The organism is Kribbella caucasensis (assembly GCF_004361855.1).
Lineage (GTDB): Bacteria > Actinomycetota > Actinomycetes > Propionibacteriales > Kribbellaceae > Kribbella > Kribbella caucasensis.
The window spans coordinates 791,078-848,748 of sequence record NZ_SNWQ01000001.1; the positions used below are offsets into that span (position 1 = coordinate 791,078).

50 protein-coding genes (2 of these 50 running past the window's edge) are annotated in these 57,671 nt (G+C 68.5%); 26 read left to right on the plus strand and 24 right to left on the minus strand.

The genetic code is table 11. From position 1 onward, the window contains the following. The 5 genes from EV643_RS03820 to EV643_RS03840 form a co-directional block, all read left to right on the plus strand. Positions 1-221, plus strand: the 3' portion of a protein-coding gene (locus tag EV643_RS03820; protein WP_133798497.1) for an aminoglycoside phosphotransferase family protein. 127 nt of this gene lie to the left of the window's left edge; 221 of the gene's 348 nt are visible here — the last part of the coding sequence; its start codon lies beyond the left edge, outside the window; it ends in the stop codon at positions 219-221. Between the two features lie 50 nt (positions 222-271). Further along, entirely contained in the window at positions 272-730 is a 459-nt protein-coding gene (locus tag EV643_RS03825) for a group II truncated hemoglobin (protein WP_133798498.1), read from the plus strand. A gap of 170 nt (positions 731-900) precedes the next feature. Further along, positions 901-1,956, plus strand: a complete 1,056-nt coding sequence (locus EV643_RS03830) for a quaternary amine ABC transporter ATP-binding protein (RefSeq protein ID WP_133798499.1) — start codon at positions 901-903, stop codon at positions 1,954-1,956. Between the two features lies 1 nt (position 1,957). Continuing rightward, on the plus strand, positions 1,958-3,919 hold the full coding sequence (locus EV643_RS03835; RefSeq protein WP_133798500.1) for an ABC transporter permease: 1,962 nt from the start codon (positions 1,958-1,960) through the stop codon (positions 3,917-3,919). Next, positions 3,916-4,875 (plus strand): ABC transporter substrate-binding protein, encoded by a 960-nt coding sequence (locus tag EV643_RS03840; RefSeq protein ID WP_238165333.1) that lies wholly within the window; start codon positions 3,916-3,918, stop codon positions 4,873-4,875. Before EV643_RS03835 ends, EV643_RS03840 begins: the two co-directional genes overlap by 4 nt. Here the strand turns inward: EV643_RS03840 and EV643_RS03845 are convergent. Then, a complete protein-coding gene (locus tag EV643_RS03845; RefSeq protein ID WP_202869362.1) occupies positions 4,853-7,819 on the minus strand; it encodes an AfsR/SARP family transcriptional regulator in 2,967 nt (988 codons plus the stop codon). The two genes, EV643_RS03840 and EV643_RS03845, sit on opposite strands and share 23 nt — an antisense overlap. Positions 7,820-7,880: 61 nt before the next feature. Between EV643_RS03845 and EV643_RS03850 the strand changes: the two genes are divergently transcribed. Both EV643_RS03850 and EV643_RS03855 read left to right on the plus strand, forming a co-directional pair. Continuing rightward, positions 7,881-8,765: an NAD(P)-dependent oxidoreductase gene (locus tag EV643_RS03850; protein ID WP_133798503.1), complete on the plus strand. Its 885-nt coding sequence runs from the start codon at positions 7,881-7,883 to the stop codon at positions 8,763-8,765. Positions 8,766-8,936: 171 nt separating this feature from the next. Beyond that, positions 8,937-9,533: a ParA family protein gene (locus EV643_RS03855; RefSeq protein WP_133798504.1), complete on the plus strand. Its 597-nt coding sequence runs from the start codon at positions 8,937-8,939 to the stop codon at positions 9,531-9,533. A gap of 20 nt (positions 9,534-9,553) precedes the next feature. On the opposite strand, the gene EV643_RS03860 is transcribed toward EV643_RS03855, so the two are convergent. The 4 genes from EV643_RS03860 to EV643_RS03875 form a co-directional block, all read right to left on the minus strand. Then, on the minus strand, positions 9,554-10,753 hold the full coding sequence (locus EV643_RS03860; protein ID WP_133798505.1) for an ROK family transcriptional regulator: 1,200 nt from the start codon (positions 10,751-10,753) through the stop codon (positions 9,554-9,556). A 79-nt stretch (positions 10,754-10,832) separates the two neighbouring features. After that, a complete protein-coding gene (locus EV643_RS03865) occupies positions 10,833-11,738 on the minus strand; it encodes an oxygenase MpaB family protein (protein ID WP_133798506.1) in 906 nt (301 codons plus the stop codon). A gap of 36 nt (positions 11,739-11,774) precedes the next feature. Further along, entirely contained in the window at positions 11,775-13,439 is a 1,665-nt protein-coding gene (locus EV643_RS03870) for a PHP domain-containing protein (RefSeq protein WP_133798507.1), read from the minus strand. An 82-nt stretch (positions 13,440-13,521) separates the two neighbouring features. Further along, the gene (locus tag EV643_RS03875; protein WP_133798508.1) at positions 13,522-14,352 is read right to left on the minus strand and encodes a MurR/RpiR family transcriptional regulator; all 831 of its coding nucleotides are present in this window, start codon (positions 14,350-14,352) and stop codon (positions 13,522-13,524) included. Positions 14,353-14,417: 65 nt separating this feature from the next. Between EV643_RS03875 and thrC the strand changes: the two genes are divergently transcribed. Then, positions 14,418-15,482 carry a threonine synthase gene (gene thrC / locus EV643_RS03880; RefSeq protein WP_133798509.1) on the plus strand — a complete coding sequence of 355 codons (1,065 nt, stop codon included), beginning with the start codon at positions 14,418-14,420 and terminating at the stop codon, positions 15,480-15,482. A gap of 2 nt (positions 15,483-15,484) precedes the next feature. On the opposite strand, the gene EV643_RS03885 is transcribed toward thrC, so the two are convergent. Then, complete coding sequence (locus EV643_RS03885) at positions 15,485-16,021, minus strand: GNAT family N-acetyltransferase (protein ID WP_133798510.1); 537 nt, start codon at positions 16,019-16,021, stop codon at positions 15,485-15,487. Further along, on the minus strand, positions 16,021-17,316 hold the full coding sequence (locus EV643_RS03890; protein WP_133798511.1) for an NsdA family TPR-like regulatory protein: 1,296 nt from the start codon (positions 17,314-17,316) through the stop codon (positions 16,021-16,023). Before EV643_RS03890 ends, EV643_RS03885 begins: the two co-directional genes overlap by 1 nt. Before the next feature lie 230 nt (positions 17,317-17,546). Between EV643_RS03890 and EV643_RS03895 the strand changes: the two genes are divergently transcribed. Next, positions 17,547-17,726, plus strand: a complete 180-nt coding sequence (locus tag EV643_RS03895) for a hypothetical protein (RefSeq protein ID WP_133798512.1) — start codon at positions 17,547-17,549, stop codon at positions 17,724-17,726. A 348-nt stretch (positions 17,727-18,074) separates the two neighbouring features. On the opposite strand, the gene EV643_RS03900 is transcribed toward EV643_RS03895, so the two are convergent. Beyond that, complete coding sequence (locus EV643_RS03900; protein ID WP_202869363.1) at positions 18,075-18,470, minus strand: MarR family winged helix-turn-helix transcriptional regulator; 396 nt, start codon at positions 18,468-18,470, stop codon at positions 18,075-18,077. Between the two features lie 28 nt (positions 18,471-18,498). Here EV643_RS03900 and EV643_RS03905 point away from each other — a divergent pair, with 28 nt between their 5' ends. Then, the gene (locus tag EV643_RS03905; RefSeq protein ID WP_202869364.1) at positions 18,499-18,930 is read left to right on the plus strand and encodes a MarR family winged helix-turn-helix transcriptional regulator; all 432 of its coding nucleotides are present in this window, start codon (positions 18,499-18,501) and stop codon (positions 18,928-18,930) included. Positions 18,931-19,006: 76 nt separating this feature from the next. After that, the gene (locus EV643_RS03910; RefSeq protein WP_133798514.1) at positions 19,007-20,398 is read left to right on the plus strand and encodes a sulfatase family protein; all 1,392 of its coding nucleotides are present in this window, start codon (positions 19,007-19,009) and stop codon (positions 20,396-20,398) included. Here the strand turns inward: EV643_RS03910 and EV643_RS03915 are convergent. After that, a complete protein-coding gene (locus tag EV643_RS03915) occupies positions 20,395-21,408 on the minus strand; it encodes a GNAT family N-acetyltransferase (RefSeq protein ID WP_133798515.1) in 1,014 nt (337 codons plus the stop codon). The genes EV643_RS03910 and EV643_RS03915 overlap by 4 nt on opposite strands. 122 nt (positions 21,409-21,530) lie before the next feature. Between EV643_RS03915 and EV643_RS03920 the strand changes: the two genes are divergently transcribed. Then, on the plus strand, positions 21,531-22,406 hold the full coding sequence (locus EV643_RS03920; RefSeq protein ID WP_133798516.1) for a proline dehydrogenase family protein: 876 nt from the start codon (positions 21,531-21,533) through the stop codon (positions 22,404-22,406). A gap of 41 nt (positions 22,407-22,447) precedes the next feature. On the opposite strand, the gene EV643_RS03925 is transcribed toward EV643_RS03920, so the two are convergent. Beyond that, complete coding sequence (locus EV643_RS03925; RefSeq protein ID WP_133798517.1) at positions 22,448-23,902, minus strand: MDR family MFS transporter; 1,455 nt, start codon at positions 23,900-23,902, stop codon at positions 22,448-22,450. Between the two features lie 200 nt (positions 23,903-24,102). Between EV643_RS03925 and EV643_RS03930 the strand changes: the two genes are divergently transcribed. Further along, positions 24,103-26,391: an NACHT domain-containing protein gene (locus EV643_RS03930; RefSeq protein ID WP_238165334.1), complete on the plus strand. Its 2,289-nt coding sequence runs from the start codon at positions 24,103-24,105 to the stop codon at positions 26,389-26,391. Here EV643_RS03930 and EV643_RS03935 read toward each other — a convergent pair. The 8 genes from EV643_RS03935 to EV643_RS03970 form a co-directional block, all read right to left on the minus strand. Beyond that, complete coding sequence (locus EV643_RS03935; protein WP_238165335.1) at positions 26,384-27,019, minus strand: TetR family transcriptional regulator; 636 nt, start codon at positions 27,017-27,019, stop codon at positions 26,384-26,386. The two genes, EV643_RS03930 and EV643_RS03935, sit on opposite strands and share 8 nt — an antisense overlap. Continuing rightward, positions 27,012-28,577: a 4-coumarate--CoA ligase family protein gene (locus EV643_RS03940; protein ID WP_133798518.1), complete on the minus strand. Its 1,566-nt coding sequence runs from the start codon at positions 28,575-28,577 to the stop codon at positions 27,012-27,014. The genes EV643_RS03935 and EV643_RS03940 overlap by 8 nt, the downstream gene beginning before the upstream one ends. Before the next feature lie 65 nt (positions 28,578-28,642). Further along, entirely contained in the window at positions 28,643-29,800 is a 1,158-nt protein-coding gene (locus EV643_RS03945; RefSeq protein WP_133798519.1) for an acyl-CoA dehydrogenase family protein, read from the minus strand. After that, a complete protein-coding gene (locus EV643_RS03950; RefSeq protein WP_133798520.1) occupies positions 29,797-31,767 on the minus strand; it encodes an ATP-binding protein in 1,971 nt (656 codons plus the stop codon). Before EV643_RS03950 ends, EV643_RS03945 begins: the two co-directional genes overlap by 4 nt. A gap of 10 nt (positions 31,768-31,777) precedes the next feature. Beyond that, positions 31,778-33,325: an acyl-CoA carboxylase subunit beta gene (locus tag EV643_RS03955; protein WP_202869384.1), complete on the minus strand. Its 1,548-nt coding sequence runs from the start codon at positions 33,323-33,325 to the stop codon at positions 31,778-31,780. 77 nt (positions 33,326-33,402) lie between these two features. Beyond that, a complete protein-coding gene (locus EV643_RS03960; RefSeq protein WP_255512923.1) occupies positions 33,403-34,536 on the minus strand; it encodes an acyl-CoA dehydrogenase family protein in 1,134 nt (377 codons plus the stop codon). Continuing rightward, positions 34,533-36,254: an acyclic terpene utilization AtuA family protein gene (locus EV643_RS03965; protein WP_133798523.1), complete on the minus strand. Its 1,722-nt coding sequence runs from the start codon at positions 36,252-36,254 to the stop codon at positions 34,533-34,535. The genes EV643_RS03960 and EV643_RS03965 overlap by 4 nt, the downstream gene beginning before the upstream one ends. After that, a complete protein-coding gene (locus EV643_RS03970) occupies positions 36,251-37,039 on the minus strand; it encodes a TIGR03084 family metal-binding protein (RefSeq protein WP_133798524.1) in 789 nt (262 codons plus the stop codon). Before EV643_RS03970 ends, EV643_RS03965 begins: the two co-directional genes overlap by 4 nt. Positions 37,040-37,209: 170 nt before the next feature. Between EV643_RS03970 and EV643_RS03975 the strand changes: the two genes are divergently transcribed. Both EV643_RS03975 and EV643_RS03980 read left to right on the plus strand, forming a co-directional pair. Then, positions 37,210-37,830, plus strand: coding sequence for a hypothetical protein (locus EV643_RS03975; protein WP_133798525.1), 621 nt, complete (start codon positions 37,210-37,212; stop codon positions 37,828-37,830). Positions 37,831-37,974: 144 nt separating this feature from the next. Beyond that, the gene (locus EV643_RS03980; protein WP_133798526.1) at positions 37,975-38,631 is read left to right on the plus strand and encodes a lysoplasmalogenase family protein; all 657 of its coding nucleotides are present in this window, start codon (positions 37,975-37,977) and stop codon (positions 38,629-38,631) included. Here EV643_RS03980 and EV643_RS03985 read toward each other — a convergent pair. Further along, entirely contained in the window at positions 38,628-39,911 is a 1,284-nt protein-coding gene (locus tag EV643_RS03985) for an NAD(P)/FAD-dependent oxidoreductase (protein WP_238165336.1), read from the minus strand. The two genes, EV643_RS03980 and EV643_RS03985, sit on opposite strands and share 4 nt — an antisense overlap. A gap of 80 nt (positions 39,912-39,991) precedes the next feature. Next, a complete protein-coding gene (locus EV643_RS03990) occupies positions 39,992-40,474 on the minus strand; it encodes an Lrp/AsnC family transcriptional regulator (RefSeq protein WP_133798527.1) in 483 nt (160 codons plus the stop codon). A 166-nt stretch (positions 40,475-40,640) separates the two neighbouring features. On the opposite strand from EV643_RS03990, the gene EV643_RS03995 reads away from it, so the two are divergent. The 5 genes from EV643_RS03995 to EV643_RS04015 are packed head-to-tail and all read left to right on the plus strand — an operon-like array spanning position 40,641 to position 45,892. Continuing rightward, entirely contained in the window at positions 40,641-41,837 is a 1,197-nt protein-coding gene (locus EV643_RS03995) for a polyamine ABC transporter substrate-binding protein (RefSeq protein ID WP_133798528.1), read from the plus strand. A 5-nt stretch (positions 41,838-41,842) separates the two neighbouring features. Next, positions 41,843-42,964: an ABC transporter ATP-binding protein gene (locus EV643_RS04000; RefSeq protein ID WP_238165337.1), complete on the plus strand. Its 1,122-nt coding sequence runs from the start codon at positions 41,843-41,845 to the stop codon at positions 42,962-42,964. Further along, positions 42,961-43,854 carry an ABC transporter permease gene (locus EV643_RS04005; RefSeq protein WP_133798530.1) on the plus strand — a complete coding sequence of 298 codons (894 nt, stop codon included), beginning with the start codon at positions 42,961-42,963 and terminating at the stop codon, positions 43,852-43,854. The genes EV643_RS04000 and EV643_RS04005 overlap by 4 nt, the downstream gene beginning before the upstream one ends. Next, positions 43,851-44,651 (plus strand): ABC transporter permease, encoded by an 801-nt coding sequence (locus EV643_RS04010; RefSeq protein ID WP_133798531.1) that lies wholly within the window; start codon positions 43,851-43,853, stop codon positions 44,649-44,651. The genes EV643_RS04005 and EV643_RS04010 overlap by 4 nt, the downstream gene beginning before the upstream one ends. After that, entirely contained in the window at positions 44,648-45,892 is a 1,245-nt protein-coding gene (locus EV643_RS04015) for an NAD(P)/FAD-dependent oxidoreductase (RefSeq protein ID WP_133798532.1), read from the plus strand. The genes EV643_RS04010 and EV643_RS04015 overlap by 4 nt, the downstream gene beginning before the upstream one ends. Positions 45,893-45,928: 36 nt before the next feature. Here EV643_RS04015 and EV643_RS04020 read toward each other — a convergent pair whose 3' ends face one another. Continuing rightward, a complete protein-coding gene (locus tag EV643_RS04020) occupies positions 45,929-47,320 on the minus strand; it encodes an aspartate aminotransferase family protein (protein WP_133798533.1) in 1,392 nt (463 codons plus the stop codon). Positions 47,321-47,470: 150 nt separating this feature from the next. Here EV643_RS04020 and EV643_RS04025 point away from each other — a divergent pair, with 150 nt between their 5' ends. Both EV643_RS04025 and EV643_RS04030 read left to right on the plus strand, forming a co-directional pair. Next, positions 47,471-49,105 (plus strand): amidohydrolase, encoded by a 1,635-nt coding sequence (locus EV643_RS04025; protein ID WP_133798534.1) that lies wholly within the window; start codon positions 47,471-47,473, stop codon positions 49,103-49,105. Positions 49,106-49,222: 117 nt separating this feature from the next. After that, positions 49,223-50,659 (plus strand): gamma-aminobutyraldehyde dehydrogenase, encoded by a 1,437-nt coding sequence (locus tag EV643_RS04030; protein WP_133798535.1) that lies wholly within the window; start codon positions 49,223-49,225, stop codon positions 50,657-50,659. Between the two features lie 239 nt (positions 50,660-50,898). Here the strand turns inward: EV643_RS04030 and EV643_RS04040 are convergent, their stop codons facing one another. Both EV643_RS04040 and EV643_RS04045 read right to left on the minus strand, forming a co-directional pair. After that, entirely contained in the window at positions 50,899-52,392 is a 1,494-nt protein-coding gene (locus EV643_RS04040) for a molybdopterin-dependent oxidoreductase (protein WP_166665304.1), read from the minus strand. 174 nt (positions 52,393-52,566) lie between these two features. Continuing rightward, positions 52,567-53,178, minus strand: a complete 612-nt coding sequence (locus EV643_RS04045) for a MarR family winged helix-turn-helix transcriptional regulator (protein ID WP_238165338.1) — start codon at positions 53,176-53,178, stop codon at positions 52,567-52,569. 238 nt (positions 53,179-53,416) lie between these two features. On the opposite strand from EV643_RS04045, the gene EV643_RS04050 reads away from it, so the two are divergent. Genes EV643_RS04050 through EV643_RS04060 form a run of 3 tightly spaced genes read left to right on the plus strand, consistent with a single transcriptional unit; the run spans position 53,417 to position 56,376 of the window. Beyond that, a complete protein-coding gene (locus tag EV643_RS04050; RefSeq protein ID WP_133798537.1) occupies positions 53,417-54,208 on the plus strand; it encodes a DUF8175 domain-containg protein in 792 nt (263 codons plus the stop codon). After that, positions 54,208-55,521: a TrbL/VirB6 family protein gene (locus tag EV643_RS44005; RefSeq protein ID WP_166665305.1), complete on the plus strand. Its 1,314-nt coding sequence runs from the start codon at positions 54,208-54,210 to the stop codon at positions 55,519-55,521. Before EV643_RS04050 ends, EV643_RS44005 begins: the two co-directional genes overlap by 1 nt. A gap of 60 nt (positions 55,522-55,581) precedes the next feature. Continuing rightward, the gene (locus EV643_RS04060; RefSeq protein WP_133798538.1) at positions 55,582-56,376 is read left to right on the plus strand and encodes a metallophosphoesterase family protein; all 795 of its coding nucleotides are present in this window, start codon (positions 55,582-55,584) and stop codon (positions 56,374-56,376) included. A 69-nt stretch (positions 56,377-56,445) separates the two neighbouring features. Here EV643_RS04060 and EV643_RS04065 read toward each other — a convergent pair whose 3' ends face one another. Then, on the minus strand, positions 56,446-57,090 hold the full coding sequence (locus EV643_RS04065) for a GNAT family N-acetyltransferase (protein ID WP_133798539.1): 645 nt from the start codon (positions 57,088-57,090) through the stop codon (positions 56,446-56,448). Positions 57,091-57,124: 34 nt separating this feature from the next. Here EV643_RS04065 and EV643_RS04070 point away from each other — a divergent pair, with 34 nt between their 5' ends. Next, positions 57,125-57,671, plus strand: partial view of a hydroxymethylglutaryl-CoA lyase gene (locus EV643_RS04070; protein WP_133798540.1) — the 5' portion only. 380 nt of this gene lie beyond the right edge of the window; only the first 547 of its 927 coding nucleotides appear in the window; the start codon lies at positions 57,125-57,127; the stop codon falls past the right edge of the window.

Genomic DNA, 57,671 nt, shown 5'->3' on the forward strand with positions numbered 1-57,671 from the left:
TCGGCACGCCCCTGAACGGCGCCGCCTCGCTCGTCCTGCCGGTACGCCGCGCCGACGGGACCGCCGCGATGCTCAAACTCCAGCAACTCAACGACGAAACCGAGGGCGAGGCGCTCGGCCTACGGACCTGGAACGGCGACGGTGCGGTTCGCGTCCTGGCTGACGACCCGACCAGGACCGAGTCCATCCGGTCCAGCTCGCGATCGCGACTGCCTGCATGACCCTCCGGGCTTGATTACATGATTACCTTGAAACCACGAGGAGGGGATCGATGACGACACCGACGGTGTACGAATGGGCGGGCGGGCTGGATGCGTTCCGGCGGCTGACCGAGGTGTTCTACAACAAGGTGCTGGAGGATCCGCTGCTGGCGCCGGTCTTCGCGCACATGAGTGACAAACACCGCGAACACGTCGCGATCTGGCTCAGCGAGGTGTTCGGCGGTCCCAAGGGCTACACCGAAGAGCTCGGCGGCTACCCGGCCATGCTCTCCCATCACCTCAACCTGGGGCTGACCGAAGAACAGCGGTCCCGGTGGGCGGCGTTGATCGCGGCCAGCGCGGATCCGGCGGGGCTGCCGAGCGATCCGGAGTTCCGCTCGGCGTTCGTGGCGTATGTGGAGTGGGGGACGCGGATCGCGTTGGCGAACTCGCAACCCGGAGCGACCCCACCGCCGAAGGCCCCGGTCCCACGCTGGGGCTGGGGCGAGGCCCCGCCGTACCAGCCCTGACCCAGCCGGCCGCGGCTCGCACCAACCGCGGCTCGCACCGGTCGTCGCTGGTCAGGATCGGGTGAAGGTTGTGCCGTCAGACACCCGGGGAGGCTCCTGGTGACCACGGTTTAGGTACAGTCGCGGTTCACGATGGAGCCGCTCGGCCGGGGATGCGAGGGTGAAGGACTGTGACCGCTCAACTCGAGTACCCCGATCCACAGGAGTCCGACGCGCTGCTGTCGATCCAGGGGCTGTGGAAGGTTTTCGGACCCAAGCCCGCGCGCGTTCCGCATCACCCGGAGCTGGCGGCGTTGAGCCGCGAAGACCTGTATCGCCGCACCGGCTGTACGGCGGCGGTCCGGGACCTCAGTTTCGACGTGGCCCCGGGCGAGGTGTTCGTCGTGATGGGCCTGTCCGGGTCCGGCAAGTCGACCCTGGTCCGTTGTCTCACCCGACTGGTCGAGCCGACCGCAGGCCGGTTGATCTTCGAGGGCGAGGACCTCCGCGCGGCCGACGAGAGACGCCTCCGCACCCTGCGGCGGAGCAAGTTCTCGATGGTGTTCCAGCACTTCGGCCTGCTCCCGCACCGCAAGGTGATCGACAACGTGTCGTACGGGCTGGAGGTCCGCGGTGAGGGTAAGGCCGACCGCAAGCGCCGGGCCCAAGAGGTGATCGACCTCGTCGGGCTCCGCGGCAACGAGAACCTCTACCCCGAGCAGCTCTCCGGCGGTATGCAGCAGCGCGTCGGTCTCGCCCGCGCCCTCGCCAACGACCCGGACGTGCTGCTGTTCGACGAGCCGTTCTCCGCGCTCGACCCGTTGATCCGCCGCGAGATGCAGACCGAGGTGGTCCGGCTGCACCGCGAGGTCGGCAAGACGATGGTGTTCATCACCCACGATCTGTCCGAGGCGCTCAAGCTCGGCGACCGGATCCTGCTGATGCGCGACGGCGCCGCGGTCCAGTTCGGCACCGGTGACGAACTGGTCGGCGCCCCGGCCGACGACTACGTCCGCGAGTTCGTCCGCGACGTACCGCGGGCCGACGTCCTGACCTTGCGCTGGATCGCCCGTCGGCCCCGTGACGGGGAGCCGCTCGACGGTCCCGAGCTCGGCCCCGACGTCTTGGTCCGCGAGGCGACCAGGCTGGTGCTCGAGTCCGACCGTCCGGTGAAGGTGGTGTCCGCCGGACAACTGCTCGGCGTGATCGGCGACGAAGAGATCCTCGCCGTCGTAGCGGATTCCTGAGATGGCCTCGATCACCGGCTCGGTGGAGATCCGGGTACGCCGCCCGCGCCGCGGGGTGCTGGTCGGCGTACTGCTGATCGCCTGGCTGGCCGCGTGGTTCGTGTTGCGCGGGATCGACACGCTCAGCCTCGGCGGTCAGGAGACCACCCGGCTGCACCGCTGGCTGACCGAGCAGGCCGACGTCCTCGGTCGCGGGAACGCCTTCTTCGACGCGATCCGGATCGCCGTCGACCAACTCGTGGTGCTGCTGCAGAACGTGATCGCCCAGCCGTCGTACGGGCGGCCCGTTCCGGTGATCGGCTGGCTCGGCGTGGTCGCCATCTCGGCGTACCTGGCCTGGGCCTTCGGCAACTGGAAGGTCGCGATCCTGACCGCGGCCGGGCTGAGCTTCCTCGGCGTCCAGGGGCTGTGGCAGGAGAGCATGGACACGCTCGCGCTGACCCTCGGCGCTGTGTTGCTGGCGCTCTTGGTCGGGATTCCGCTGGGGATCTGGGCGGGCCTGTCCAACCGGGCCTTCAAGGTCGCCACGCTGGTGCTCGACCTGATGCAGACGCTGCCGACGTTCGTGTACCTCGCGCCGCTCACGTTGTTCTTCGCGATCGGCCCGGCCGCAGCGACGATCGCGACCCTGATCTACGCGGCGCCGCCGGTCGTCCGGTTGACCGCGCATGCGTTGCGTTCGGTCCCGGCGGAGAGCGTCGAGGCGGCCCGGTCGCTCGGATCCACCCGCAGCCAGACCCTGTTGAAGGTGCTGCTGCCGATGTCCCGCAGTACGGTCGTGGTCGGGATCAACCAGACGATCATGGCCGCGCTGTCGATGGTGACCGTGGCTGCGCTGATCGACGCGCCCGGCCTCGGCCAGACCGTGCTGAAGGCGTTGCAGACGCTCGACGTCGGAGTCGCATTCAACGCCGGCCTGGCGATCGTGGTGCTGGCGATCGTGCTCGACCGGGTGACGACCGCGGCCGGCGACCGGCCCTGGCGTACGGCGAGCATCCGGCGCAAGGTGCTCCTCGGCCTCGGCGGACTCGGGGCCCTGGTGGCGGTCTGGTTCTCGCGCACGTACCTGTGGGCGGCCGAGTTCCCGAGCGACGTGAACCTCGGCCCGCGGATCGCGGTCGCGGCGACGGATGTGACGGCCTGGGTGCAGGACGTCTTCGGCGGCTTCACCTTCGGCGTACGCGATGCGGTGACCGAGGGGGTCCTCAACCCGCTGCAGGCGTTGCTCACGGAGTCGCCGTGGTGGCTCGTCTCCGTGGTGATCGTCGCGCTGGCGTTCTTGCTCGGGAGCTGGCGTGGTGCTCTCCCGGCGGCCGTCTGCCTCGGCCTGCTGGTCGGCACCGGAGTCTGGTACGACGCGATGGTCACCCTCGCGTCCACCGTGCTCGCGACCGTCGTAGTGGTTGCCGTTGGCCTCGTTCTCGGGGTGTGGGCCGGCCGTAATCGACGGGTGGACAGCTGGATCCGGCCGGTGCTCGACGCGGGGCAGACGATGCCGCCGTTCGTGTACCTGGTGCCGTTCCTGGCGTTGTTCGGGACGAGCCGGTTCACCGCGATCGCGGCCGCCGTCGTGTTCGCCGTACCGGTGACCACCAAGATCGTGGCCGACGGGATCCGTGCGGTCCCGGTGGCTACCGTCGAGGCGGCGAACTCGGTCGGCTCGAGCAGTTGGCAGGTGATCAGCAAGGTGCAGCTCCCGGTGGCGCGCCGGGCGATCACGCTGGCGGTGAATCAGGGACTGATCTACGTACTGTCTATGGTCGTGGTCGGCGGCCTGGTCGGCGCGGGCGCACTCGGGTACGACGTGGCCGCCGGGTTCGCGCAGAGTGAGCTGTACGGCAAGGGACTGGCCGCGGGGCTCGCGATCGTCCTGCTGGGTGTCATGCTCGACCGGATCACCCAGGCTGCGGCCCGGCGTACACCGAAGTTCAGAAGAACAGTCAGAGGAGACGACAAGTGGTGACCAACAAGCTTCGGTCCGCCGGGGTACTGACCGCACTCGCGCTGGCGCTGACCGGGTGTGGTGGGGCCAAGGTCGGCGAGACGGAGCAGCCGGCGGCCGGCGCCAAGGAGTGCGGCACCTTCAACCTGACCGTCAGCCCCTGGGTCGGCTACGAGGCGAACGCGGCCGTGGTCGCGTATGTGGCGACCAAGGACCTCGGCTGCAAGGTGGTGAAGAAGAACCTCAAGGAAGAGATCGCCTGGCAGGGTTTCAGCACCGGCGAGGTCGACGTGAACCTGGAGAACTGGGGTCACGAGGACCTGAAGAAGAAGTACATCGACGAGCAGAAGGTGGCCGTCGCGGCCGGCTCCACCGGGGTCAAGGGCGTGATCGGCTGGTACGTGCCGCCGTGGATGGTCCAGCAGTACCCGGACATCACCGACTGGAAGAACCTGAACAAGTACGCCGCCCTGTTCAAGACGTCGGAGTCCGGCGGTAAGGGGCAGCTGCTCGACGGCGACCCGTCGTACGTGACCAACGACGAGGCGCTGGTGAAGAACCTCGCGCTGAACTACAAGGTGGTCCAGAGCGGCAGTGAGACCGCGCTGATCCAGGCGTTCCGGGACGCGGAGAAGAACAAGAAGCCGCTGCTCGCGTACTTCTACGAGCCGCAGTGGTTCTTCAACGAGCTGAAGCTGGTCAAGATCGACCTGCCGCCGTACAAGGCCGGCTGCGACGCGGATCCGGCCAAGATCGCCTGCGACTACCCGCCGTACGACCTGGACAAGATCGTGTCCAAGAAGTTCGCCGACTCCGGCAGCCCGGCGTACGACCTGGTGAAGAAGTTCGCCTGGACCAACGAGGACCAGAACCAGGTGGCGAAGTACATCGCCGTGGACAAGCTCACCCCGGACGCGGCCGCGGAGAAGTGGGTCAACGAGAACCAGACCAAGGTCAACGCCTGGCTCGGGAAATAGCCGCCGCGATCCGATCCACGTCGAACCGCTCCCCGGGCGGCAACGGAACCCCCACCGCCCGGCGGAGCGCTTCGGCCCGCTCCAGCAGTACTGCGGCCTCGTGGCTGAGGTCGGCGGCTCCGTTGGCCGACCGATCGTCGAGAGCGGCCGCGGCCTTCGCGCCGGCCAGTCCCTCCAGGGCGAGTGCGATCGCGCGTTCGTCGCCCAGCGCGGTCGCTGTGTCGAGTCCTTGCTGGTGGAGCTCCAACGCGTTCGCGTGGCCGCCACGTTGTTCGGCGATGAAGCCGAACTGGGCGAGCAGGAACGCGATCCCCGCCGTACCGCCGACCTGACGGAGCCAGTCGAGCCACTTCGTCAGATGCCGCTCGGCGTCGTCCAGCCGGCCCTGCCGCCGGGCGATCAGGCCGAGCCCGACCTCGGCGTACTCCTCGGCGGACTTGTTGGAGTGCTCGATCGCGATTCGCCGGGCCCGTTCGTGCAGCTCGACGGCCCGCTGGAAGTCGCCGGTCAGCAGCGCGATCCGGCCGAGCCCGGCGGTCCGGAACGAGACCTCGGTCCACATCCCGAGCTCTTCGGCCAACTGCAGGGCCTCCTGCAACCGGGCCGTCGCCGTCGGGTAGTCGCCGGAGATCTCGGCGGCCACGATCAGCGCGTAGTTCGCCTGCAGCCGGCCCCAGTCGTCGCCGAGCTGCTCGAAGAGCTCCAGGCTCCGCCGGCCGTCGTGCACCATCCCGGCCGGATCCGCGTAGGTGATGGCCAGCTCGGCCCGGGTGCTCAGCGCGGCGGCCAGTCCCCAGCGATCGTCAAGCCGGGTGAAGGTCGCGATCGCCTCGTCGATCCGCTTCGCGAGTAGGTCGCGTTCGCCGTACGCCCACTGCGTCATGGTGAGGAACCACTGCGCCCTCGCCTTCCCCATCGGGTCGTCGAGGTCGTCGAAGAGCGCCAGCGCCTGCTCGCTTGCCTCGGTCAGGTTGCGGCTGTCTTCGGCGGTGGCGCTGAAACCCGCCTGCCAGACAACGGCTGATGCTCTCGCCGCGGTCGGGGTGGTGGACAGGTCGAGCGCCGTTGCCAGCGCCCGGCGGCCTTCACCGAGGCGGCCGCGGAGGTACCAGTACCAGGCGGCGGCGTTGACGAGTCGCAGGGCGAGCTGTGGAGTCGCGTGCCGCAGAGCGGTGCGGAGATTCGCGCTTTCCTGGTCGAGGCGGCTGAGCCACTCGCGTTGGCCGGGGACGCGGAGGTGCGGCTCGGCGCGCTCGGCGAGGGCGACGTAGTACGCGGCGTGCTTCGTCCTGAACCTGCTGGTCTCGCCAGCCTCGTCAAGGCGTTCCAGGCTGTACGCCGCGACCGACTCCAGCAGCCGGTATCGGTCGCCGGCCGGAACCACCAGCGATCGGTCGACCAGCCGGCCGACCAATTCGCCGGCCGGGAGCCCGCTGACCTCCTCGGCGGCGTCCAGGCTGAAGCTGTCGGCGTGAACGGCCAGTCGGCGGAGCATGGTGCGCTCGTCCTCGGTCAGCAGCGCCCAACTCCAGTCGATGGTCGCCCGGAGAGTCCGCTGCCGTTCCGGTACGCCGCGTCCACCGGCGAGCAGGCGGAATCGGTCGTCGAGCTTGGCGGCCAGGGTCTTGAGTCCGAGCGAGCGCACACGGGTCGCCGCGAGCTCCAGGGCCAGCGGGATCCCGTCCAGCCGCCGGCAGATCGCCGCGACGGTTGCGGGGTCATCCACGACGCCCGCAGCAGCCGACGCCCTCGCGGTGAAGAGCTCTGCCGCGGCGTCTTTCTCCAGCGGTGGCACCTCGAGGAGATGCTCCCCGGCCAGCCCGAGTGGCTCCCGGCTGGTCGTCAGCACCCGCAGGTCCGGTACGTCGGCCAGTAGTCGCCGGACCAGCTCGGCAACGGGCTCGACCAGATGCTCGCAGTTGTCGAGCACGAGGAGACCTGTCCGCGTCCGCAGTGCCTGCGCCAGTCGCTCGGCGAGATCCGCGCAGTCGTCCCGCAGTCCGACTGCTTCCGCGACCGCGTCTTGTACGCCGTCTGGACCGACCGCCGCGAGCTCCACCCAATGAGCCGCATCATCACGCACTGTTTCCAGAGCCAGCCGGGTCTTGCCGACACCGCCCGGGCCGACCATCGTCACCAGGCGGGCGTTCGCCAGCAGGTGTCGCGCCTGGGCCACCGCCTCATCCCGGCCGATCAAGTCGTTCAGCGGTGTTGGCAACGTGCTCGACCGCGCCGTCAGGGCCGGATCGTGGCGAAGGATCGCCTGGTGGAGCGCGACCAACTCCGGCCCGGGATCGGCCCCGAGCTCGTCGGCCAGGGCGTCCCGCAGCTCGGCGTACGCCCGCAACGCCTCGTCCTGTCGGCCCGCCTGGTACAGAGCCCGCAACTGGATCGCGCGGAGCCGCTCCCGCAACGGATGCCGGCCGACCAACTCGGCGAGCTCACCCAGGATCTCGTCACCCTTGTTGAGCCGGACGTCCAGCAGCTCCTCGATGGTGGCGAGCCGCAGTTCCTCCAACCGGTCTCGTGTCGCCCGGGTGAACTCCTCGTCCACGACATCGGCGTACGCCGGACCACGCCACAGCTCGAGTGCCGCCGCCAACGAGCCCTCCGCCCGGAGCCGCTCGAACTCGTTGCTGTCGACAACATCCTCGGCGATCCGCAGGGTGTAACCGCCAGGCCCGTGGGTGACCAGGGACCGGCCGCCTGGTTCGGCGCGCTCCAGGGTGGTCCGCAGCTGGGATACCCGGGCCTGCAGTGTGCCGATCGCGTTCCGGGGCGGCCGCTCACCCCACATGTCGTCGATCAGTCGATCGGCTGAGACGGGGCGGTCGCGGTGCACCAGTAGGTCGAGCAGCAGAGTGCGGACCTTGGTGTCGGGCACGGTGACCGGCTCGCCCGCGTCCGTGCGGACGACGAGTGGCCCGAGCACCTCGAAGTACACGCCGGCAACAGTAGCTAGTGCCCCGTAGTGAATCCGTAGCGGCCGGCCCGAGCATCGAGCCATGAGCAACCCAGAAACAGTCACCGTCATCGGCCTCGGCGCGATGGGCTCGACCATGGCCCGGGTCTTCCTGGCCGCCGGCCACCCGACCACAGTCTGGAACCGTACGCCGGGTCGCGCCGCGGACCTGGTCGCCGCGGGCGCCATCGAAGCCGCCACCGCAGCCGAGGCGGTCGCCGCGAACCAGCTGATCGTGATCAGCCAGATCGACTACGACTCGATGAACAACTCCCTGGCCGGCGCCGACCTCAACGGCAAGGTACTGGTCAACCTCAGCTCGGACAGCCCGGACCGGCTCCGCACGGCGAGCCGCTGGGCCACCGAACGCGGCGCCACCCTGATCACGGCCGGCATCATGGTCCCACCGCCCGGCATCGGCCAGCCCAGTGCCTACTCCTTCTACAGCGGCCCGCGCGAGATCCTCGATCAGCACACCGCGACCCTCGAAGCCCTCGGCCGGGTCGAGTACGTCGGCAGCGACCCGGGCCTGGCGATGCTCTATTACCAGTCGATGCTGAACATCTTCTGGTCCACCCTGATCAGCTACTTCTACTCAGCAGCCCTGGTCGGCTCGGCCGGAATCAGCCCCTCCGACCTGCGCCCGTACGCCTCCGCCATGCTCACCGACCTCACCGCGGACGGCCCGATGGGCTTCCTCAACATCCTCACCACCGAGCTCGAGGCCGGCACCTACCCAGGCGGCCAGAACAACCTCCACATGCAAGCCGTCGGCAGCGAACACGTCCTGCACGCCTTCCAGCAAGCCGGCCTCGACACCACCGTCCCCACCGCACTCGCCGCCCTCTTCGCCCGATCCGACGCCGACGGCCACGGCCAATCCGGCCTGACCGCCCTAGTAGAAACCATCCGCAAACCAACCGCCTGAGGTGCGCAAGCTGGGTGTAGTACAAGCTGTTTGTAGTACAAACAGTTTGTACTGCGCTGGGCGGGTGTGCCGGCCTGAGACCGGGTTGAGGCCGGGGGCAACTATCACGGGGGCCGGGAGCAACGCCGACGACACGCCGGAAATCGGACAAAACCGGGTAAGTTCACTCTCATGATCATCGTGACAGCTGCACTGAAGGGCGGGGTCGGTAAGACAACCACGTCGGTGTATTTGGCCGCGCTGGCATCTTCCAACCGTCGCACAGCCACCCTGGTCGACGCGGATCCGCAAGGCAGCGCCGCGGACTGGGTCGCGGATTCCGACGACGAGCACCTGGCCAGGATCGAGATCGCCGAGGCGCCGACCGAGCGGCTCCTGAACAAGGCCTTGGACAAGGTTCCGCCGGAGGGCATCGGCATCGTGGACATGCCGCCGTCGCACGAGCGGCTGCTGAACAAGGCGGTCGAGAGGGCCCGGATCGTCATCCTGCCGACCCGGATCGGCGGTGTCGAGACACCGCGCGTCAAGGCAGTGCTGGACCTGGTCCCCGACAACATCCCGGTCGGACTGGTGATCTGCTCGGCCCGGACGTTCACTCGCAGCTACCAGGAGGCCATGCAGCAATACGCCGAGGAGGGCATCCCCGTCTGGGGCACCATCCCCGAACGCGTCTCCATCACCGCAGGCCCGACCGGCCCCCTCGCGGCGGACGGCCTCGAGTCCTACAAGAAGGTCTGGCGCAAGATCCTCGCCGCCGCCCGCAGCTGACCGGGCGTGCGGCGTAGGGGTCAGCGCTGGAAGGGTCGCTCGCCCCGCACGTAGGAGCGGATGACGATGGCGGCGGCGCCGCGGGCCCAGTCGTCGAAGGTGTGCGAGCGCAGCTTCAACCGGGCGTCGCCGGCGGCGCCGAACGCGTGGGCGGCGAACGCCTCCCGCATCCGCTGCTCGTACAGGTCGTAGTCCGCCACGCCTTCACCCGCGATCACGACCAGCTCCGGCCCGACCAGGTTGACCATCGCGGCCAGCGCGGAGCCGATCACCTCACCGGCCCGGTCGAACGCCTCCCGCGCGTGCTCGTCCCCGGCATGCGCCAGGTCGATCGCCCCGGACAGATCGAGATCGGCCCGCCCGGTCGTCTCCCGGGTCCGGGCCAGGATCGCGTCCGACGAGGCGACCGTCTCCACGCATCCCCGGCGGCCGCACGTACAGACGAGGTCCCCGGGTGCGAGCGGCAGATGCCCGAGTTCACCCGAGACCCCGTTCGCACCCGAGACGACCTCACCGTTGACGTAGAGCCCGCAGCCGACCCCCGACCCGATCGTCACCACCGCGAACGAGTCGACGCCAACGCCGACCCCGAACCAGTGCTCGGCCACCGTCAGCGCGCGGACGTCGTTCGACACCACGACCGGTACGCCGAGCTTCTCGGTCAGCAACTCCGCCACCGGTACGTCGCGCCAACCCATGAACGGCGAATCGCGTACCACCCCGTGCGGCGCATCCACATCGCCGGACACGGCCACGCCGATCCCGATCAACGGGCCGGCGTCGTCGTCCAGCGCGCCGATCAACTCCTCGGCGAGCGTGGTCAGCCGTTCGAGCACGAGGTCGGGCGTGGTCCCGGACAGCTGTTGATGCCGCACGGTCCGGATCCCGGCACGGAAGTCCGTCGTCACGCCGATCAGGTCGGTCGGCGTCACCTTCAACCCGATCACCGAGACGCTGTCCGCGACCACCGTCAACGGACTGACCGGCCGGCCGATGCCCAGCTGCCCTTCGGCGAGTTCCTCGGCCGGACCCGTCGGCTGGTCGGTGACGAACCCGGCCTCGATCAGCGGTGCGACCGCCTTGGTCACGGCGGCCTGGGACAGCCCGGTCCGACGGGCGATCTCGACGCGCGGGATGGGTTCTTCGGTGATGATCCTGGTCAGCACCTCGACCCCGGCCGGCGTCGCCAGCGGCAGCGGGCGGTTCGGGCGCAACGACATGGCAGCAAACTACCGGCGAACCGGTCGCCGCAGTGCGTAGGGCGCGACCGGGTGTGCAGAACCGTGCATCAAGACACCCTCAACCGGTCGATGTGTCGACATTTGCCAAGGCCGGTGACGCCAGCGCCCAGCGGATCGTCCTGGTCAGACCGTCCCCGGCCGCGCGGACCACAGTCCCTTCGGCCAACGGGAGATACGGCAGTCGCAGCGGCCAACGCGTCCACCACGGCAGCAGACTGACCGCAGCCGCAGTCAGTACGCCGTACATGGGTCGCGCGGCCCATGGAACCGGTGGGTGCACCAGGATGAAGCGCGCTGCCTGTCGTGCTTCAGTGGTTCCGCACAGTTCGGGCCGGTACGAGTCCAGGGTTTGCCGTAGTTCCAGCCGAGTTGTCGGCGGGTCAACTACACCCAGCAAGCGAGCCACGCGCGCCATGTCCTCGACGTACGCGTCCTGCTCACCGGAGTCCAGCGGGGATGCGCCGTACCGCTGGTGGGCCGCGAGGAAGCTGTCCACCTCGGCCACGTGCACCCACTTCAACAGATGGGGATCACTCGCCCGGTAGCGAACGCCGTCCGGACTGGTCCCGCGCACGTGCTCGTGCACCGCCTGTACCCGCGCTATCGCCGCCTCGGCGTCCTGCGCAGCGCCATACGTCGTGATCGCCAGGAAGTAACTGGTCCGCTGCAGCCGGCCCCAGGGGTCGCCGCGGTAGCCCGAGTGCGCGGATACCGCGGCCATCGCCAGCGGGTGCAGCGACTGCAACAGCAGCGCCCGCAATCCGCCGGCGAACATCGACGCGTCCCCGTGCACCCGCCGGATCGGCCGGTCCGGGGCGAACCACCTAGGCCCAGGGGTGTTGTGGACGCGGTTCCGCTCGGCCAGCGGATCCGGGCCGGCCACCTTGGTCAGGATCATCCGGGCAAGCCCGGCCCGCACCGGGGCGAGCAACCCCTCGGTGGTCTGGGTGATGGAGGCGGCCATAAGACCAGTCTCCCCACCACTCCAACCCGATGGGAACTAGCGGACGTCCACGAACACCGGGTTGGTGTAGAGCCAGGTGTCCAGCCACGGATCGCCGTCGTTCACCGGATGCTGGATCGGCCCGCCCGGGTCCACCGCGCTGCCGAGGTAACCCGGCCCGTTCCGCCGGCCATCGCTGCCACGCAACCTGACGTACTGCGACCGCTCGACTCGGCCAAGCGGAATCCGCAGGCTGTAGGTGCCCGTCTTCCGGCTGACGTCGACCTGCTCCACAACCCGCGTGTCCGGTGCCTTCCAGCTGTCGCGATCGGTGGCCGGCCCGGTCACAATCCCGCGGATCACGTCCAGGTGGGCAAGCTTAGGCAATACGCCGTGGAAGTTCGGCCGAGTCGCACTCGTGACGGTGACTCGCAGTTCGAGCCGTTCGCCCCGGCGTACCGTCAACCGACCGCCCAGCGTGACGCCGCGCTGCCGCGAACCGACCGGCGCCACCCGTACGTCGAGTCCGTCCACGAGCTGACCGTGGTCCACCCACACCCGCCCGACCCGCAGTCCGGCCATCACGTCCAGGTAGCCGTACCGGGTGACGCCGACGTGGGTCCGGCTGAACTGACCCGGCCAGAAGTCGCTGCCCGGTTGCGGTACGCCGGTGTCGATCGGCGAGGGCTTCCAGCCGAGCGAGTCGAAGTTCTGCCCGGCCGGGAAATCCCCGTCCCGCCAGGTGTCCCAGATCGTTCGGTGGTTGTCGCTGTTCGAGCTGATCGAGAACAACCGGCCCTCGGCGAGCAACGAGTCCCACAGTCCGCCGACGGTGGCGGTGGCCCAGTCGAACCCGCCGTACGTCCGGTATGCGTCGGCCGGGTAGCCGGGGAAGCTCGCGGCAGTCGGTGCGTTGACGTACTCCCCGCGCTGCGCGTTCGTGGCCCCGCGATACGCGACCCAGGCCGGATCCGCGTCGCCCTGCGAACCGGGCGCGCCTTCCATCCCGATGCAGACGCCCGTGTCCCGCCAGGACCGGACCTCGTGCGGGGAGTCGATGCCCAACCGCATCGGGTGGTTCGCGAGTACCAGCACGTCGTCGACGAATCCGGTCCGCTTCTGCTCGGCGAGCCACTGCAGCGCCGCGACCGCGTGCTGTTCGTTCGCGGGGGTGTCGGCCGAGCGGTTGGTCAGCTTGCCGTCGTACTCGCGCTCGAACTGCTGCAGCAGCGCCACGTTGTTCGGCCCCGGCGCGACCAGGACCGTGCCGTGCTCGGCCGCGGGGATGTACCACTCGAGACCCTGGAAGATGAGCATCCGCGGGTTCTCCGCCCGCGCCTTGAGCACCTCGGCGTTCTCGGCGGCCGCGCCCTTGTCGGCGTGCCCGAAGTTGCTGTGCTCGGTGAACGCCATCCAGTCGAGCCCGAACTGCGCGCCACGCTGCGCCAACTGGCTGAAGTCGTACTTCGCGTCGTGGCTGTACCGCGTGTGCACATGGTGATCCCCCACCAACCACACGAGCTCCGGATCACCCCCGTACGACGTACCGGTGGTTGCGGTTGCCTCGCTGGCACCGGCGACCCCCGTCCCGGCGACCGCGAACCCTGCACCGAGCAGGCCCGCCCCACGGATCAGGCCGCGTCGCGACACGCCTTGTGGGTCCAACGCCTCTTCCGGTACAGCGGGATCGGCCCACTCGGGCACCTGCTGCTCGGTTCTCATGGCGCTCACTGTCAAGGCCCGGGATGACGCCAAGATGTGCGCCGAATGAACGCTTGGCCAGCGCCGCCCGATCGCCTCCGGGTCAGCTGCTGCCGGATGGTTGCAGAGCGTGGGTGAGTGCGTCCAGGTCGGCGAGCCGGGTGAGCGAATCGAGTCGCGAACTGGTCGCGACGAGGAGCAGTTCGGTGATCGCGACCTGGTGAGTGAGCGGCGCGATCGGACCGGCTGCCTCGTGCGGGAGGCGGATCAGGATCTCCGCCTGATCGGCCAGCGGCGACTCCCACGCGTCCGTGATCAGTACCAACTGCGCACCCCGCTCGCGGGCCGCGCGAACGAACCGGGTGGTGTCGGCGGCGTACCGGCGGAAGTCGTAGGCGACCACCAGATCCGCGGCACCCAGGTCGAGCAACGTCCGCGCCCGGGCGGACGGTGTATCGGGGACGCGGTGCGCACCGGGACGCAGACCCGCGAGCTGCCGGATCAGGTACTCGGCGGCGAGTTCGCTCAACGGGCCGCCGATCCCCCAAACTCGGCCGGCCTTCGCCAACCGCTCCGCAGCCGAGGCGAGAACGGCTTCGGTGACGGCCGCGAGCGCACCGTCCAGCCCGGACCGCAACGTCTCGGCCGCTTGATGAGTGTCGGGTGACTGGCTGACGAACTCCCGCAGCCGGGACCGATCCTGCTCGCGCGCACCAGCCCGTACGGCGGCCTGGAACTCGGCGAAACTCCCGAACCCGAGCCGGCTGACCAGGCGCGACGCAGTCGGCGGACTGACTCCCGCACGCTCCGCGAGAGAACGCAGCGAGCCGAGCGCCGCGAACGGGTAGTCGTCGAGCACTACCCGGACGATCGCGCGCTCACCGGAGGGCAGTTCGGCGTACAGCTCACCCAGTCGGGTTTCGACGGCCGTCATGCTGACGAATGTTACATCAACTCTCAGATCCGAGCTGTTACGAATCGAATGTTATGGTTTCGGCCATGGCTACTTGGCGAGGATTGATCGAGAGCGACTACCGGAAGTGGCTGCCGGTGGCCGAAGAGACACCGGTCGTCTCCCTGCAGGAGGGCAACACCCCGCTGCTCCGGTCCGCCGGGCTGACCGCCCAGACCGATTGCGAGGTCTGGCTGAAGGTCGACGGCGCCAACCCGACCGGATCGTTCAAGGACCGCGGCATGACCATCGCGCTGAGCCGGGCGGCCGGTGACGGCGTCGAGCGGGTCATCTGCGCCTCGACCGGCAACACCAGTGCATCAGCAGCCGCGTACGCCGCCCGCGCCGGGCTGGCCGCCGCCGTACTGGTGCCGGCCAAGGCGATTGCCCTGGGCAAGCTTGCTCAAGCGGTCCGGTACGGCGCGGAGATCGTCGAGGTGGACGGCACCTTCGACGACTGCCTGCGGATCGCCCGTGAGTTGGCCGCGCACCACCCGGTCGCCCTGGTCAACTCGGTCAATAACGAGTTGCGGCTGGCCGGCCAACGGACCGTCGCGTACGAGATCGTCGATGCGCTGGGCGACGCACCGGACGTCCACTGCCTCCCAGTCGGCAACGGCGGCAACATCACCGCGACCTGGCAGGGCTACCAGACCTACGCCGCCGAGCAGAGGTCCACCCGGCTGCCGAAGATGTGGGGATTCCAGGCCGCCGGAGCAGCGCCGCTCGTGCACGGTGCGCCGGTCGCGAACCCCGAGACCGCGGCAACCGCGATCAGGGTCGGCAACCCGGCGACTCGTGAGGGTGCGCTGACGGCTCGCGACCAGTCGGGCGGGCTGATCGACGCCGTCACGGACGAGCAGATCTTCGACGCCTACCGGCTGCTGGCCAGCGGCGACGGCGTCTTCGTCGAGCCGGCCTCTGCCGCCGGTGTCGCCGGGCTCTTGCAGCAGCACGCGAGCGGCCGGCTCGAACCAGGTCAGCGGATCGTCATCACCCTGACCGGCAACGGCCTCAAGGACCTCGACGCCTCGCTCCGGGACGGCTATACCTCTACCAACGTCTCGTCAGCCACCTCGGATGTCGCTCGCGCCCTGCGGCTGGCCGGTTGAGCTCAGGCGCCGGACCACTCGGGGGCGAGGATCGAGTAGAGCAGCGAATCCCGCCACGCGTTGTTAGTGAAGACGTGGTGGCGGATCCGGCCCTCGTAGCTGAAGCCGAGGTTCTTCACCACGGCGATCGAGGCCAGGTTCTCCGGGCCGATCGCGGCGCTGACCCGGTGCAGGGAGAGGTCGGTGAAGGCGAACCGCAACAACGTGCGGGAGGCGTCGGTCGCGTAGCCGTGCCCCCAGTAGTCGTAGCCGATCGCGTAGCCCAGGTGGGCGGCCTGGACACCGGTCGGGCCGAGCCGGGCGAAGCCGATCATCCGGTCGTCGTCCCGGCGGGTGACGGCGAGCAGATAATCGGACCGGTTCTCGTGGGCGGAGCGTTCGACGATCGAGGTCAGTGAGGTCCGGGCGGCTTCCCGGTCGCGGCTGTCGAACGACAGCCAGGACGTCACCCGGTCGTCACCGACGATGGCCAGATAGTCCTCGAGGTCCTCCGTCCGGACCTCACGCAGTCTGGTGCCATCGCCGGTGAGCGGCCGCATCAACGCGCGAAGCTCTGCATCGGGGTCCGGGTGAAGACCTCGATCTCCTCTTGCAGCTCGCGCGCGTCTTCGGCGTGACCGGACTGCCGCAGCGCCTGGTGGACCCGGCGGGCGGAGTGCACCACACCGTTGATCCGGCGCTCGGTCGGCAGCCCCAGCACCGGGGCGATCGCGTCCGCGGCGCCGTCCAGCTCTCCGCTGGCGATCCGGGTGATGGCCATCGCGGCCTGGCTGCCGGCGGCGTCGCCGAAAGCCCACTCCGGGTGGTTCTCGTCCGCGTACGCGCTGACGGCCTGGCTGGAGTACTGCTCGGCGGTCTCCGCCTCGCCCGGCAACCAGGCGAGCGCGTCGGCCGCGTAGTACAGCTGGCGGTTGCGGCCGAAGGTGCACAGGCCGCCGAGCTCGTCGAGCTCGTCGTTGTGGACCGTGTTCCACGCCTCCTCGGCGCGCTCGAGCGCGACCCGGGTGGCTTCGGCGTTCCCGAGCGCGGCCCAGGCGCGGGCCTCGCTGACCGGGAGCCAGACGCTGGTGGTGCTGTTCGCCTGCTCGGCATAGCCGGCACCGAGCTGGGCGTAGCGGACGGAGTCGTGCGGGTTGCCGGCCCAGTAGGAGACCAGCGACTGCAGGCCACGGATCCAGGCGCGCAGGCCGTGGTGGTCGGCGTTGTCGGCGCAGAGGAAGGCGGTGCGGGCCTGGGTCATGGCCGCGTGGGGGTTGCCCAGGTCGTGGGAGGCCTTGGCCAGCAGGCCGCCGGTCACCCCACCGAGGAAGTACAGCTGCCGCAGGTGCTCGGGACGTTGCCGGTTCTCCAGCAGACCGAAGACGAGGTCCTGGGTCTCGACCAGCTGGCCAAGGATCTCCGGCAGCGGCCGCTGCGGGTACGCCTTCGCAACGTGCCGTACGTCGTCGAACACTTGTTCCATAGCCTCGCTCCCGAGACCGGTCTGGGCCGCCAGGGCAAACGCCCGCGCACGGCTCGCAGCCATGTCGAGTACCTCCATCTCATTACCTGTCGTGATCCGTCCACTCGCGGCAGGGGCCGGCACCACCTGGGCGGCCTGCTCGGGGACGTACGGGGCGAGGAGCTCCTCGACCGGCTTGCCGAACATGCGTTGCAGGGTGCGCCGGGTCTGTGGAGTGGTCCCTGCGCGCTCGCCCGATGCGAGGCGCCGCAGGTGCCGCTCGGTGATGGTTCCACCCAGCTCGACGAACTCGGCGACGATCTCGGAGTAGGTCTGGTTCCGGCGCTGGATCAGGTGCGCCAGGACCGTTCTTGGCGTATACCTACCCGCCATCGTTCCTCCCGTTCACGTCAGATAAGACGTTGTCTCGACTACTGCCCCACGACAAGGTGCAGTCCCCCAGATGTCCGCGAGAGGTCCTGAAGAGGTCCGGCAAAGGTCCGGTCCAGGTCCTAGAGCGGTCACGGTCGGCTTGTGCACCATTACTGCCATGACAACCAGTAAGTCCAACTGGTTGCAAGGCCTGAGAGTTACGGGGTGAGCTAGTAGTGACAGTCGCGGAAATGACGTCGAGGCAGCACCGGCGCCGGGTGCGGGTCTGGTTCGGCGAGCACGTGATCGCGCAGTACGTCGCGGAAGCGCCGTTGGCAGCGCGGTACGAGCAGGCGATGCGGAGGCGATTCGCCGGTCTCCGGGTCACGAACGACATCCTCGGCCCACAGGAGCACGCGGACAACAACTGAGCCCGCCGGGATCCTCCTCAGATCCTGGCAGGCTGCGCCTGGAGTCTCCTCACGTCCAGGAGCAGCGATCGAAGGTCCGGGGCACTCCTCAGTCCCGGACGAAACCCGAGGTGCGGTCCGGAGCAATCCTCAGCTCCGGACCGCACCGCCCACCAGCCCGGCTGGGCCGGCGGCTGAGTCCCTGTTATCGCCGCCGCCCAGCCGTTCCAACCACCTCCTGGCCGACACCTCGGGCCGGGCGGACCGGTGGCTCGTGACACCTCACCATGAGCCACCCCTCCGAGGTGGCCGGCTCTGCCGTGTGACCGCCGCGCCTGGGCGGTCACACGGCAGAGCCCTTTAACGTCTTCACCCGGCGAGGTTCTGAGCCATCCGCCGGAGTACGCCGATCGTCGCGACGTACTCCTCGTCGGAGACGCCGGATGTGACCCGCTCGCGCTGCGCCTGGACCTTCGTCGTCAGCGCCTCGAGCGCGGCCTGGCCCTCGTTCGTGCGGCGCTCGCCGTCGAGCCAGCCGCGCGCCACCAACGGGTCCGTGACCGCGGCCAGTTCGGCCGGATCGCCGGTCAGGAACGGCGCGAGGGTGCTCTCGATCGAGCCGGGACCGGCGGCCGCGTTCAGCGCCTGCCACTGGCGGCGGATCAACCCCTCCGCCGCGAGGACCTGCTCGAACGATGCCTCCAGCAGTCGGTCCACCTCCTTCAGCCACCACCCGATAGGCTTGTTGTCACCCGACATATACATGTCAACGACCATATATCTTGGAGTGGCTGTGGACAAGCCCGACCCGATGGCCGCGGTGGAGTCGGCGATGATCACCATCCGCCGCCGCCAGACCCGTCGTACGTTCGCCGTGCAGGCAGGCGGACCCGACCCGGTTCAAGAGGTACTCGACGCGATCGAGGCGGCGGAGCCCGATTTGCTCGGCGTCAACGGGGTGGCGGCGGCTCTCGGGGTGGACCAGCCGCGGGCGAGCAAGGTGGTCGCCGCAGCGGTGTCAGCAGGCTTGGTCCGACGTGAGGCCGACCAGCGGGACGGGCGTCGTACCACCCTGGTGCTGACCACGGACGGCCGTCGGCAGCTCGACTGGGTGCACACGTACCGCCGGGAGCGCTTCGCCGCCGCAATGAACGACTGGACCGCAGCCGAGCGTCAGACCTTCGCCGACCTGCTGACCCGCTTCGTGACCGGCCTGGACCGTTAGATGTCCGCCTCAGGTCCCGTGACATCCACAGCAGCAATAAGCAAAGCCCGACGGTGAGGCTGGCAGACTCGGCGGCATGCCTTCGCCCAACATCCTGCTGATTGTTTCGGACGACCACGGCTATGCCGACCGCAGTGCGCTCGGGATCCATTCTGACGTCCGGACGCCGGCGCTGGACCGGTTGGCAGCCGGCGGCGTGAGTTGCACGGACGCGTACGTGACGGCGCCGATCTGCAGCCCGTCGCGAGCGGCGATCATCTCGGGCCGGTACCAGCAGCGGTGGGGTGGCCAGTGGTTCGACTCCGCCCGCTTCCCGCCGGACGACGTACCGACGATGGCCGAGGTACTGCGGGACCAGGGCTACCGGACCGGGTACTTCGGCAAGGTCCACTACGGCAAGGAGTCTGTCGGGGACCGTGCCTGCCCGCCTCGACACCGGTTCGAGACGACCTTCTACGGGCTGGCCGGGCAGTCCATGGGACGGCTGAACTACCTGCACCACTCGGACCGGGCGGTCGAGGAGTACGGCGCCGAGGCCGCCCACTACATGGCGGTCCAGCCGATGCTGTCGGGCGACGAACCGGTCGAGCACGAGGGCTTCCTGTCCCCCGAACTCGGCCGCCGCGCGACCGAGTTCATCCAGGCCGACGACGACCGGCCGTACATCTGCATGCTCGCGTTCAACGCCGTCCACAACTTCTGCTGGCAGCTCCCGGACGAAGAGCTCGCCAAGCGCGACCTTCCGGCGTACCGGGACTGGAAGCCGGACCTCGGCCGCCCGTACACCGAGTGGTACGACGACGTGATCGTGCCGAACCTCCCACACGGCCGGGACTACTACCTCGCCCAGCTGGAGTTGATGGACGCCGAGATCGGCAAGCTGCTCGACCTGCTCGACGAGACCGGTCAGGCCGACAACACCCTCGTCGTCTACACGACCGACAACGGCGGCTCGACCTGCAACTTCGCCGACAACACGCCGCTGCGCGGGACGAAGTACACGGTCTGGGACGGCGGGATCAGGGTGCCGATGCTCTGGCGCTGGCCCGGGCAGCTGCCGGCCGGGCGCGAGTCGGGCGTCCTGGCGAGCACGCTCGACCTGATGCCGACGCTGGTCGGTGTCGCAGGCGGCGAGTACGCCGGGGACGGGCTGGACCTGCTGCGCGCCCTCCGGGGTGAGACGGATGCCGCGCACTCGGCGCTGCACTGGGACCTCGGGTTCGAGTGGGCCGTGCGTGCGGGGGACTGGAAACTGTCCTGGTTCGACGGGGAGGATCCGCACACCATCGAGCAGCGCGAGTACGAGCACGCGCCGATGGGGGACGGCTGGTTTCTCGCCGAACTGAGCACCGATATCGGCGAACAGCACAACCGCCTCGCCGACAAGCCGGAGATCGCGGACCAACTGAAGACCCTGCACGCGAACTGGCGCACGGAGGTCGGTCTGGACCAGCCCGGTCCGGCCTAGCCGCGCCCTTTCACATAGACGGCGAACGGTGCGTCCGCGTGGACACCATCGAGGCCCTCGACCAGGCCCTCGGCGGTGATCTCACCCGCGTACGTCATGGCGAGCCGCTCCATCACCGCGCGAGAGGCCGTGTTGTGGCGCTCGGTGAAGGCGATCACCTTGCTCACACCCAGCGTCTCGAAGGCGTAGTCGAGCCCGGCTGCGCCGATCTCGGCGGCGAGCCCACGGCCGCGGGCCGACGACAGCAACGTCCAGCCAACCTCGAGCCGGTCGGTCAGCCAATCGGCGCCCACCAACTCGGCGATAGCGGCCGTCGGCGGCGTGCCGGCCGCCATCCTCGACAACCCACCCCGACCGATCAACTCGCCGCCTGGCTCCCGGCTGTAGGCCATCCACTTGCCCGCCTGATCGCGTTCCCAGGCCGTCTGCATCGAGTCCGCGAACCGGGCCGCCTCGGCCGACGACCACGCACCGGCGAACCAATGCGCGACCCACGGATCCGCGTGCAAGGTCTCCAGGTCCGCTAGATGTCCGGTCAGGACCTCACCTGGACCGCTGACCGGTTCGAGCCGCAGCCGGTCGGTGAACCTGGTCCGCACCACGTGCGCCACGATGTCGCGCAAGCGCCGATCGCCGTCGGTCCGGTTCACCATCAGCAGCTCCAGGTCGTCCGGTCCGACCCACGCGCCCGCGTCGTGCTTACCGGCTTCGAGCCGGGGCCGACCCAGATCGCCATCCACCTCGATCACGAAGTCGAGCTCACGCCGGACCCGCCCCTCGTACTCCCATTCCCAGTCGGCCGCCGTCCACAGGATCTCCCGGACCTTCCACCCGGTCTCCTCCTCGACCTCCCGTGCGAGTGCCTGCTCCGGCGTCTCCCCCGGCTCCAGATGCCCGCCCACGATGTCCCAGATCCCCGGCAGCAACCGTCGTTCCAGTGTCCGCCGCTGTACATAAACCCGATGCCGCTCATCCCGGACCAACGCCCCAACACAGTCCACAGCCCGCATATCAACCAACCTAGACCGCTCAACTGGCAGAGTGCTGAGCCGTGTCCACAGCCCGCACCAAGCCCCCGCAGTACGCCGTATTCGGCCCGCTGCCCTGAGCGCCGTCTGGCAAACTTCACCGTATGCGTGCCGACCGAGCGATCCTGTTCAAGCTCGCGACCAGCGAACGCCTCGAGCACCTGGTCAAGGGATTCCCCGGCGGCGAGGCGAACGCCTACCGCGCCGCATCGCGGTACGTGGCCGGGCGCACCCGTGACGACGCCCTGCGGGTGACCGCCGACCAGCTCGCCAAGGGACACGGTGTCAGCCTCGACCTGTTCGGTGAACTGTCCACTGATCCAGCCGACGCTGCCCGGGTCGTCGACGATTACCTCGAACTGGCGCGGCTGATCCAGGAACCGCCTGCCGACGTCTGGCTGTCGGTCGACCTCTCGCACCTTGCCCTTGACGTCGACCCGGCCGGCTGTGCGGACCTGTTGGCCAGGTTGGTCCAGGCAATGCCCGAGGGTCGTCGGGTCCAGGTGGGCGCCGAGGACACCGGCCGGACCGACAAGGTTCTGCGCTGTGTCCTCGACGTCGCTGGTCGCGGGCTGGCCGACCGACTCGGTGCGACCGTTCAGGCGAACCTGTTGCGCTCCCCGGACGATGCCGATGCGTTGACGGCTGCCGGCGTACAGATCCGGTTGGTCAAGGGCGCGTACGTCGAGCCGAGCGGCGCGCATCCGTACGGCGAACCCACGGACGTCGCCTATCTCCAACTGGCCCATCGCCTGGCAGCCGGTGGGGCGCAGTGGTCCATGGCGACCCACGACGGCCGACTCCGCGAGGCAATCCTGCTCGCCCTCGGCCCGGTCCCGGTCGAGCAACTCCTGGGCGTCCGCCCCGAAACCCTCACCGACCTGACCGCACGAGGCATCCCAACCCGCGTCTACGTCCCCTACGGCCCCAACTGGTTCCGCTACTGGCTCCGCCGAGTAGCCGAATCCCGCGGCGCCTGACACGCGGACGGGAGTAGACAGCGCCACCCCCGTGAGTGGCCCTAGCTTCCAGCTACTGGGTGTTCGGTGATTCGGTTGGGCATGAAGGCAACGGCGACCACCAGCAGGACGGCTGCGGCTGCGGCGCCGTAGTACACGTCGTGGATGGCGGGGGCGAGCACTTCGCCCGGCACCTTCTCCAAATCCGCGTGGGCGTCACCGAGTCGTGCAGCGACCACACCGTTCGCTACCGCGCCGAAGGCGGCGACGCCGACCGCACTGCCGACGGAGCGGGCGAACATGTTGGCCCCGGTCACCACGCCGCGCGTCTGCCAGGCCACCGAGGACTGCGCGGCCACCACGCCCGGTGACGCGGAGAAGCCGAGTCCGAGGCCGATGACGAAGCAGGCCGCGGCCAGGTGCAGTACGGAGCTACCTGAGTTGACCGTGAGCAGCAGCGCGGCTCCAAGTACGACGATCACCGAGCCGAACAGCATCGTCGTACGGAACCCGACTCGCAGATAGACCCGGCCGGCCAGCGACGCCGCGATCGGCCAACCCAGGGTCATCGCAGCCAACGCGAAGCCGGCGACGAGAGCCGACGTACCGAGCACTCCCTGCGCGAACAGCGGCACATACGTCGCCAGGCCGACCATCAGTACGCCGATCAGCAGCGCGGCCGAGTTCGCTGAGTTCAGTACCCGATGGCTGAGGACCCAGAGCGGCAGGATCGGTTCGGCGGCGCGGCGCTCGACCAGGACGAAGGCGGACAGCAGTACGACGGCCGCGGCCAGGATCGTGATGCTGACCGGCGAATCCCAGTCCCACATCACGCCGCCCTCGAGCAGGCCGAGTAGTAGCAACGAGCCGCCGACCGCGAGCAGGATCGCCCCGGCGTAGTCGATCTGGTGACTCGCCTGCCTGGTCACGTTCTCCTTGAACCGGCGCAGCAGCACCCACGCGGCGGCCAGTCCGAGGGGGATGTTCACGAAGAAGATCCAGCGCCAGGAGATGTAGTCCGAGAACACGCCGCCGAGGGTCGGGCCGACGAAGGACGAGATCCCCCAGACGCTGGCGATGTAGCCCTGCACCTTGGCCCGCTCGGCGACGGTGTAGATGTCGCCGACGATGGTCATTCCGATCGGCTGGATAGCGCCCGCGCCGAGTCCCTGGATCAGCCGGAACGCGATCAGGGCAGGCATGTTCCAGGCGAACCCACACAGAATCGAGCCGAGCACGAACAACCCGACCCCGAGCAACATGATCGGCTTCCGCCCGCGCAGGTCGGCCAGCTTGCCGTAGATCGGCACCGAGATCGCCTGGGCCAGCAGGTAGATCGAGAACAGCCAGGGGAACTGGGTGAACCCGCCGAGATCCTCGACCACCGACGGCACCGCGGTCGCCAGGATCGTCGCGTCGATCGCGACCAGCCCGATGCTCAGCATCACCGCGAGCAGGATCGGCCCACGTTCCGACCGCAGCCCCACCCCGCCCCGGTCGATCCGCTCAGTAGTCATGACAAAGGCAACCTAACCGAACAGACATCGATTCCACGACGCGCAAACCGCCAGCTGATATGCCGGGTGTACCTGCACCACTCATCAACCTGTCGCACAACGGCTCCGTCCACCGTTGAGGGTGGGGCTGAGCGAGGTTACTGAGTGGTGGGGACACGGTTGGCCGGGCGGGTGGGCCGGTGCGCCGATACGCTCCGTGGGTGAGGATCCACGGCGTGCTCAGGGTCGTCGTGGTCGTGCTGGCGTTGTCGCTCACCGTCGTGTTGCTGCCGATCGCGATCAACATCGGCACGGGAGGCACGGCGCCCGCCTTTCTCGCGCCGTACGCCAAGTGGACGTGGCCTGCGATCGGGTTCCTCTGGCTGGCAGCGATCGTCACCGGCATCTGGGAGTTCCGCAGCCGCCGGACCGTCACCCACTCGGCCCGTTCGGCGGATCAGCCGCGCAACCGTCCGAACGCGCTCGCCCGCATCGACCGCCACCTCGCCGACCGCTTCACCGGATCGCTCGCCGCCCGCACCCGCCTGGCGCTCGCCCTCGACGAGAGCCCGGACGCGGTCATCCGCCCATACGACCTGCTCGTCCAACCGCTGCACAGCACCGTCACCGAGATCCGCGAGGACGCCGACATCGCGGCCGCGTTCGACGATCTGCAGGACTCGATGCTGATTCTCGGCGCGCCCGGTTCCGGCAAGACCACGCTGCTGCTCGACCTCGCCCGTTCGCTCGCCGCCGAGGCGCACAACGACCCCGACCAGCCGATCCCCGTCCTGGTCGACCTGGCCGGCTGGGGTGGACCGGGGACGCCGCGGTCCGAGGACGACGACCCCGGCGACAGCGCACTGCTGGCCGGCTTCGTCCACTGGCTCCTAGGTCAACTCGCCAACCGCTACGGCATCCCCGCCCCGGTCGGCCGCGTCTGGCTCCGTCGCGGTCGCCTGGCCTTGCTCCTCGACGGCGTCGACGAGATCGCCGCGACCCATCGCGACAAACTCGGCCCCGTCCTCGAGGAACTCCGCCGCCGCTACCTGATCGGCCAGCTCGCCGTCACCTGCCGGATCCACGACTACGAACGCCTCCCGCAACCCCTCAGCCTGTACGGCGCGGTCCGGATCCGCCCGCTGACCCGGCATCAGGTGCTCGACTACTTCGCCACCGTCGGCCACGAACTCGACGGCGCCCGGGTCGCGATCGAGCAGGACGACGACCTCTGGGACCTGGTCGACTCCCCGCTGATGCTGAACGTGCTGGCCCTCGCGTACCAGGGCCGCGACGCCGCGGAGATCGCGTCCGGCGCGGTCGAGGACCATCGGCGCGAACTGTTCGACATCTACATCTCCGAGGTGCTCTCCCGCTATCGCCCGGCCAGTCGCGAGTACGACTCCCGAACGGCGGTCCGCTCCCTCTGGTGCCTCGCCTGGTGGACCCGGACCCGCGCCGGCGACCGCATCGCCGTACCCCGCTGGCTCACGCCGAACGGCTGGTACGGCCTGGTCCTGCCCGTCGTCGGCTACCTCGCGCACATGGTCTGCCTGCCCGCCCTCTTCGCCGGCCTCGTCGGCGGAGCCGCTCTCGCCACGACAGCCCTGTACGGCGTACCGGCGGGGCTGGCCGTGGGAGCTTCGAGTCTGCTGCTGGTCCACATTCGTCCGAGGACGTGGCGAGTGTTTCGGGACGGGCCCGAGCAGCCACGGTTCCTGCTCACCGCGGCGATGGTGGGATGCGGGGTCGTCGCCGGTTTCCTGGCGATCCTCGCGGGCACCGGGGTGGTGGCGTTGCTCCCGACGTGGGGCGGTCTGGCGCTGGCGGCTGCCGCGATCGGTGCGTCGTACGGGTTCGAGCTGATGGTGTCGCACGGGAACCGGCGGCGGGCGTTGCTGCTCGGCGTACGGCTGACGGTGGTCACGGTGGCGACCTGGCTGGTGATAGACAACGCCGACGAGCCGCGCGTGTTCGTGGCCGGGTTGGTCGCTGGGCTGATCGTCGCCCAGGGCATCCGTCTGGTGAAGGCGATGCCGATGGATCACCTGGTGTATCCGCACAGCGCGGACGAGCCCGACTCCGATTGGCGGCTGGGACGGATGGACTATTGGGTGCTGGCCGGCATCGCGGTCGCGATCGTCGCGGCACTCGCGCTAGGTGCGAGTCTCGGATCACCCGAACCCGAGGCGGTCCTCGGCATCTTCACCGGAACCGTGGCGGCCAAGGCCTGGCGTCGCCGTCCACCGCTCTTCGCGGGATCGCTGTCCCGCTTGCTGCACGGACTGCTGCTCCGCTGGACCGGCTACCTGCCCTGGCGTCGCCGTGCATTCCTCCGCTACGCCGCCGATCGCTACGTCCTGTCCCGCACCGGCCCGGGTGAGTACGCGTTCATCCACCTGCTCGTCCGCGACCACCTAGCCGAATGCGACCCAGACGCCCTAGCCACAAAGGTCGACCGCCGAATCACCGAACGCCAAGCCCGCGAGCCCAGCCCGGCGACTAACTAGTTGCCAGCGCTTGATCCAGGATCTTGGACCACTGACGCACGATGCCCCGCCGGCGTGCGGTGTCGTCGGTCAGCAGGGCCGCGAGGCCGAGCCCGCGAGCCATGTCGAGGACACCTTGTACGGTCTCGCGGACCCCCGGTGTCCGCTCGCTCACGTCGAGCACTTCCAGGAGCGCGCGATGTGCCTGACGTCCGACATGGGCCTCAAGCTGCACGATCTGCCGGCGTAGCGGTTCCTCTGTCGACGCCGCGACCCAGAGATGCAGTGCGGCCCGGAACAGCGGACCCGAATAGACATCCGCCAGCATCGACACGATCGCCTCGGTCCGGCCCGCGCCGACCGGCAGCGCAGCCGCCTGCGAGCGGATCTCCGCCAGCCGGACCTCGGTCATGTGTTCCACCGCCGCCGCGAACAGGTCCGCACGGGTAGGGAAGTGGTGCTGCGCCGCACCGCGGGACACCCCCGCCCGCGCCGCGACCACCGCCACAGTGGTCGCGGCATACCCGACCTCGGCCAGCGATTCCATCGCCGCCTCCAGCAGCTTCCGCCGAGTAGCCCGACTCCGATCCTGCTGCGGTTCCCGCACCACGGCCGGACCCGACGGAGCTGACCGGGCGGCTTCACTCACGCGCGGCCTCCTTGGCTCTCAGCTCGCGACGCAGGATCTTGCCCGACGCCGCCTTCGGCACGGCCTCGATGAACTCCACCTGCCGCACCTTCTTGTACGGCGCGACCCGGGCCGCCACGTAATCGATCACGTCCTGCTCGGTCAACTCCATCCCCGGCATCGGTACCACGAACGCCTTCGGCACCTCGTTGCCCTCGGACTGCACCCCGATCACCGCAGCGTCAGCGATCCGCGAATCGGTCAGCAAAACCGCCTCCAGCTCCGCCGGCGGCACCTGGTAGCCGTGGTACTTGATCAACTCTTTCAGCCGATCGACCACATACAGGTAGCCCCGCGCGTCCACCCGCCCGATGTCGCCGGTGTGCAACCACCCATCCGGGTCGATGGTCGCGTCGGTCTCGGCCTGCCGGCCCAGATACCCCTTCATCACCTGGGGCCCGCGAATCCAGACCTCCCCGGTCTCACCATCGCCCACATCATTGCCATCGGCACCGACCAGCCGCATCTCGGTGGACGGGAACAACTTGCCCACGGCACCAGGCGGCGGATCCTGGTCGTCCTGCGGCACCGCGTGCGTACCAGGCGACAACTCCGTCATCCCATAGGCCTGCAGTACCGCGTGCAACCCCAACCTCTTCGCGCACGCCTCAGCCAGCTCCCCGTCCAACGGCGCTGCCGCACACGTCACGTACTTCAGCGCCGACAGGTCCACCCCATCCACAGCAGGATGCTTCGCCAGCGCGAGCACGATCGGCGGCGCCACGAAGGCACGCGTGATCGCGTACTTCTCCAACGTGCCGAGGAACTGGTCCAGGTCGAACTTCGGCAACACCACCACCGTCGCGCCCAGCCGCAGCGGCAGGTTCATCAGCACGGTCAGCCCGTAGATGTGGAAGAACGGCAGGATCGCGATGATCTTCTCGTTCTCGGCGACGTTGATCGTCACCTCGGCCTGCGCGATGTTCGTCGCGATGTTCCGGTGCGTCAGCATCACGCCTTTGGCCGCGCCCGTCGTCCCGCTCGAATAGGGCAGTACTGCGACATCCTCGGCCGGGTCGATCTCCACAACAGGCTCAGGCCCGGTGCTGGCCACCAGTTCCATCACCGAGCGGAACCCATCAGCCTGGTCGCAGACGAAGATCTCCTGCACGTCCGTACCCTCGATCGCCGCGGTCGCGACCGGCAGGAAGAGCGAAATCGTCACCAGCAACTTCGTCTTCGAGTCGACCAGTTGCTTGTGTAACTCGTCCGCCGTGTAGAGCGCGTTGACCGTGGTCACCGTGGCGCCGGCCCGGGTCGCGCCGTAGAACACGACCGGGTAGAGGATCGTGTTCGGGCTGTAGAGGGCGATCACGTCGCCGGGCCGGATCCCGAGCTCGGCGAACCCGGCGGCGATCCGCCGGCTCATACCGTCGAGCTGCGCGTAGCTGATCTCCCGGCCGCTCACCCCGTCCACCAGGGCCGGCCGATCGCCGTACTCCGCCGCGCGGCCGAGCACCGCGTCATGAATCGGCACATCGACCACTTCGACCGGTGGGAACTCACTGTGGATGACCATCGCAGGCCCGTCCTCTCTGACGGATTGGTCTCTCTGACGGTTTGGTGCTCAGACTTTGACGGACTTCAGTACGACTTCGGAAGGCCCAGCGAATGCTGGGCGACGAAGTTGAGGATCATCTCCCGGCTGACCGGCGCGATCCGGGTCGCCCGGGCAGCGGCGACCAGCGAGGCGACGCCGTACTCGGTGGTCATCCCGTTCCCGCCGAGCGACTGGACCGCTTGATCAGTCGCGCGTACCGCGACCTCGCCGGCCGCGTACTTGGCCATGTTCGCGGCTTCCCCGGCGGCCAGGTCCTCGCCCGCGTCGTACAGGGCGGCCGCCTTCTGCAGCATCAGCCGGGCCAGTTCGAGCTCGATCTTGATCTGCGCCAGCGGATGGGAGATGCCCTGGTGCGCACCGATCGGGCCGTTCCAGACCTGCCGTTCGTTGACGTAGGCGACCGCCTTGCCGAGCGCGTGCCGGGCGATCCCGATCGCGAAGGCGGACGCCATGATCCGCTCCGGGTTGAGCCCGGCGAACAGCTGCAGCAGCGCGGCGTCCTCCGATCCGACCAGCGCATCGGCGGGCAGCCGCACGTCGTCGAGGAACAACGAGAACTGCTTGTCCGGACTGATCAGATCCATCTCGATCTTGCGGTACTCCACCCCGCGAGCGTCGATCGGCACGATGAACAGGGCCGGCTTCAACCGCCCGGTCCGCGCGTCCTCGGTCCGGCCGACCACCAGCACGGCCTGGGCGACATCGAGACCGGAGATGAAGACCTTCCGCCCGGACAGCGACCACCCGTCCTCGGTACGCCGGGCCGTCGTGGTGATGTTGTGCGAGTTCGACCCGGCATCCGGTTCTGTGATCGCGAACGCCATCGTGGTCGACCCGTCCGCGAGGCCGGGCAGCCAACGGCGCTTCTGGTCGCCGGTGCCGAACCGGCTGATCACGGTGCCGCAGATCGACGGCGACACGACCATCATCAGCAACGGACAACCCGCCGCGCCGAGCTCCTCCAGCACGATCGACAGGTCGGCCATCCCGCCACCACCGCCGCCATACTCCTCCGGCAGGTTGACCCCGAGATAGCCGAGCTTGCCGGCCTCCTCCCAGAGCTCGGTGGTGTGGCCGCCGGTCCGCGCCTTCTCGGTGAACCAGCCGTACCCGTACTTCTTGCCCAGCTCACTCACCGCCGCCCGCAACGCCCGGCGCTCCTCCGACTCGACGAAACTCATTCGCCCTCCCCTTCTCGTACGACCGCCAGGACCGCGCCAACCTCGACCTGCTGACCGGCTGAAACCGTGAGCTCAACGACAACCCCGTCGGCCGGGGCGGAGATGGTGTGCTCCATCTTCATCGCCTCCAACCACAGCAACGGCTGCCCCTTTTCCACCTCGTCGCCGACCGCCACCCCGACCCGGATCACCGTGCCCGGCATTGGCGCGAGCAAGGACCCGGCCGCCACCTGATGCGACGGATCCGTGAACCGCTCCAAGGGAGTCAGCGCGACCGACCCGAGCGACGAGTCCACACAAACCAACCCGGGATAGGCCGCCACCTCGAACGTCCGCCGCACATCCCCGACCTCGAGGACCGCCCGATCGGGGCCGAGCGCAACCAACGACACGTCCCCGTCAACGACCAAGCCGTCCCGAGTCAGCCGATAAGACACCTCGTACGTCGAGTCGCCCGCGCTGAACGTCTTCCGTTGGGACTGGGACGGGAGATTCCGCCAGCCACTCGGCAACCGGTTCTGCACCGTCGCGGTCTCCCGACGCGCGGCCGCATCGGCGAGGGCGGCCGCCAACGCCGACAACTCCTCAGCTGCCTTGTCCGCAAGGGGTTCCGCCAGTACGTCAAGCCCATGACGATCTAGGAAGGCGGTATCCGTCTCCCCGTCGAGGAACGCCCGATGCCGCAGAATCCGGACCAGCAGATCCCGGTTCGTCCGTACGCCGTGGATCTCGGCCCGCGCCAATTCGGCCGCCAACCGCATCGCCGCCTCGGTCCGGGTCGCTCCCCACACGATCACCTTGGCGAGCATCGCGTCGTAGTACGGCGACACCTCGGACCCATCGATGACGCCCGAGTCGACGCGCACCCAGGGCGTACCCTCGCGTGGTCCGCCCGGTGCGAACTCGGCTCCGGGCAAGTGGAATCGGTGCAGCCGTCCGGTCTGCGGTTGCCAGTCGTGCGCGGGGTCCTCGGCGTACAGGCGCACCTCGATCGAGTGCCCCACGGCGGCCGGCGGCTCGGGCGGCAGCGCCTCACCGGCGGCGATCGAGAACTGCAACGCGACCAGGTCGAGGCCTGTGGTCGACTCCGTCACCGGGTGCTCCACCTGGAGTCGCGTGTTCATCTCCAGGAAGAAGAAGTTGCCCTGCTCATCGGCCAGGAACTCGACCGTTCCAGCCCCGACGTACCCGATCGCCTCCGCGGCTTTCCGCGCGGCGTCGAACAGCTCGGTCCGCATCGACGGAATCCGTTCCACCAAAGGCGAAGGCGCCTCCTCGACGACCTTCTGGTGCCGCCGCTGAATCGAGCACTCACGCTCACCGACCGCCCAAATCGTGCCATGCTGGTCGGCGAGCATCTGCACCTCGATGTGCCGCCCGGTCGCGAGGTACCGCTCGCAAAACACCGTCCCGTCCCCGAACGCCGACAACGCCTCCGCCGACGCCGCCTCGATCTCCCCGGCGAGCTCCTCCAGCCGATGCACGACCCGCATCCCGCGCCCGCCACCCCCGGCCGACGCCTTCACCAGCACCGGCAGGTCGTCCGCACCGACCGACGCAGGCGTGAGCTCAGCCAACACCGGTACGCCGGCCGCGGCCATCAACTTCTTCGCCTCGATCTTCGACCCCATCGACGAGATCGCCGCAGCCGGCGGCCCGATCCAGGTCAGCCCCGCATCGACCACGGCCTGCGCGAAGTCGGCATTCTCGGACAAGAATCCGTATCCGGGATGAACCGCGTCCGCCCCGGCCTTCCGCGCCGCCTCGATCACCAGTTCGGCGTTCAGATAGGTCTCACCTGGTGCCGTCCCGGGAAGGTGAACGGCGGCGTCCGCCTCCCCGACGTACGGCATCTCCGCGTCCGCCGTCGAATGCACCGCAACACACTGCAACCCCAGCCCGCGAGCCGTCCGGAAGATCCGCCGGGCGATCTCCCCGCGATTGGCAACCAGCACAGAAGCAATCACAGCGGCGCCCTCACATCCGGAAGACGCCGAAGTTGGCGCCGTCGAAGCGGGTCCCCTCGACCGGCGCCGAGTGGATGGCGGACAGGCACAGACCGAGGACCGTGCGGGTGTCGCGAGGGTCGATCACGCCATCGTCATACGGACGCCCGGACAGGAACATCGGCAACGACTCCGCCTCGATCTGGCCCTCGACGTACGCACGCATCGCGGCATCCCCGTCCTCGTCGTACGGCTGGTTCTTCGCGGCAGCGGCCGCGCGCGCGACAATCGACAGCACCCCGGCGAGCTGCTGCGGCCCCATCACCGCGGACTTAGCCGACGGCCAGGCGAACAGGAACCGCGGATCGAACGCCCGCCCGCACATCCCGTAGTGCCCGGCGCCGTACGACGCGCCCATCAGGATCGAGATGTGCGGGACCTTCGAGTTCGAGACCGCGTTGATCATTTGCGCGCCGTGCTTGATGATGCCGCCCTGCTCGTACTCCTGGCCGACCATGTAACCGGTCGTGTTGTGCAGGAAGATCAGCGGTGTGCTCGACTGGTTCGCCAGTTGGATGAACTGGGCCGCCTTCTGCGACTCCTCGCTGAACAGCACCCCGCGCGCGTTCGCCAGGATCCCGACCGGATACCCGTGCACCGACGCCCACCCGGTCGCGAGCGAGGACCCGTACAACGGCTTGAACTCGTCGAACACCGACCCGTCCACCACCCGGGCGATCACGTCCCGCGGATCGAACGGGATCCTGAGGTCGCCGGGCACGATCCCCAGCAAGTCGTCCACGTCGTACAAGGGCTCCTCGTACTGCGCTGCCGGGGGCGGGCCGAGCTTCTTCCAGTTCAGCCGGGAGACGATCTGCCGTCCGAGCCGGATCGCGTCCGGCTCGTCGACGGCGAAGTAGTCCGCCAGCCCCGAGACGCGTGCGTGCATCGAGGCGCCGCCGAGCGACTCGTCGTCAGCGTCCTCACCGGTCGCCATCTTCACCAGCGGAGGACCGGCCAGGAACACCTTCGCGCCGCCGTCGACCATCACCACGTAGTCGCTCATCCCGGGGATGTAGGCGCCGCCCGCGGTCGAGTTGCCGAAGACGAGCGCGATGGTCGGGATCCCCTCGGCCGACAACCGGGTCAGGTTGCGGAACATCGCGCCGCCGGGGATGAAGATCTCCTTCTGCGTCGGCAGATCCGCGCCACCCGACTCGACCAGGCTGATCACCGGCAGACGGTTGGCCCGCGCGATCTCGTCCGCCCGCAACGCCTTGCGCAGGGTCCACGGGTTGCTGGCGCCGCCCTTGACGGTCGGGTCGTTCGCGGTGATCAGGCACTCGACGCCTTCCACCACGCCGATCCCGGTGACCAGGCTCGCCCCGACGGTGAAGTCACTGCCCCAACCCGCGAGCGGCGACAACTCGAGGAACGCCGAATCCGGGTCCAGGAGCAACTCGATCCGTTCCCGCGCGAGCAGCTTCCCGCGCTGGTGATGCCGGTCGACGTACTTCGCCCCGCCCCCCGCGAGCGCCTTCTGATGCTCCCCTTCGATCGCGGCCAACTTCTCCAGCATCGCCGCCCGGTTCTCCACGCTTGCGTCCGAAGAACCGAGCGTCCTGGCGCTCGCTTCTTCGGACGCTGCGAATCGGGTCATGTGAGGAACCCCAATCGTTTGGAGGCGAGGGTGGTGAGGATCTCGGTGGTGCCGCCGCCGATGGCGAGGATCTTCTGGTCACGGTACTGCCGTTCCACCTCGGCCTCGCGCAGATAGCCGAGCCCACCGTGGAGTTGGAGCGCCTGATCGCAAACCCATTGGCCCGCCTCGACCGCGGTGTTCTTGGCGAAGCAAACCTCGGCGATCAGCTCGTCGCCGGCCTCGGCGCGGCGTACCACTTCATGCACGTAGACCCGGGCGACATCGATCCGCCGCGCCATCTCGGTCAGCGTGTGCTGCACCGTCTGCCGGGATATCAGCGGCCGCCCGAACGTCTCCCTCGCGCGGCACCACGCGACCGTGAGATCCAGCGCCCGTTGCGCCCCGGCGTACGCCTGGACCGCGAGAGTCAACCGCTCGGCCACGAAGTTCTGCGCGAGCTGGACGAATCCGGTACCCGCCTCGCCGACGAGGTTCTCCACCGGCACCCGTACGTCCGTGAACGCCAGCTCGGCCGTGTCCGAACAGAGCCAGCCCATCTTGTCGAGTTTGCGTGACACCTCGAAGCCGGGCGTCCCGCGTTCGATCACGAGCAGACTGATGCCGTGCGCGCCCGGCCCATCGGTTCGTACGGCCGTCGTGACGAAGTCCGCGCGGCAACCAGACGTGATGTAGGTCTTGGCGCCGTTGACGACGAAGTGGTCGCCATCCCGGCGAGCGGTGGTTCGGAGCGACGCCACATCGGACCCGCCGTCCGGCTCGGTGATCGCCAGCGCCCCGATCAACCGCCCTTCGAGCGTCGGCCGAACCCAGCGATCGAGCTGCTCCACGTTGCCCGCAGCAACGATATGCGGCAACGCGATCCCACAAGTCAGCAGCGAGGCGACGAGCCCACCCGAACCGCCGGCGTAGTGCATCTCCTCGACCACTGCGATCGCGTCCGCAAGGGAACCGCCGCCACCGCCAACCTCCTCCGGGAACCCGACTCCGAGCAGCCCGAGCTTGCCCGCCTTCTCGTGCAGCTCCCGCGGCAGCTCACCCGCCCGCTCCCACTCGGCCAACTCCGGCAACACTTCCGACGCCATGAACCGCCGCACCGTCTCTCTCAACGCATCCCGTTCGGTGCTCAAAGCAACACCTCCGGCACGTCGACGTACCGCGAGCGCAGCCATTCCCCGACCGCCTTCGCCTGTGGGTCGAACCGCGCCTGCGACGCAACCCCCTCGCCAAGCAGTCCCTCGACGACGAAGTTGACCGCCCACAGATTCGGCAACACGTATCGCGTCACGCGCAGCGGCTCCGTCTCGGGCAACAGTTCCTTGAACAACCCGATCGTCAACGCATGCGCGAGCCAGCGCCACGCGGTCTCACTCCGCACCCAGACGCCCACATTCGCGTCGCCGCCCTTGTCTCCGCTGCGTGCTCCCGCGACTCGGCCCAGCGGCACGGACTTGGTCAGCGTGCGGGCCGGCCGTCCCGCCGCGACCAGTTGCGGCAACGGCACCGGCAGCCTCGGCTCCTCGACCGGTGCCAGCTCCCGCGTCTCGGTGGCCGGCTCGATCATCCGCCGCTCACCGCCCGGCAGCACGACCACATGCTCCACCTCACCGACCGGCACGAACCCAGCCGTGAACACCCCGTACGGCGAGGCGTCGTCAGGGGGAGCTGTCACGTGAAAGCCCGGGTAGCTGGCCAGCGCCAGTTCGACCGCGGCCCCCGAGAAGGCCCGGCCGACCACCTTCGGATCGGGGTCCTTCACCGTGCACCGGAGCAGCACGCTCGCCTGCTCCTCGGTCTCCGCGTCCGCCTTCTCGGTCCACGCGACCGACCACTTCAGCTCGGCCGGCTTCTGCCTCAGCGCCCGTTCCAGCTGCCGCTTGACGAGGTCCGCCTTCTCTTCCAGATCCAGCCCGGTGAGTACGAAGTCCACCGCGTTCCGGAACCCGCCCACGCTGTTCAACGACACCTTGTACTCCGGCGGGGGTGGCTCGCCCTTCGCCCCGGTGATCCGGATCCGGTCCGGCCCGTCGTCCACGAGTTCGACGGTGTCCAACCGAGTGGTGACATCCGGTCCGGCGTACCGGGCGCCGGTGATCTCGTAGAGCAGTTGCGCCTTGACCGTGTCGATCGTGACCGCGCCGCCGGTGCCGTCGTGTTTGGTGATCACGCTGGACCCGTCCGCGTGGATCTCCGCGATCGGGAACCCGGGCCGGCCGAGGTCGTGGATCTCGTGGAAGAACGCGAAGTTGCCGCCGGTCGCCTGGCAACCACACTCGATCACGTGTCCCGCGACGACCGCGCCCGCGAGTTCGTCGTACTGGTTCCGCTTCCAGCCGTGGTGGGCAGCGGCCGGGCCGACGATGACGGAGGCGTCGGTGACTCGTCCGGTGACGACCACGTCGGCGCCGGATTGGAGTGCTTCGGCGATACCCCAGGCGCCGAGGTACGCGTTGGCGGTGAGCGGTTTGCCGAGTCCGAGTTCTTCGCTGCGATCGAGGAGGTCGTCGCCCTCGACGTACGCGATCTTCGGGTGCAGGCCGAGCTTGTCCGCCAGCTCCTGGATCGCGGTCGCGAGCCCGGCCGGGTTGAGGCCGCCGGCGTTGCTGACAACGGTGACGTTGCGGTCGAGGGCTTCACCTAGTCCAGTCTCGAGCTGCTTGAGGAAGGTCCGCGCGTAACCGAGTTTCGGGTCCTTCAGCCGGTCGCGGCCGAGGATGAGCATGGTCAGCTCGGCCAGGTAGTCGCCGGTGATCACATCCAGCGGCCCACCGGTCACCATCTCGTGGAACGCCGTGAACCGATCCCCATAAAACCCGGACGCATTCCCGATCCGGATCGCCTCGGTCATGAGAACTGTCCGGCCGTGCGGCCCTTACCAGGTAAGCCGGCGAACGCCTGGATGATGCCTAGCCACTCCTCGGCATCCGCCCCGACAGCCTGTACGGCGAGGTCGTCGCGGTGCCGGCGTTGGGTCGCGAGCAGGCAGAAGTCCTCGGCCGGACCGGTGACGCGTTGCTCGGCGTCCTCCGGGCCCCACGCCCAGGTCTCACCGTTCGGTCCGGTCAGTTCCACGTGGAACGGCTCGGCCGGCGGTGTCCGGTCGTGCAGCAGATAGGCGAAGTCGCGGGTCCGCACGGCGAGGTGAGCGACATGCCGAAGCCGGCTCGACGGATGCCGCGTCACCCCGAGAGCGTCGACGACGTCCTGCCCATGCGCCCAGGTCTCCATCAGCCGAGCGGTCGCCATCGACGTCGGACTCATCGGCGGCCCGAACCACTGCACTTTCTGACCCGCCGGCACCTGCTTCAGCGCCTCGGCAAGCTCCGCCCGCGTCTCCCGCCAATACGGCAGCAACTGATCCGGCGGCAGCGCCGCGCCTTCCGCGGCACCCTCTTCCACATACCCGGTCGGATTGGCCGCCGCCTTCCGCAGCGTCTCCTGGAAGACCTCCGGATCGGTCGCCGCGAGCCGAGCGGCCTCGTCGGTCCAGGCCAGGTGCGCGATCTGATGCGCGATCGTCCATCCCTCGGCCGGCGTCGGTGTCGCCCAAACGTCAGCCGCCAGCCCGCCGACCAGCGCGTCCAGCTCGGCGCTCTCAGCCCAGAGATCGGCCAGTACCTCGTCCAGTTGCACGCTTGGACTCCCCTGCTCGACCAGCAGTTCAGTGCGTCCGAGCGTCCCACTCCCACCAAAAAGAATCAAGTGTGCTTGTTTTGCTTCGAGCCTGACTTGTCACGGAAAGTAGGCGATTGGTCACGCTGATCACTATGTTGACCGGATGACTGGATTTGTAGACGGTGCCAATGGACTTCGGTAGGCCGATCGGCACGGTGGTGCCCTCGCTCGACGGCGCCGTACTCGAGGTGCTCGCGGGGACTGATCGTGGTCTGTCCGGCCGCCAGGTGCACAGCCTCGCCGGTGCCGGCAGCGTCGCCGGCGTGCGCCTCGTGCTGCAGCGATTGGCGTCGACCGGCTTGGTACAGGTCACCGAGTCCGGCAACTCGTTGCTCTACACCCTGAACCGGAAGCACCTCGCCGCCCAGGCCGTCGAGCTACTGGCCGGCCTGCGGACCACCTTCGTCGAGAGCCTGCGCGCCGAGCTCTCGACCTGGACGATCCCACCCGTGCACGTCAGCCTGTACGGCGCGGCCGCGCGGGGTGACGGCGATCTCGACAGCGACGTCGACCTGCTGCTGATCCGCCCCGACGAAGTTGCCGCCGACAACCGCCTGTGGGAACGCCAGGCCGCCGACCTGCTCCACACCATCGTCGACATGACCGGCAACCCGGCCCAACTCCACGAACTGACCCCTGCCGAGCTCACCGCCCAGCCCAACCTCCACCACCCCGAGGCCATCACCCTCCACGGCCCCGACCTGCAAACCCTCCAAACCGCCCTGCCCGCCCACCTCGAACTGGTCTGACCCCCGCGTCACCACATCGACGGCTATCGACCTCCTCCCACCTCACCCCAGCCCCACCAGCTTGGCTCAGCTCGATCGATGTTCTTCTGACTGTCGACAACCGTTGCTGCCGTACCGGCCCCGGGGTACGGCAGACTCGGCGGTATGAACCTGGGGCGGCTGGCGAGTGATCGGCGGCGGTTGACGGCGTTCTGGGGTGCGACGGTGGTACAGGTGGCCGCCGTCGCCTTCGACGTCAAGGTGCTGAAGCAGGCGAGCAAGGTGTCGCTGATGCCGTTGCTGTTGTCCTGGGCGCGGACCCAAGACGCCCCGCCGCTCCTACAGGCTGCACTTCTCGCCTCGGCTGCCGGCGACCTGTTACTGGAGACCGACCTGCAACTGGCCGGAATCGCAGCCTTCGCGGCAGCCCACGCCTGCTACCTGGCCGTGTTCCTGTCCCAGCCCGGACAACGGCCGTGGCGCGTCGCAGCGGCGTACGGCGCTCTCTGGGCCGCCCTGATCGCGGTGCTGTCACCCGGTCTCGACGGTCAACGGGTCCCGGTCGCGGCGTACGCCCTGTTGCTGACGGCAACTGCCATCGCCTCCCGCTGGCACAACTCCCGCAGCGGCCTCGGCGGCACCCTGTTCCTCATCTCCGACGCCCTCATCGCCATGCGCCTCGCGGGCCGCGACTTCCCCGGCCGCGGCGCCTTGGTGATGTCCACCTACGCCACCGGCCAATACCTCCTAACCTCCGGCCTCAACCGGCAGCGGCCCACCGGTAAGCGTCAGCCGGTAGCGACGGCAAGTGAAACAGGCTAGTGACCGAGGAGTGGGGACATCAGGCGGGCGAGGCGGCTGTTCCGGCCGGTCACTCGTTCTTCGGCGTCGGCGGCCGTCATTGTCCGCAGGCCGGCGTTGATGCCGAGCCAGCGCAGCGGTTCCGGCTCCCAGACCGGCGACCGGTGGCCGACCCAGGGCAGCCGGACCAGCTCGGAGTGGCGCCCGAGCACGAGATCGGTCAGGGTGCGGCCGGCCAGGTTCGCAGTACTGACGCCGTCGCCGACGTAGCCGCCGGCCCAGCCGAGTCCGGTGCCGCGGTCCAGGCCGACCGAGGCGCACCAATCGCGCGGAACCCCGAGCGGACCGCCCCAGGCATGGGTGAACCGGACCTCCTCGAGTCCACCGAACAGGTCGCGCAGTGTGCGGCGGAGAGCGGCGAACACCCGGGGCCGGGCGTCGAAGGAGGGCGTGATCCGGGACCCGAAGTGGTACGGTGCGCCCCGCCCGCCGAAGGCGATCCGCCCGTCGGCGGTGCGTTGCCCGTAGATGATCAAGTGCCGGTGGTCGCTGAACGTCGGCCGCCCGGCCAGCCCGATCCGTGCCCAGTCGGCCACATCGAGTGGCTCGGTCGCGACCATCAGGGAGTACACCGGCGCGATCGTGCGCCGATACCCCGGTAGGCGTGCCGTGAAGCCCTCGGTGGCCCGGACAACCACCTCGGCCCGCACCACGCCGTACGACGTGGTCGCGCGGCCCGGCTCGATCGCGGTCACCGTGGTCCGCTCGTGAACCACCACGCCGAGCCGCTCGACCACCTCGGCCAAGCCCCGGACCAGTCGCCCGGGGTGGATCGCCGCGCAGTGCGGGGTGAACGTTGCTCCGAGCACGTGGTTCGCGCGGACGTGCTGGGCGACCTCGTCCGGTTCGAGGAAGCGCAGGTCACCGGGACCCCACTCGCGGGCCTCGGCCACCTCGGCGCGCGCCCGGGCCAACTGGGCCGGCGTCCGGGCGAGGACGATCGTGCCGCCCTTGTGGTAGTCGCAGTCGATCCCCTCGGCCGCGGTCACCAGGCCGATCTCGTTGACAGTGGCCTGCATCGCCCGGTGCATCGCGATCGCCGATTCCCGGTTCGAGCCCGGCAGCGCGGCCAGGCGTTTCGACGAGACGGGGAACAGCGCCGAGCACCAGCCGCCGTTCCGCCCGGACGCCCCGAACCCGGCGGTCTCCGCCTCGAGTACGACGATCCGCAGGGTGGGATCGGCCTTCGCGAGGTAGTACGCCGTCCACAGGCCGGTGTACCCGGCGCCGACGATCGCCACATCGGCCGTGCAGTCACTCGGGAGTTCGGGCCGCGGCGGCGCGGGCTCCCGGGTGGTCTCGGCCCAGAGTGGGACAGTGATCAGCGCACGCCCCAGGAGTAGGTCTGTTTCACCAGCTTCAGGTACACGAAGGTCTCGGTGACCTTCACCCCCTCGATCTGGCGGATCCGGTCCGACAGCACCCGCAGCAGGTGCTCGTCGCTCTCGCACAGCACCTCGGCGAGCAGGTCGAACGAGCCGGCGGTGATCACCACGTACTCGATCTCGTCCATCCCGGCCAGCTCGTCGGCGATCGGCTCCAGGGCGCCCTCGGCCTTGATCCCGATCATCGCCTGGCGGGCGAACCCCAGCTCGAGTGGGTCGGTGACCGCGACCACCTGCATCACGCCGGCCTCGGTCAGTCGCTGGACCCGCTGCCGGACCGCGGCCTCGGACAATCCGACAGCCTTGCCGATCGCGGCGTACGAACGACGGCCGTCCAGCTGGAGCTGTTCGATGATCGCCTTGGAGATGTCGTCGAGCAACGCCTGGTTCTTGTCCGGGTTCCCGGTGCGCACAGCCACGCAGTGATCCTGTCAGCGTCACCGGGGGTATTCAAGTCGATGCTGAGGATTTCGTTGCAAATAGGGGCAAATACTACGGAATCACTTGTCTCGGCGGGTTGCCTTTGACAGTATCGCCCGCGTCCAGCGTTTCTCATGCTGGCTCGCGCGTTCTCAGGAGGTCCCGATGAACGTCCGTCCGCAGTACCCCGTCAGCCGCCGGACCGTCCTGACCGGGATGTCGTTGTCCGCGCTCGGGCTGTCCGGCTCAGGTCTGCTGGCCGCTTGCGGTACACCGGCCGCGAAACAGACCGAGCAGCAGTGTGTCAGCACCGACCTGTCGTCCACCGAGAAGACGCTGAACTTCTCCAACTGGCCCAGCTACATGGACGAGGCCGACGAGAAGGTGAACGGCAAGACGGTGCTGCCGACACTGGCCGCCTTCGAGAAGTTGTCCGGCATCAAGGTGAACTACACGGCCGATGTGAACGACAACGCCGAGTTCTTCGCCAAGGTCAAGGACCAGTTGGGCGCCTGCCAGCCGACCGGCCGGGACATCTTCGTGCTGACAGACTGGATGGCGTCCCGGATGGTCAAGCTCGGCTGGATCCAGAAACTGGACCACGCCAAGATCCCGAACGTCGATGCGAACCTGCTGCCGAGCCTCAAGGGCCCGGCGTGGGATTCCAGCCGCGACTACAGCGTGCCCTGGCAGAGCGGGTTGACCGGTATCGCCTACAACGCCAAGCACACCAAGGAAGTGAAGAGCTTTACCGAACTGCTCACCCGGCCCGACCTCAAGGGCAAGATCACGCTGCTGTCGGAGATGCGCGACACGATGCTGTTCATGCTCCGGATCGACGGTGCCGACCCGACCAAGTTCGGCGACGAGGAGTGGGGCAAGGCGCTGGAGAAGTTGCAGGGATATGTCGCGTCCAGCCAGATCAGGCGGTTCACCGGCAACGACTACATCCAGGACCTGAACGCGGGCAACATCGTCGCCTGCGAGGCCTGGTCAGGTGATGTGCTCGCCCTGCAGGCGGACAACCCGGACATCAAGTTCGTCGTCCCCGAAGAGGGTCTCGGGCTGTGGTCCGACAACATGCTGGTGCCGAACAAGGCCACCCACAAGGCGAATGCCGAGGCTTTGATCAACCACTACTACGACCCCCAGGTGGCCGCCACCCTCGCGGCCTGGGTCAACTTCATCTGTCCGGTCCAGGGCGCGAAGGAGGCGATGGAGAAGGTCGACCCCGAGCTGGTCGACAGCCCGTTGATCTTCCCCGATGAGGCGGATCTGGCGAAGGCGTACGGGTTCATGGCGCTGGACGAGGCCAAGTCGAAGCAGTACGAGTCGGACTTCAACCGGGTGATCGGGGGCTGATCGCGGTGGCCGGCGACCTCGTTCTGAGCGGTCTGACCAAGCGTTTCGGGGCCTTCACCGCCGTGGACGATCTCGATCTGACCGTGCCACGGGGTGCCTTCTTCGCGCTCCTCGGTCCGTCCGGCTGCGGCAAGACCACCACCCTGCGAATGGTCGCCGGACTCGAGGAGCCCACTGCGGGCAGCATCGGTCTAGGGGACGACGACATTACCGGTTTGCGCCCCTATAAGCGGCCGGTGAACACGGTGTTCCAGAACTACGCGCTGTTCCCGCACCTCGACATCTTCGAGAATGTCGCCTTCGGCCTCCGCCGTCGCGGCGTCAAGGAGATCCGCCGCCAGGTCGAAGAGATGCTGGAGCTGGTCGAACTGGTCGGCTACGGCGACCGCCGGCCGGCCCAGCTGTCCGGCGGTCAGCAGCAGCGCGTCGCTCTGGCCCGGGCGTTGATCAACCGGCCGGAGGTTCTCCTGCTGGACGAGCCGCTCGGCGCACTCGACCTGAAGCTGCGCCGGCAGATGCAGATCGAGCTGAAACGGATCCAGACCGAGGTCGGTATCACCTTCGTGCACGTGACGCACGACCAGGAGGAGGCCATGACGATGGCCGACACGATCGCGGTGATGAACGCGGGGGTGATCGAACAGCGAGGCGCCCCGGCCGTCCTGTACGACTTGCCGGCGACGACGTTTGTGGCCAACTTCCTCGGCCAGTCCAACCTGGTGGCCGGGACGATCCTGGAGCGTTCCGGCGAGGACCTGGTGATCGATGCCCACGGCAGCAAGCAGGTCGTGCCGGTCAAGCGGTCAAGAGTGGCCGACGGTGAGGTCTGGGTGGGGATCAGGCCGGAGAAGGTCTTCCTCGCCCGGGCCGGGAGCGAGACGGACACCGGCGCGAACTCGTTGCGTGGCGGCGTCGTCACCGATGTGAGCTATTGCGGCGTGAGTACGCAGTACCTGGCCCGGATGCCGTGGAACCAGGAGCTGACCGTCTTCGAGCAGAACACCGGCGCCCGGGACACGTTCGCGGTCGGTGACTCGGTGGACCTGCACTGGCAGCCGTCGCACACGTTCGTGCTGGATGCCAGGCAGGACGCCACCGCCGGTGTCGAGGCGGAGGAGACGGGGTGACCGCGCTCAGCCAGCTCGGCGGACCACCCGCTGCCGTGACGGAGAAACCCGGGCGGCGGTTCACGGCGTACCTGCTGCTCTTACCGGGTGGGCTCTGGCTGGCGCTGTTCTTCGTTGTACCTCTGGTGTCGTTGCTCAGTGCGAGCCTGTACGACCCGAGCGGCACGGTCGAGACTGGCTACGCGGTGACCGGGCACTGGCAGAACTACGTCGACGCACTGCAGGACTACGCGCGGCCGTTCGGGCGGTCGATGTGGTACGCGCTGCTGACCACGGCCTTCTGCCTGCTGCTCGGCTATCCGCTCGCCTATGCGATCGCCTTCAAGTCCGGCCGGTGGAAGAACCTGATGCTGGCCTTGGTGATCGCGCCGTTCTTCACCAGCTTCCTGGTCCGGACGCTGTCGTGGAAACTCCTGCTCGGTGACAACGGTGTCGTCGTCGACACCCTGAAGTGGCTGCACATCCTCGGTCCTGACGGGCGGTTGCTCGCCACCACGACCGCGGTGGTCACCGGATTGACGTACAACTTCCTGCCGTTCATGGTGCTGCCGCTCTACGCCAGCCTGGAGAAGATCGACCATCGGCTGATCGAGGCAGGTGGTGACCTGTTCGCCGGGCCGGTCACCACGTTCCGCACGGTGACGCTGCCGCTGTCGATGCCCGGAGTCGTCGCGGGAACCCTGCTGACCTTCATCCCCGCGGCTGGTGACTACATCAACGCCGAGCTGCTCGGTACGCCGCAACAACGGATGATCGGCAACGACATCCAGAACCTGTTCGCAGCCGGCGCCCACCCGACCGCCGCGGCGCTGTCGGTGACGTTGATGGCGACGATCGTCGTCCTGGTCCTGTTCTACGTTCGCCGGGTGGGGACGGAGGACCTGCTATGACCAGGACAGGGCGGTGGATCGGGCGGCATCTGGTGCTGTTCGCCGGGTTCCTGGTGCTGCTGTACCTGTTCACGCCGATCTTCGTCGTCGTGCTGATGTCGTTCAACGACCCGAAGAGCCGGCTGTCCTACGAGTTCGACGGCTTCACCCTGCGGAACTGGCAGGACCCCTGCCAGCCGTTCGGGTTGTGCGACGCGGTCAGCACCAGCTTGCGGATCGGCCTGCTCGCCACGGTACTCGCCACCGCCCTCGGCACCTTGATGGCGTTCGCGATGGTGCGGCACCGGTACCGCGGACGGGCCGCGACGAGTCTGTTCATCTTCCTGCCGATGGCCTCCCCGGAGATCGTCCTGGGGTCCTCGTTGCTGGCGCTGTTCGTCTCCGCCGGGTTCGGTGGCGTGCTCGGTTTCTGGACGATCCTGATCGCGCACGTGATGTTCTGCCTGTCCTTCGTGGTGGTGACGGTGAAGGCCCGGCTGGCTGGGATGGACACCCGGCTCGAGCAGGCGGCGATGGACCTGTACGCCAACGAGTGGCAGACCTTCTGGCGGATCACCTTCCCGCTGGTCTTCCCCGGCATCCTGGCCGCCGCGTTGCTGAGTTTCTCGCTCTCCTTCGACGACTTCATCATCACGAACCTCAACGCCGGCCGGACGGTCACCTTCCCGATGTACGTCTGGGGCTCTGCACAGCGCGACATTCCGCCGCAGATCAACGTGATCGGCACGGCGATGTTCATGCTCGCGGTGCTCCTCGTACTCGGTGGTGAACTCGCCCGCCGCAGGCGGTCCCGGTGAGCGATTGGCCGAACGCGGCGCTTGCGGACGCCGAACCACTGGTGTTCTGGCTCGACGACAAAGCGGCACCGGAACCGGAGCAGCCCTTGGCCGGGCCGCAGTCGGCCGACCTTGCCGTGGTCGGCGGTGGCTACACAGGACTCTGGACCGCGCTCCGCGCGAAGGATCGCCATCCGGACCTCGACGCCATCGATGCCACCATCGCCAGGCTCGATATCGACTGCGGCTGGGAGCGAACCGGCGAGCTCACCGTCGCCACCGCACCACATCACCTGGCCGAGCTCGCGGAGGAGGTCGAGCAGCGGCAGGCCTATGGTCATGAGGTCGCCCTGCTCGACGCAGCCGCCGCCCGAGCCGAGCTGAACTCGCCGACCTATCTTGGCGCCCTGTTCAACCCGAGGGGTACCGCGCTGGTCGAGCCGGCGCGGCTCGCCTGGGGGTTGCGCCAGGCCTGCCTCGTGGCCGGCGTACGGATTCACGAGCACACCCGGGTCACCGCCGTACGGCGAGACGGTGCGGCCAGGTCGTTGTTGGCAGCAACTGGTTCGGTCCGGGCAGAGCGGATCGCGCTGGCCACCAACGCGTTTCCGTCCCTGCTGAAGCGACTCCGGCTCTACACCGTGCCGGTCTACGACCTGGTCCTGGTGACCGAACCGCTGTCGCCCGGACAACTGGACACGATCGGCTGGCGGCACCGGCAGGGCGTCGGCGATGCCTCGAACCTGTTCCACTACTACCGGCTGACCAGGGACAACCGGATCCTGTGGGGTGGCTACACCCCGCTCTACTACTTCGGCAGCCGGATCTACCCCGAGCTCGAACAACGCGACGCGATCCACCGACTGCTGGCCCGGCACTTCTTCGAGACCTTCCCCCAGCTGGATGGACTGCGCTTCACCCATCGGTGGGGCGGAGTGATCGACACCAGTACGAGGTTCTGTGCCTTCTTCGGCACTGCGTCGGAGGGCCGGATCGGCTACGTGCTCGGCTACACCGGCCTCGGGGTCGCCGCGACCCGGTTCGGCGCCGAGGTGATGCTCGATCTCCTGTACGGCGAGGAAACCGAGCGCACCCGCCTCCGGATGGTCCGCGAGCGCCCGATCCCCTTCCCACCGGAGCCTCTGCGCTACGCGGGGATCCAGCTCACCCGCTGGTCGATGGCCCGCGCCGACGCGAACTCCGGCCACCGCAACCTCTGGCTGCGCGCCCTCGACCGCCTGGGCCTGGGCTTCGACTTCTGAGCGGCTTCGGCTTCTGAGCGGCGGGAACGGCTGAGGTCAGAGGTGGTTCTCGGCTTCGATCAGGACCGCGCGGAGGATCTGCTCCATCTCGTCGAAGTGCTGCTGGTCGCAGATCAGCGGCGGTGACAGCTGGACGACGGGGTCGCCGCGGTCATCGGCGCGGCAGTAGAGGCCGGCGTCGAAGAGCGCCTTCGACAGGTATCCGCGCAGCAGCCGCTCGGACTCCTCGTCGTCGAACGTCTCCTTGGTCACCTTGTCCTTGACCAGTTCGATCCCGTAGAAGTAGCCGTCACCGCGGACGTCGCCGACCAGTGGCAGATCGAGCAGCTTCTCGAGCGTCGCCCGGAACTCCCCCTCCGTGCTCCGGACGTGCTCGTTGATGCCTTCTCGCTCGAAGATGTCCAGATTGGTCAGCGCGACCGCGGCGGACACAGGGTGGCCACCGAACGTGTAGCCATGCGCGAACGACGTGGTGCCGTGCAGGAACGGCTCCATCAGCCGATCCGTGGCGAGCATCGCGCCGAGCGGGGCGTAGCCGGAAGTGAGTCCCTTGGCGCAGGTGATGATGTCGGGCTGGTAGCCGTACCGGTCGGCGCCGAACATGTGGCCGAGCCGGCCGAAGGCGCAGATCACTTCGTCGCTGACGAGGAGTACGTCGTACTCATCGCAGATCTCGCGGACCCGGTCGAAGTAGCCGGGTGGCGGCGGGAAGCAGCCGCCGGCGTTCTGCACGGGTTCGAGGAACACGGCCGCGACGGTGTCAGCGCCCTCGTTCTCGATCGCCACAGCGATCTGGTCCGCCGCCCAGCGGCCGAAGGCGACCGGGTCGTCGCCGTGGATGGAGGCCCGGTAGATGTTGGTGTTCGGCACCCGGAAGGTGCTCGGGACGAGCGGCTCGAACGGGGCCTTCAACTCCGGCAGCCCGGTAATGGAGAGCGCGCCCTGGGTGGTGCCGTGGTAGGCGATCGCCCGGCTGATCACCTTGTGCTTGCCGGGCCGGCCGGTCAGCTTGAAGTACTGCTTGGCCAGCTTCCACGCGGACTCGACCGCCTCGCCGCCGCCACTGGTGAAGAACACCCGGTTCAGGTCGCCCGGCGCGAATTCGGCCAGCCGCCCGGCCAGCTCGATCGACTTCGGATGCGCATACGACCAGAGCGGGAAGAAGGCCAGCTCGGAGGCCTGCTTGGCGGCCGCTTCGGCCAGCTCGGTGCGGCCGTGGCCCAGCTGGTTGACGAACAGCCCGGCCAGCGCATCCAGGTAGCGCTTGCCCTTGGCGTCATAGATGTAGACGCCGTCACCGCGGACGATAACCGGGATGTCGGCCGTTTGATAGCTCGACATCCGGGTGAAGTGCATCCAGAGGTGGTCCTTGGCCGACTGCTGGAGGCGAGCGAAGTCGGCGTCGTCGAGAGCATCCGGGGGGATCATCGGTTCCTCATCTCAAGCGGGCCGTCGGACGCTATCCTGCCTGGCTGACCCGGCGAATGGCAAGCGATTTCGTTTCGTCAAGATCGATATGGTGTTGAAGTCAGCAGTCAAAGAAGCTGTTTGATTCGGATTCCGTACTGCGGAGGTGCGATGGTCGCGGACATGGTGTTCGTCAACGGGCCGGTCTTCGATGGACGGCGGTACTGGCCGGACGTGTCCGTAGCCGTCCGGTCCGGCCGGATCGTGGCGGTGGCCGCGGACCTGGGCGACCTACGGGGTTCCCGGACCGAGGTGGTCGATCTGGCCGGCGGCCTGCTGCTCCCGGGATTCGTCGATGCTCACATCCATCCGGTGCAAGGCGGCCTGGAGCGGCGTCGGTGCGACCTGTCGCCGGCCTCAGGACGAGAAGCCTGCCTGCACACGATCGCGGCGTACGCCCTTGCGCATCCCGAGGTCGAGTGGATCCTCGGCGGCGGCTGGCACCAACCCGACTTCCCGGGTGGCGCGCCGAGGGCTGCCGATCTGGACGCCGTCACCGGCGGTCGGCCGGCGTTCCTGGTGAACGCCGACCACCACGGTGCCTGGCTCAACTCCGTGGCGCTCGCGCTGGCCGGTGTCGACGCCCGGACGCCGGATCCGCCGGACGGGCGGATCGAACGAGCGGCCGACGGTACGCCGACTGGCACCTTGCACGAGGGCGCGATGGATCTCGTCGGCCGCCTCGTCCCACCGACTATGAGGGCTGAGCAGGTCGCAGCGCTGACCGAGGCCCAGGCGTACTTGCACTCCTTGGGAATCACCGGTTGGCAGGATGCGATCCTCGGCGACTACGCGAATCTGTCCGACGCCACCCCGGCGTACGTCGAACTGGCGACGACCGGTCGGCTGACAGCACGCGTGGTCGGCGCACTCTGGTGGCAACGCGACCGCGGGGCCGAGCAGATCCCCGAACTCATCGAGCGCCGGGATCGCCTGCACTACCCGCGATTCCGCGCCGGCAGCGTGAAGATCATGCAGGACGGCGTCGCGGAGAACTTCACCGCGGGAATGATCGAGCCGTACTTCGACGGGTGTGGCTGCCGGACCGGCAACAGAGGGCTGTCGTTCGTGGACCCGGCGGCGCTACGGGCGGACGTCGCGCTGCTGGATGCGGCCGGGTTCCAAGTGCATGTGCACGCCATCGGCGATCGTGCGATCCGGGAGGCACTCGACGCCTTCGAGGCGGCGCGAGCTGTCAACGGGGCGAACGATCATCGCCACCACATCGCCCATCTGCAGGTTGTCCACGCCGACGACCTCGGCCGGTTCGCGGCTCTCGGCGTCACTGCGAACCTGCAGGCGCTCTGGGCGGTCTACGAGCGGCAGATGCTCGACCTGACGATCCCGTTCCTCGGTCCGGAGCGGACCGCTCGGCAGTACCCGTTCGGAGATCTGGCGCGATCGGGCGCCCACCTCGCTGCCGGCTCTGACTGGCCGGTCTCCAGCCCGGATCCGCTGGCCGGCGTCCATGCCGCCGTCAACCGGCGAGCACCGGCCGCGCTGGCCGACGGGACGTACGACGCGTTTTTGCCGGGGCAGGCTCTGGACCTGGAGACCGCGCTGGCGGCGTACACGTCGGGCAGTGCCTGGCTGAACCATGCCGATGCCACCGGGCGGATCGCGGTCGGCGCGCTCGCGGATCTGACCGTCCTCGACCGGGATCCGTTCGCCGGTCCGCCGGGGGCGATCGCGGAGGCTCGGGTACGGATGACCCTGGTCGAGGGTGAACAGGTCTTCGCCGGGTGATCTCGTCATCAATGGGGGTTCATTGGTAGCGAATCGGTTGCCGGATCGCCGGAAGCCCTATCGATTCCGTCGTCTCAACGATTAGGCTCCGATCACCCGAGCAGACAAGGACGTGTCATGGCTGACCTGCGGACTCTCACGAATGTCGTGGACGGCAAGGCCACCGGATCTCTGAGCGGCGCGACGTACGAAGTGATCAACCCGGCGACGGGCGAGGCCTACGCGCAGGCACCGATGTCTGGCCCCGAGGACGTCGACCGGGCGATGACCGCGGCCGCCCGGGCGTTCGAGTCGTGGCGGGACACCACGCCCGCCGAGCGGCAACGGATGCTGCTCAAGATCGCCGACGCGTTGGAGACCCGGGCCGACGGGTTCACCAAGGTGGAGAGTGAGAACACCGGCAAGCCGCTCGGGCTGACGTCGACCGAGGAGCTGCCGCCTTCGGTGGACCAGATCAGGTTCTTCGCCGGTGCGGCGCGGCTGCTGGAGGGCCGGTCGGCGGGTGAGTACCTGGCCGGGCACACGTCGTACGTCCGGCGGGAGCCGATCGGGGTGGTCGGGCAGGTGACCCCGTGGAACTACCCGCTGATGATGGCGGTCTGGAAGATCGCGCCGGCCCTGGCCGCCGGCAACACGGTGGTGCTGAAGCCGAGTGACACGACACCGGCCTCGACCGTGCTGCTGGCCGAGCTGTGCAACGAGTTCCTGCCTCCCGGTGTGCTCAACGTGATCTGCGGTGACCGGGACACGGGCCGCGCGTTGGTTGAGCACGAGATCCCGCAACTGGTCGCAATCACCGGCTCGGTCCGGGCCGGGATGGAGGTCGCCACCTCGGCGGCCCGGCACCTGAAGCGGACGCACCTGGAGCTGGGCGGCAAGGCGCCGGTGGTGGTCTTCGACGATGCTGATCTGGCGGCCGCCGCGGAGACGATCGCGGGAGCCGGGTACTTCAACGCCGGCCAGGACTGCACGGCCGCGACCCGGGTGCTGGCCGGTCCACGGATTCACGACGACTTCGTGGCGGCGTTGACCGACCAGGCGAAGGTCACGAAGACCGGGCAGCCCGACGACGAGGAGGCGGCGTACGGCGCGCTCAACAATCCCGACCAGCTTCGCCGGGTCAGCGGTTTCGTCGAGCGGCTCCCGGACCACGCGGTCCTGCAAACGGGCGGGACCGCTGTCGGCGATCGCGGCTACTTCTACGCACCGACCGTCGTCTCCGGGCTGCGGCAGACGGACGAGGCGATCCAGGACGAGATCTTCGGACCGGTGATCACGGTGCAGCGATTCACCGACGAGGAGGAGGCGCTGCGCTGGGCCAACGGAGTCGAGTACGGCCTGGCTGCCTCGGTGTTCACCCGCGACCACGGCCGCGCGCTGCGGATGGCCCGACGCCTCGACTTCGGCTGCGTGTGGATCAACACCCACATCCCGATCGTCGCCGAGATGCCGCACGGCGGGTTCAAACACTCAGGCCACGGCAAGGACCTGTCCGTTTACGGATTGGAGGACTACACCCGGATCAAGCACGTGATGTCGAACATCGAGGTCTAGTTCTACAACGCCAGTTCCGGCTGGAGTTTCTGCTCGACGCAGTACTAGGACTGCTCGACGACGCCGCACCGGATCAGCGGCAGTGGCATCTGATCTCGACCGAGTTCACCCTGCACGCGTTGCGCAACCCAGAGGCGGCGGCTGCGTTGGTCGAGCAGCGGTCGGTGTTCCGTCGGCAGCCGCCGAGGTTCCGGCCGGATCGCTGGAGCACGCCTTCGTCCCGATGGTGCTGGCGGCGGTCAGCCGATCTTGATGTCGACGCTGTGCAGGCCGGTCGAACCGTTCGGCGCGGGTGGTGCCTGGGCCTCGATCTGAGGGTTGCCCTGGGCATCGAACGCGCGGACCTGCAGCACATGGTTGCCCCTCGGCGCGTCCCAGGACCAATGCCACTGCCGCCAGGTGTCGATCGAACCATCCGTCGCCAGGGTCGCCTGCTGCCACGCACCGCCGTCCACCCGAATCTCGACCTTCGACACCCCGACATGCTGGTCCCACGCGACCCCGGCGACCGTGACCTGTCCTGGTGAGGCCTTCGACCGCGGTACGTCGATCCGCGACGACAACTTGATCGGCCCCTGCGCCGACCAACCACGCGGAGTCCAGTAGGCCTCGAACCGGTCGAACCGGGTGACCTCGATCTCGGTCAACCACTTGGTCGCCGAGACGTACCCATACAGCCCCGGTACGACGATCCGCACGGGGAACCCATGTTCCAGGGGCAACGGCTGACCGTTCATCGCGAACGCGAGCAGCGACTGGCGATCGTCGACCAGCGTGCTCAGCGGCGTACCGGCGGTGAACCCGTCTTTCGAGGTCGACTTGATCGCATCCGCGTCGGCGGCCGGCCCGGCCTCCTCGAGCAGATCCTTCAACAGGACGCCAGACCAGAGCGCGTTGCCGATCAGATCCCCGCCAACCTCGTTGCTGACACAGGTCAACGTGACCCATTTGTGGACGACCTTCCGCCGGATCAGGTCGTCAAAGCTCAGCTCGATCTCCTTGCCGACCATGCCGTGGATCCGCAACGTCCAGTCGCTCGGCATGATCAGCGGTACCGACAGTGCGGTGTCGATCCGGTAGAACTCCTCGTTCGACGTCGCCCACGGAGTCGCACCAGGCGCCTGTGCTCCGGCCGGCGGCTCCAGGCTCGGCGGCAACGGCAGGTCGAGCCCTTCGCGAGCCTCCGTCACAGCCGACCGTCGGCCACCCACAACCTTGCCCAAGGCACCTATCGCGACCGAGCCGAGCGCGACTCCCGCGGACAGCTGAAGGAATCCGCGCCGGCTGACCCCGTCCCGCGGAGCGACCTTCAGATTCTTCAACCGCTGAGCGAACAGCCGGAGCAACAGCAGCGCGGTGATCCCCGCGATGAAGGACGGCAAGAATCCGGTCTGCCCCGCGTCTGGCCGAGTCATCGCCGCAACGACAGCAACCCCCGCCAGCAGTACGACGATCGCGGCGCCCGCCCAGTACCGCAGTACGGCCAGAACACCACCAACAGCGGCGAATGCCAGCAGGACGATCAGGATGCCGGTCCGGAGAGCGGTCTTGTCATGGATCCCGAAGAGGGAGATCGCGAGATCTTTGAGCCAGGGCGGCGTCCGGTCGATGAAGGCCGAACCGATCGCAACTACCGGCGTCTGCGTGGTCCCCAGAATCGCCGCCGTCACGCCCCCGAGCGCCAGTCCCGCGAGCGCCGACAGCACACCGCCGATCCCGGCCCGAACGAACAAGGCCCTCCGTGCCGGCCTGTCGAGTTCGCGGGGCGCGGTGGGGTTTCGGGGTGGATGGACCTGCGGCTGGTTCACATCTCAACGATCCCGCTCGGTGGCGCCCGACACCAGCCGGGCGCCACATCCGTTAGGAGCGGGTAATGCGTGTCTTTTGCGTGAGTCGTTCCTGGTCGATCAGATCCGGTCTGTGCCGAGCCTGTCCGTCCCGATCCGCTCCGCACCGAGTCGATCGGTGCTGAGCCGGTCCGTGTTGATCGGGCCGAGGCTGGGACGGCCGTTCGGCCAGCGGCGGGCGTTGTCCCGGACCCGGCGGAGCTTGCCGAGAACGAGGTCCTGCTCGTCGGCGAGCTGCGACATCCACAGGCTGTCGATCTCCAGGAGGTGGTCCGGCAGTGCTTCACGCAGCCGCCGCTTGCCCTCCTCGGTGAGGACAGCGAACGACCCACGGGCGTCGTCCGGACATGGTTCCCGGCGGACCAGGCCGAGGGCCTCGGCACGGTCGACGAGCCGGGTGATGCCGCCGGTGGTGACGGTCAACTCCCGGGCGAGTGAAGTAAGACGCTGCTTCTCCCCGTGGCTACGGGCTAGCCGCAGCAACAGTTCGAACATTGCCATTTGCAGACCACTGCGCTTGAGGGAATGGCGCATCAGGTGATCGAGTTCGGCTGCTGCTTCGCGCAGCAGGCCGTACGCGCTGATCACGTCACTGTCCCAGGGTTCGGCGGCGTGAGTGGGTTCTGCATCGGCGAGCGCTAGGGGCGAGCTAAGCGTAGGCGCGATGGTCATGCGCGGACTCTATTAGCTGACTAGGTCACTTCGCTACACGGGGTGACCTTTCGGCTACAGGTCGAGACAAGATTGAAGGAATTCTGTGCGTGACAAGCGACCCTGAACCGTGATCCAGCCCTGCTGGGCGATCTCGGAGGGCGCTGCGGACCGGACCTGTGGATAACTTCCGCGGGGTCCGCGCGATTTTTGCCAGCCTAGAGAAGTCCACCAGGCAGGCAGCGATCGGGGGTCCCAGATGACCGAGAAGCAGGAAGAACACTCACCTTTCGGCCGCGGCTTCATCGCCGCGAGCATCGTCATCGGCGCCGTCTTCGTCTGCGGCCTACTCCTCCTACTCACCGGCCTGACCTCCCCCTCCCCAACCGCCTCCGCCACAGCCAGTACGCCGAACCCGCCGCCCGCCGACTCGTCAACACCTGACCGAGCCGAGTCCGCCGTACCTGAGCCAGCGGTACCTGACACTCCTGAACCGAGTAATAGATCCACCTCCAGCGCGTGTGGTTTGCCTCAAGGGGACCAGCGGGTGCCGACCACCCCGCCGGCGGTTGACGGCTGGGACGTGAGCCGCAGGGTCGTCGTACCGCGATCGCGTACGGCCGGACCGGCGAAGGTCGACGCCGACGGATTCCGTCGCTGTTTCGCCCATTCCCCATCCGGCGCCCTCTTCGCGGCGTACAACGCGATCTCCGCCATTGGCGACCAGCGGAAAGCGGTCGCGACGGTCGGCAAGCTGATGCTGCCCGGGCCCGACACCGACGCGTTGCTGCGCGAACTGCGGCAGGAGTCGCCGAACGAGTTCACCGATCCCACCCAGCTCGCCGGTTACCGCGTCCTCGACGCCAGCCGCGACCGGTTCACCGTGATGCTCGCGCTACCCGTGCAGTCGGAGTACGTCAGCGCCACCCTCACCCTCGCGTGGCACGAAGGGGACTGGCGATTGGCCCCACCAGCACCCGGCGAACCAGTCGGAGCGCCGTACTCGCAACATCGTGACCTGGCCGGATTCGTCGCTTGGAGTGGTCTCTGATGTGCAGCAAGATCGAGGTCGGGTGCAACATCCGCGAGGGATTCCAGACGGTCGTCACGTCCCAGTTCGACGCGCTCGCGACGAAGATCGGCGAGACCGCGTCCGCCGGGCTGCAGGCGATCGCCACCTTCTGGGTAAAGACCGACAGCCCCGCGCTCGCCGATCCGAATACCGGCTGGACCGAGACCGGCCCGGTTGCCTACCTGCGCGACAACGTGATGATGCTGATCGTACCGGTGTTCACCCTCGCGATCATCGTGGCCGGCGTCCGGATGGCCTGGGAGCAGCGCGCCGATCCGCTCCAACAGTTGCTCAAGGCAATCATGGTGTTCGTGGTGATCGCCGGGCTGGGGACCGCGACCCTGCACGTGCTGGCCCAGGCATCGGACCAGTTCGCGATGGACGTCGTCGAGAACGCGACCTCCAACCAGAACCAGGAGTTCAGCCAGGCGCTGGGCGAACTGGTGATCAAGGGTGGCGTGGACGGCGCGATGATGCACGGCCTGCCGCTGATGGTGGCGATGTTCTTCGGGATCGCCGTGTTCATGGCGTCGGTTGTCCAGGTCGTCCTGCTGCTGATCCGGTCCGCGATGCTGGTGCTGATCGCCGGCACCTTCCCGCTGGCCGCGGCCGCGACGAACACCGAGATCGGCCGCGCCTGGCTGCGCAAGTACTGCGCCTGGGCGCTGGCCTTCATCGCTTACAAGCCGGCCGCCGCCCTGGTCTACGCGGCCGCGATCCGGATGAACGAGAGCGGAATGACGAACACCTCGGGCAACGGACTCGTCCAGGCCCTCACCGGTCTGATGATGCTCCTACTCGCGGTCTTCGCTCTCCCCGCCCTCCTGCGCTTCGTCGTACCGATCACCGCGGCGGTCGCCGGTGGCCACTCCGGCTCGGGAGCCGCCGTCGCCGACCCAGGCGGCCTGGCAACCGGCGCAATCAACCTCGGCCGCGCCGCCACTGGCCGAATGTCCACCGGCGGTGGCGGCGGTGGGGGTGGTGGTGGCTTCGGCGGCGGTGGCTCAGGCAGCTCGGGCAGCGGCGGCGGAGCAACGGGCGCTCTAGGCGTTGCTGCCAGCGCGGGTCTGGCCGCGGTCGGAGGCAGCATCAGCACCGCCAAACGCGCCGGCGGCGCCCTGGCTGGCGCAGCCTCCCACTCAGCCGGCGAATCCGGCGGCGGCTCCACAGGCGCCTCAACCTCCCGCTCCAACTCCCCATCTTGGGGCGCCCGTCGCACCTCCGCCTCAGCCCGCTCAACCGCCACCCAAGAACGCACCCCCGAACCCACCGGCCCCAGCGGCAGCCAGTAATCAACTGCGAGCGGACCCTGGGTGCGTGGTTGGACCGGTCAGCAACAGAGGATGGGGTGCATGGGGCTGGAGCGGATCGCATTGATCTCGGATGTGCACGGAAATCTGACGGCTTTGGAGGCAGTGCTCGACGACATCGGGATGCGGGGGATCGAACGGATCTTCAACCTCGGCGACTACGTCGGCAAGGGTCCGCGTGGGCAGCAGGTGGTCGACCGATGCCGAGAGGTCTGCGAGGTGAACGTTCTCGGCAACTGGGACGACTTCCTCCCCGACCCGAACCGCGAGTTTGACACCGAAGGCCTCCGCTGGTGGAAGCACGAACTCCGCGAGGACCAGTGGACCTGGCTCCGCGGCCTGCCGTTCTGCCACGACTTCGTCCTCAGTGGTCGCCAGATCCGCCTCTTCCACGCGTCCGCGACGACCGTGCACCGCCGGGTCCGGTTCGACCACGACGAGCAGGAGTTCCTCGGCATGTTCGAGAACACCGAGGCGACCGGCGACGGCCCTATTCCCACCGTCGTCGGGTACGGCGACACCCACGACGCCTTCTACGAGGTCGATCTGGGCGGCCGCACACTCTTCAACACCGGCAGCGTCGGCAACAGCATGAGCGATCCCACCCCCGTCTACGTCATCCTCGAAGGCATCCCTGACACCCCCGACCCGGCGCCCTTCTCGATCCAGTTCGTCCGCGTCCCGTACGACGCCAACGCCGAACTCGAAGCAGCCCGTTCCCTCGGCATGCCCGAGCTCAACGGCTACGAGTCAGAGATCCTCCACGGCGTCTACCGCGGCAACCTCTACGACAACGAAACCCCGACGTACCACCGCCGAGCCCTCAACCCAGCCTGACGCCAGCACCAACTCTGGTTCCGTCAGCGGGACCAGCCCAGCCTGACGCCGGCGTCGACTACGGATCGATCAGCGGACGAGCAACGCCTCGGAACCGACCGGGAGATACCCGGCGCCCAGGAACGCCCTCGTCGAGGCTGCATTTCCTGGCGTCACCTGGGCCCAGATGTGGGCGTCGGCAGGGACCAACGCGCGCGCCGTACGCGCCAACCGGCGACCGTGCCCCCGCCCGCGAACCCCTTCCGGTACTTCGAGCGCGCACTCGTACCGCCCGGTCAACCCCCGACCGACGAGCACCAGTCCGCCGTCCGGATCGACGTAAGCCCGCACGTCATCGCGATACCGCCGGGCCCGCTCGATGCGCGGATGGTCGGTATCGGTCAGCTCGGTCAGATCGCCGGTGAGTCCAGCTCGTTCGGCGGGATCACTGACAGCCGGCGCGAGCAGCATCGCGTCGATCCCGTTCAACGCGCGCCCGGTCAACTGCTCCGACGCGAACAGGAACGGCGGGTTGAGCGGCGCCGCGAGATCCCCGAGATCGAGGTGCTCCGCGATCCACTCGGGGCTGACGTCGGCCGCCACCACGATATGACCGGTCAACCCGACCACACACGTGTCCCGCGGCGAAGGTGCGGGGACGACGCTGATGCCGAAGTCCGGGTCCGGGAAGACCCCACCTTCGATCCCGCGCAGAATGTCCGCCAGAGTTGTCATCACGAACCATTCTGGAGGAGTGAGCGGAGGCACGATGCGGAAGCCGGAGCGGGTGCGGGCCGAAGGGCTGCCCGAGCGCGTCACGATCTACGAGGTCGGACCGCGAGACGGACTGCAGAACGAGAGCGCGATCGTCGACGTGGCCGTGAAGGCCGAGTTCATCCGCCGCCTCGCCGACGCGGGACTGACCACGATCGAGACCACGAGCTTCGTCCACCCGAAATGGGTACCGCAGCTCGCCGACGCCGCCGAACTCCTCGCCGCGCTGGACCTGCCGACCGCAGTAAGGGCTCCTGTCCTGGTCCCGAACGAGCGCGGCCTGGACAGAGCACTCGAGGCCGGGGTCCGGGAGATCGCGATCTTCGCCAGCGCCACCGAGACGTTCGCGAAGAAGAACCTGAACTCCACTGTCGACGACCAGTTCACGATGTTCGCGCCGACCGTCCGGCGCGCGCTGGACGAGGGATTGGCCGTTCGCGGGTACGTGTCGATGTGCTACGGCGACCCGTGGGAGGGCGACGTACCGGCCGAGCAGGTGGTCCGGGTCGGGGCGCGCCTGGTCGAGCTCGGCTGCCACGAAC

Excerpts from the sequence above, each read along its gene's own strand:
- EV643_RS03825 (WP_133798498.1), top strand. The coding sequence starts at position 272 with ATGACGACACCGACGGTGTACGAATGGGCGGGCGGGCTGGATGCGTTC.
- EV643_RS03835 (WP_133798500.1), top strand. The coding sequence starts at position 1,958 with ATGGCCTCGATCACCGGCTCGGTGGAGATCCGGGTACGCCGCCCGCGC.
- EV643_RS03850 (WP_133798503.1), top strand. The coding sequence starts at position 7,881 with ATGAGCAACCCAGAAACAGTCACCGTCATCGGCCTCGGCGCGATGGGC.
- EV643_RS03855 (WP_133798504.1), top strand. The coding sequence starts at position 8,937 with ATGATCATCGTGACAGCTGCACTGAAGGGCGGGGTCGGTAAGACAACC.
- EV643_RS03860 (WP_133798505.1), bottom strand. The coding sequence starts at position 10,753 with ATGTCGTTGCGCCCGAACCGCCCGCTGCCGCTGGCGACGCCGGCCGGG.
- EV643_RS03865 (WP_133798506.1), bottom strand. The coding sequence starts at position 11,738 with ATGGCCGCCTCCATCACCCAGACCACCGAGGGGTTGCTCGCCCCGGTG.
- EV643_RS03870 (WP_133798507.1), bottom strand. The coding sequence starts at position 13,439 with ATGAGAACCGAGCAGCAGGTGCCCGAGTGGGCCGATCCCGCTGTACCG.
- EV643_RS03875 (WP_133798508.1), bottom strand. The coding sequence starts at position 14,352 with ATGACGGCCGTCGAAACCCGACTGGGTGAGCTGTACGCCGAACTGCCC.
- thrC (WP_133798509.1), top strand. The coding sequence starts at position 14,418 with ATGGCTACTTGGCGAGGATTGATCGAGAGCGACTACCGGAAGTGGCTG.
- EV643_RS03885 (WP_133798510.1), bottom strand. The coding sequence starts at position 16,021 with ATGCGGCCGCTCACCGGCGATGGCACCAGACTGCGTGAGGTCCGGACG.
- EV643_RS03890 (WP_133798511.1), bottom strand. The coding sequence starts at position 17,316 with ATGGCGGGTAGGTATACGCCAAGAACGGTCCTGGCGCACCTGATCCAG.
- EV643_RS03895 (WP_133798512.1), top strand. The coding sequence starts at position 17,547 with ATGACGTCGAGGCAGCACCGGCGCCGGGTGCGGGTCTGGTTCGGCGAG.
- EV643_RS03900 (WP_202869363.1), bottom strand. The coding sequence starts at position 18,470 with ATGTATATGTCGGGTGACAACAAGCCTATCGGGTGGTGGCTGAAGGAG.
- EV643_RS03910 (WP_133798514.1), top strand. The coding sequence starts at position 19,007 with ATGCCTTCGCCCAACATCCTGCTGATTGTTTCGGACGACCACGGCTAT.
- EV643_RS03915 (WP_133798515.1), bottom strand. The coding sequence starts at position 21,408 with ATGCGGGCTGTGGACTGTGTTGGGGCGTTGGTCCGGGATGAGCGGCAT.
- EV643_RS03920 (WP_133798516.1), top strand. The coding sequence starts at position 21,531 with ATGCGTGCCGACCGAGCGATCCTGTTCAAGCTCGCGACCAGCGAACGC.
- EV643_RS03925 (WP_133798517.1), bottom strand. The coding sequence starts at position 23,902 with ATGACTACTGAGCGGATCGACCGGGGCGGGGTGGGGCTGCGGTCGGAA.
- EV643_RS03940 (WP_133798518.1), bottom strand. The coding sequence starts at position 28,577 with ATGGTCATCCACAGTGAGTTCCCACCGGTCGAAGTGGTCGATGTGCCG.
- EV643_RS03945 (WP_133798519.1), bottom strand. The coding sequence starts at position 29,800 with ATGAGTTTCGTCGAGTCGGAGGAGCGCCGGGCGTTGCGGGCGGCGGTG.
- EV643_RS03955 (WP_202869384.1), bottom strand. The coding sequence starts at position 33,325 with ATGCTGGAGAAGTTGGCCGCGATCGAAGGGGAGCATCAGAAGGCGCTC.
- EV643_RS03965 (WP_133798523.1), bottom strand. The coding sequence starts at position 36,254 with ATGACCGAGGCGATCCGGATCGGGAATGCGTCCGGGTTTTATGGGGAT.
- EV643_RS03975 (WP_133798525.1), top strand. The coding sequence starts at position 37,210 with ATGGACTTCGGTAGGCCGATCGGCACGGTGGTGCCCTCGCTCGACGGC.
- EV643_RS03980 (WP_133798526.1), top strand. The coding sequence starts at position 37,975 with ATGAACCTGGGGCGGCTGGCGAGTGATCGGCGGCGGTTGACGGCGTTC.
- EV643_RS03995 (WP_133798528.1), top strand. The coding sequence starts at position 40,641 with ATGAACGTCCGTCCGCAGTACCCCGTCAGCCGCCGGACCGTCCTGACC.
- EV643_RS04010 (WP_133798531.1), top strand. The coding sequence starts at position 43,851 with ATGACCAGGACAGGGCGGTGGATCGGGCGGCATCTGGTGCTGTTCGCC.
- EV643_RS04020 (WP_133798533.1), bottom strand. The coding sequence starts at position 47,320 with ATGATCCCCCCGGATGCTCTCGACGACGCCGACTTCGCTCGCCTCCAG.
- EV643_RS04025 (WP_133798534.1), top strand. The coding sequence starts at position 47,471 with ATGGTCGCGGACATGGTGTTCGTCAACGGGCCGGTCTTCGATGGACGG.
- EV643_RS04030 (WP_133798535.1), top strand. The coding sequence starts at position 49,223 with ATGGCTGACCTGCGGACTCTCACGAATGTCGTGGACGGCAAGGCCACC.
- EV643_RS04045 (WP_238165338.1), bottom strand. The coding sequence starts at position 53,178 with ATGACCATCGCGCCTACGCTTAGCTCGCCCCTAGCGCTCGCCGATGCA.
- EV643_RS04050 (WP_133798537.1), top strand. The coding sequence starts at position 53,417 with ATGACCGAGAAGCAGGAAGAACACTCACCTTTCGGCCGCGGCTTCATC.
- EV643_RS44005 (WP_166665305.1), top strand. The coding sequence starts at position 54,208 with ATGTGCAGCAAGATCGAGGTCGGGTGCAACATCCGCGAGGGATTCCAG.
- EV643_RS04060 (WP_133798538.1), top strand. The coding sequence starts at position 55,582 with ATGGGGCTGGAGCGGATCGCATTGATCTCGGATGTGCACGGAAATCTG.
- EV643_RS04065 (WP_133798539.1), bottom strand. The coding sequence starts at position 57,090 with ATGACAACTCTGGCGGACATTCTGCGCGGGATCGAAGGTGGGGTCTTC.